General features: G+C 66.5%; 52 protein-coding genes, 2 tRNA genes and 1 pseudogene (1 of these 55 only partly in view). 33 read left to right on the top strand and 22 right to left on the bottom strand.

Annotated elements, in window-relative coordinates; translation table 11 throughout:
• Positions 1–1,003, top strand: partial view of a glycosyltransferase gene (locus tag ACT6QK_RS01450; RefSeq protein WP_444596047.1) — the 3' end only. Its footprint begins 2,201 nt before the window's first position; the window shows 1,003 of its 3,204 coding nt (coding positions 2,202–3,204); the start codon falls outside the window, past its left edge; it ends in the stop codon at positions 1,001–1,003.
• A gap of 13 nt (positions 1,004–1,016) precedes the next feature.
• Positions 1,017–1,895, top strand: a complete 879-nt coding sequence (locus tag ACT6QK_RS01455) for a class I SAM-dependent methyltransferase (RefSeq protein WP_444596048.1) — start codon at positions 1,017–1,019, stop codon at positions 1,893–1,895.
• Here ACT6QK_RS01455 and ACT6QK_RS01460 read toward each other — a convergent pair.
• From ACT6QK_RS01460 to ACT6QK_RS01485, 6 genes are all read right to left on the bottom strand, one after another.
• Complete coding sequence (locus ACT6QK_RS01460; RefSeq protein ID WP_444596049.1) at positions 1,892–2,773, bottom strand: hypothetical protein; 882 nt, start codon at positions 2,771–2,773, stop codon at positions 1,892–1,894. The two genes, ACT6QK_RS01455 and ACT6QK_RS01460, sit on opposite strands and share 4 nt — an antisense overlap.
• Entirely contained in the window at positions 2,770–3,444 is a 675-nt protein-coding gene (locus tag ACT6QK_RS01465) for an ABC transporter ATP-binding protein (RefSeq protein ID WP_444596050.1), read from the bottom strand. Before ACT6QK_RS01465 ends, ACT6QK_RS01460 begins: the two co-directional genes overlap by 4 nt.
• Positions 3,441–4,601: a chain-length determining protein gene (locus ACT6QK_RS01470; RefSeq protein WP_444596051.1), complete on the bottom strand. Its 1,161-nt coding sequence runs from the start codon at positions 4,599–4,601 to the stop codon at positions 3,441–3,443. The genes ACT6QK_RS01465 and ACT6QK_RS01470 overlap by 4 nt, the downstream gene beginning before the upstream one ends.
• Positions 4,602–4,629: 28 nt before the next feature.
• On the bottom strand, positions 4,630–5,448 hold the full coding sequence (locus ACT6QK_RS01475) for an ABC transporter permease (protein ID WP_444596052.1): 819 nt from the start codon (positions 5,446–5,448) through the stop codon (positions 4,630–4,632).
• Between the two features lie 237 nt (positions 5,449–5,685).
• Positions 5,686–6,042, bottom strand: coding sequence for a hypothetical protein (locus tag ACT6QK_RS01480; protein WP_444596053.1), 357 nt, complete (start codon positions 6,040–6,042; stop codon positions 5,686–5,688).
• Positions 6,043–6,195: 153 nt separating this feature from the next.
• Positions 6,196–7,170, bottom strand: coding sequence for a cell wall hydrolase (locus ACT6QK_RS01485; RefSeq protein ID WP_444596054.1), 975 nt, complete (start codon positions 7,168–7,170; stop codon positions 6,196–6,198).
• A gap of 117 nt (positions 7,171–7,287) precedes the next feature.
• On the opposite strand from ACT6QK_RS01485, the gene ACT6QK_RS01490 reads away from it, so the two are divergent.
• The 3 genes from ACT6QK_RS01490 (at position 7,288) to ACT6QK_RS01500 (ending at position 10,028) form a co-directional block, all read left to right on the top strand.
• Entirely contained in the window at positions 7,288–7,911 is a 624-nt protein-coding gene (locus ACT6QK_RS01490; protein WP_444596055.1) for a type II secretion system protein, read from the top strand.
• 97 nt (positions 7,912–8,008) lie between these two features.
• Complete coding sequence (locus ACT6QK_RS01495; RefSeq protein WP_444596056.1) at positions 8,009–8,983, top strand: helix-hairpin-helix domain-containing protein; 975 nt, start codon at positions 8,009–8,011, stop codon at positions 8,981–8,983.
• Positions 8,952–10,028, top strand: a complete 1,077-nt coding sequence (locus ACT6QK_RS01500; protein WP_444596057.1) for a hypothetical protein — start codon at positions 8,952–8,954, stop codon at positions 10,026–10,028. Before ACT6QK_RS01495 ends, ACT6QK_RS01500 begins: the two co-directional genes overlap by 32 nt.
• A gap of 63 nt (positions 10,029–10,091) precedes the next feature.
• Here ACT6QK_RS01500 and ACT6QK_RS01505 read toward each other — a convergent pair whose 3' ends face one another.
• Positions 10,092–10,592 carry a pilus assembly FimT family protein gene (locus ACT6QK_RS01505; protein ID WP_444596058.1) on the bottom strand — a complete coding sequence of 167 codons (501 nt, stop codon included), beginning with the start codon at positions 10,590–10,592 and terminating at the stop codon, positions 10,092–10,094.
• The gene (gspG, locus tag ACT6QK_RS01510) at positions 10,564–11,058 is read right to left on the bottom strand and encodes a type II secretion system major pseudopilin GspG (protein WP_444596059.1); all 495 of its coding nucleotides are present in this window, start codon (positions 11,056–11,058) and stop codon (positions 10,564–10,566) included. Before gspG ends, ACT6QK_RS01505 begins: the two co-directional genes overlap by 29 nt.
• Positions 11,059–11,158: 100 nt before the next feature.
• Between gspG and ACT6QK_RS01515 the strand changes: the two genes are divergently transcribed.
• The 11 genes from ACT6QK_RS01515 (at position 11,159) to ACT6QK_RS01565 (ending at position 23,241) form a co-directional block, all read left to right on the top strand.
• On the top strand, positions 11,159–11,851 hold the full coding sequence (locus ACT6QK_RS01515; protein ID WP_444596060.1) for a hypothetical protein: 693 nt from the start codon (positions 11,159–11,161) through the stop codon (positions 11,849–11,851).
• Positions 11,848–12,339, top strand: a complete 492-nt coding sequence (locus ACT6QK_RS01520) for a hypothetical protein (RefSeq protein WP_444596061.1) — start codon at positions 11,848–11,850, stop codon at positions 12,337–12,339. Before ACT6QK_RS01515 ends, ACT6QK_RS01520 begins: the two co-directional genes overlap by 4 nt.
• Before the next feature lie 30 nt (positions 12,340–12,369).
• Complete coding sequence (locus tag ACT6QK_RS01525) at positions 12,370–14,676, top strand: secretin N-terminal domain-containing protein (RefSeq protein WP_444596062.1); 2,307 nt, start codon at positions 12,370–12,372, stop codon at positions 14,674–14,676.
• The gene (locus tag ACT6QK_RS01530) at positions 14,673–15,560 is read left to right on the top strand and encodes a sulfatase-like hydrolase/transferase (RefSeq protein WP_444596063.1); all 888 of its coding nucleotides are present in this window, start codon (positions 14,673–14,675) and stop codon (positions 15,558–15,560) included. Before ACT6QK_RS01525 ends, ACT6QK_RS01530 begins: the two co-directional genes overlap by 4 nt.
• Positions 15,561–15,614: 54 nt before the next feature.
• Positions 15,615–16,385, top strand: coding sequence for a hypothetical protein (locus ACT6QK_RS01535; protein ID WP_444596064.1), 771 nt, complete (start codon positions 15,615–15,617; stop codon positions 16,383–16,385).
• 235 nt (positions 16,386–16,620) lie between these two features.
• A complete protein-coding gene (locus tag ACT6QK_RS01540; protein ID WP_444596065.1) occupies positions 16,621–18,096 on the top strand; it encodes a hypothetical protein in 1,476 nt (491 codons plus the stop codon).
• A gap of 148 nt (positions 18,097–18,244) precedes the next feature.
• Entirely contained in the window at positions 18,245–19,993 is a 1,749-nt protein-coding gene (locus tag ACT6QK_RS01545) for a GspE/PulE family protein (protein WP_444596066.1), read from the top strand.
• Entirely contained in the window at positions 19,990–20,682 is a 693-nt protein-coding gene (locus ACT6QK_RS01550) for a hypothetical protein (RefSeq protein ID WP_444596067.1), read from the top strand. Before ACT6QK_RS01545 ends, ACT6QK_RS01550 begins: the two co-directional genes overlap by 4 nt.
• The gene (locus ACT6QK_RS01555; protein ID WP_444596068.1) at positions 20,679–21,605 is read left to right on the top strand and encodes a glycosyltransferase family 2 protein; all 927 of its coding nucleotides are present in this window, start codon (positions 20,679–20,681) and stop codon (positions 21,603–21,605) included. Before ACT6QK_RS01550 ends, ACT6QK_RS01555 begins: the two co-directional genes overlap by 4 nt.
• Entirely contained in the window at positions 21,602–22,810 is a 1,209-nt protein-coding gene (locus ACT6QK_RS01560; RefSeq protein ID WP_444596069.1) for a type II secretion system F family protein, read from the top strand. Before ACT6QK_RS01555 ends, ACT6QK_RS01560 begins: the two co-directional genes overlap by 4 nt.
• A complete protein-coding gene (locus tag ACT6QK_RS01565; RefSeq protein ID WP_444596070.1) occupies positions 22,807–23,241 on the top strand; it encodes a prepilin-type N-terminal cleavage/methylation domain-containing protein in 435 nt (144 codons plus the stop codon). The genes ACT6QK_RS01560 and ACT6QK_RS01565 overlap by 4 nt, the downstream gene beginning before the upstream one ends.
• Before the next feature lie 5 nt (positions 23,242–23,246).
• Here the strand turns inward: ACT6QK_RS01565 and ACT6QK_RS01570 are convergent, their stop codons facing one another.
• Positions 23,247–24,428, bottom strand: coding sequence for a sulfotransferase family protein (locus ACT6QK_RS01570; RefSeq protein ID WP_444596071.1), 1,182 nt, complete (start codon positions 24,426–24,428; stop codon positions 23,247–23,249).
• A 147-nt stretch (positions 24,429–24,575) separates the two neighbouring features.
• Between ACT6QK_RS01570 and cysD the strand changes: the two genes are divergently transcribed.
• The 6 genes from cysD to arfB all read left to right on the top strand — a co-directional run bounded on the left by cysD (position 24,576) and on the right by arfB (position 31,369).
• On the top strand, positions 24,576–25,478 hold the full coding sequence (cysD, locus tag ACT6QK_RS01575) for a sulfate adenylyltransferase subunit CysD (RefSeq protein WP_444596072.1): 903 nt from the start codon (positions 24,576–24,578) through the stop codon (positions 25,476–25,478).
• The gene (cysN, locus tag ACT6QK_RS01580; protein WP_444596073.1) at positions 25,478–27,412 is read left to right on the top strand and encodes a sulfate adenylyltransferase subunit CysN; all 1,935 of its coding nucleotides are present in this window, start codon (positions 25,478–25,480) and stop codon (positions 27,410–27,412) included. Before cysD ends, cysN begins: the two co-directional genes overlap by 1 nt.
• A gap of 120 nt (positions 27,413–27,532) precedes the next feature.
• Positions 27,533–29,026, top strand: coding sequence for an amidohydrolase family protein (locus ACT6QK_RS01585; protein ID WP_444596074.1), 1,494 nt, complete (start codon positions 27,533–27,535; stop codon positions 29,024–29,026).
• A complete protein-coding gene (locus tag ACT6QK_RS01590; protein ID WP_444596075.1) occupies positions 29,026–30,387 on the top strand; it encodes an amidohydrolase family protein in 1,362 nt (453 codons plus the stop codon). The genes ACT6QK_RS01585 and ACT6QK_RS01590 overlap by 1 nt, the downstream gene beginning before the upstream one ends.
• A gap of 122 nt (positions 30,388–30,509) precedes the next feature.
• Positions 30,510–30,971, top strand: a complete 462-nt coding sequence (locus tag ACT6QK_RS01595; protein WP_444596076.1) for a YaiI/YqxD family protein — start codon at positions 30,510–30,512, stop codon at positions 30,969–30,971.
• Positions 30,968–31,369 (top strand): alternative ribosome rescue aminoacyl-tRNA hydrolase ArfB, encoded by a 402-nt coding sequence (gene arfB, locus ACT6QK_RS01600; RefSeq protein WP_444596077.1) that lies wholly within the window; start codon positions 30,968–30,970, stop codon positions 31,367–31,369. The genes ACT6QK_RS01595 and arfB overlap by 4 nt, the downstream gene beginning before the upstream one ends.
• 6 nt (positions 31,370–31,375) lie before the next feature.
• Here the strand turns inward: arfB and ACT6QK_RS01605 are convergent, their stop codons facing one another.
• From ACT6QK_RS01605 to ACT6QK_RS01620, 4 genes are read right to left on the bottom strand one after another with little or no spacing between them, the layout of a single operon-like run.
• Positions 31,376–32,158 carry a hypothetical protein gene (locus ACT6QK_RS01605; protein WP_444596078.1) on the bottom strand — a complete coding sequence of 261 codons (783 nt, stop codon included), beginning with the start codon at positions 32,156–32,158 and terminating at the stop codon, positions 31,376–31,378.
• Positions 32,159–32,198: 40 nt separating this feature from the next.
• A complete protein-coding gene (locus ACT6QK_RS01610; protein ID WP_444596079.1) occupies positions 32,199–32,717 on the bottom strand; it encodes a hypothetical protein in 519 nt (172 codons plus the stop codon).
• A 32-nt stretch (positions 32,718–32,749) separates the two neighbouring features.
• Positions 32,750–34,369 (bottom strand): 2-polyprenylphenol 6-hydroxylase, encoded by a 1,620-nt coding sequence (gene ubiB / locus ACT6QK_RS01615; protein WP_444596080.1) that lies wholly within the window; start codon positions 34,367–34,369, stop codon positions 32,750–32,752.
• On the bottom strand, positions 34,357–35,157 hold the full coding sequence (locus tag ACT6QK_RS01620) for a class I SAM-dependent methyltransferase (RefSeq protein ID WP_444596081.1): 801 nt from the start codon (positions 35,155–35,157) through the stop codon (positions 34,357–34,359). The genes ubiB and ACT6QK_RS01620 overlap by 13 nt, the downstream gene beginning before the upstream one ends.
• 106 nt (positions 35,158–35,263) lie before the next feature.
• On the opposite strand from ACT6QK_RS01620, the gene ACT6QK_RS01625 reads away from it, so the two are divergent.
• Both ACT6QK_RS01625 and ACT6QK_RS01630 read left to right on the top strand, forming a co-directional pair.
• A complete protein-coding gene (locus ACT6QK_RS01625; RefSeq protein ID WP_444596082.1) occupies positions 35,264–35,566 on the top strand; it encodes a 4a-hydroxytetrahydrobiopterin dehydratase in 303 nt (100 codons plus the stop codon).
• Positions 35,566–36,348 (top strand): SDR family oxidoreductase, encoded by a 783-nt coding sequence (locus ACT6QK_RS01630; RefSeq protein WP_444596083.1) that lies wholly within the window; start codon positions 35,566–35,568, stop codon positions 36,346–36,348. Before ACT6QK_RS01625 ends, ACT6QK_RS01630 begins: the two co-directional genes overlap by 1 nt.
• A 151-nt stretch (positions 36,349–36,499) precedes the next feature.
• Here the strand turns inward: ACT6QK_RS01630 and ACT6QK_RS01635 are convergent, their stop codons facing one another.
• The 4 genes from ACT6QK_RS01635 to ACT6QK_RS01650 form a co-directional block, all read right to left on the bottom strand.
• Positions 36,500–36,970, bottom strand: coding sequence for a PaaI family thioesterase (locus ACT6QK_RS01635; RefSeq protein ID WP_444596084.1), 471 nt, complete (start codon positions 36,968–36,970; stop codon positions 36,500–36,502).
• 77 nt (positions 36,971–37,047) lie between these two features.
• On the bottom strand, positions 37,048–37,608 hold the full coding sequence (locus ACT6QK_RS01640; RefSeq protein ID WP_444596085.1) for a DUF3035 domain-containing protein: 561 nt from the start codon (positions 37,606–37,608) through the stop codon (positions 37,048–37,050).
• 91 nt (positions 37,609–37,699) lie between these two features.
• Positions 37,700–38,209 carry a signal peptidase II gene (gene lspA / locus ACT6QK_RS01645; protein ID WP_444596100.1) on the bottom strand — a complete coding sequence of 170 codons (510 nt, stop codon included), beginning with the start codon at positions 38,207–38,209 and terminating at the stop codon, positions 37,700–37,702.
• A 67-nt stretch (positions 38,210–38,276) separates the two neighbouring features.
• Positions 38,277–39,572 carry a hypothetical protein gene (locus ACT6QK_RS01650; protein ID WP_444596086.1) on the bottom strand — a complete coding sequence of 432 codons (1,296 nt, stop codon included), beginning with the start codon at positions 39,570–39,572 and terminating at the stop codon, positions 38,277–38,279.
• A gap of 88 nt (positions 39,573–39,660) precedes the next feature.
• On the opposite strand from ACT6QK_RS01650, the gene ACT6QK_RS01655 reads away from it, so the two are divergent.
• The 6 genes from ACT6QK_RS01655 to ACT6QK_RS01680 all read left to right on the top strand — a co-directional run bounded on the left by ACT6QK_RS01655 (position 39,661) and on the right by ACT6QK_RS01680 (position 49,109).
• Positions 39,661–39,737 (top strand) — tRNA-Arg (locus ACT6QK_RS01655).
• 90 nt (positions 39,738–39,827) lie between these two features.
• Positions 39,828–41,573: a DUF6538 domain-containing protein gene (locus tag ACT6QK_RS01660; RefSeq protein WP_444596087.1), complete on the top strand. Its 1,746-nt coding sequence runs from the start codon at positions 39,828–39,830 to the stop codon at positions 41,571–41,573.
• A 362-nt stretch (positions 41,574–41,935) separates the two neighbouring features.
• Positions 41,936–42,850, top strand: coding sequence for a hypothetical protein (locus ACT6QK_RS01665; protein ID WP_444596088.1), 915 nt, complete (start codon positions 41,936–41,938; stop codon positions 42,848–42,850).
• A gap of 69 nt (positions 42,851–42,919) precedes the next feature.
• Positions 42,920–43,567 carry a recombinase family protein gene (locus ACT6QK_RS01670; RefSeq protein WP_444596089.1) on the top strand — a complete coding sequence of 216 codons (648 nt, stop codon included), beginning with the start codon at positions 42,920–42,922 and terminating at the stop codon, positions 43,565–43,567.
• A 235-nt stretch (positions 43,568–43,802) separates the two neighbouring features.
• A complete protein-coding gene (locus ACT6QK_RS01675) occupies positions 43,803–47,792 on the top strand; it encodes a DUF4365 domain-containing protein (protein WP_444596090.1) in 3,990 nt (1,329 codons plus the stop codon).
• Positions 47,793–48,020: 228 nt separating this feature from the next.
• Positions 48,021–49,109: a hypothetical protein gene (locus ACT6QK_RS01680; protein ID WP_444596091.1), complete on the top strand. Its 1,089-nt coding sequence runs from the start codon at positions 48,021–48,023 to the stop codon at positions 49,107–49,109.
• Positions 49,110–49,118: 9 nt separating this feature from the next.
• Here ACT6QK_RS01680 and ACT6QK_RS01685 read toward each other — a convergent pair whose 3' ends face one another.
• Positions 49,119–49,517 carry a helix-turn-helix domain-containing protein gene (locus ACT6QK_RS01685; RefSeq protein WP_444596092.1) on the bottom strand — a complete coding sequence of 133 codons (399 nt, stop codon included), beginning with the start codon at positions 49,515–49,517 and terminating at the stop codon, positions 49,119–49,121.
• A 140-nt stretch (positions 49,518–49,657) separates the two neighbouring features.
• Here ACT6QK_RS01685 and ACT6QK_RS01690 point away from each other — a divergent pair, with 140 nt between their 5' ends.
• The 3 genes from ACT6QK_RS01690 (at position 49,658) to ACT6QK_RS01700 (ending at position 52,666) form a co-directional block, all read left to right on the top strand.
• Positions 49,658–50,758, top strand: a complete 1,101-nt coding sequence (locus ACT6QK_RS01690) for a hypothetical protein (RefSeq protein ID WP_444596093.1) — start codon at positions 49,658–49,660, stop codon at positions 50,756–50,758.
• Between the two features lie 144 nt (positions 50,759–50,902).
• Complete coding sequence (locus ACT6QK_RS01695; RefSeq protein ID WP_444596094.1) at positions 50,903–51,433, top strand: hypothetical protein; 531 nt, start codon at positions 50,903–50,905, stop codon at positions 51,431–51,433.
• Between the two features lie 279 nt (positions 51,434–51,712).
• Entirely contained in the window at positions 51,713–52,666 is a 954-nt protein-coding gene (locus tag ACT6QK_RS01700; RefSeq protein WP_444596095.1) for a DUF808 domain-containing protein, read from the top strand.
• Between the two features lie 265 nt (positions 52,667–52,931).
• On the opposite strand, the gene ACT6QK_RS01705 is transcribed toward ACT6QK_RS01700, so the two are convergent.
• From ACT6QK_RS01705 to ACT6QK_RS01720, 4 genes and pseudogenes are all read right to left on the bottom strand, one after another.
• Positions 52,932–53,021: transfer RNA gene (locus ACT6QK_RS01705), tRNA-Ser, on the bottom strand.
• Between the two features lie 107 nt (positions 53,022–53,128).
• Complete coding sequence (locus ACT6QK_RS01710; protein ID WP_444596096.1) at positions 53,129–54,061, bottom strand: NUDIX hydrolase; 933 nt, start codon at positions 54,059–54,061, stop codon at positions 53,129–53,131.
• 2 nt (positions 54,062–54,063) lie between these two features.
• A complete protein-coding gene (locus ACT6QK_RS01715; protein ID WP_444596101.1) occupies positions 54,064–54,657 on the bottom strand; it encodes a YfbR-like 5'-deoxynucleotidase in 594 nt (197 codons plus the stop codon).
• A 147-nt stretch (positions 54,658–54,804) separates the two neighbouring features.
• A pseudogene (locus tag ACT6QK_RS01720) lies at positions 54,805–55,227 on the bottom strand (methyltransferase type 11); the annotation flags it as partial.

Genomic DNA, 55,227 nt, shown 5'->3' on the forward strand with positions numbered 1-55,227 from the left:
GCCCCCGACCGATCCCGGCGGTTTCGAGAACGCCGTCGACCGGCTGGCCGGACTGATCGACGGCCTCGACGCCGAGGTCGTGATCGTGAACACCCTGCAGATGTTCTTCGCCGTGACCGCCGCCGACCAGGCGGGCGTGGCCTCGATCTGGTGCCAGCACGAGAGCGAGCCCTGGCAGACCTATTTCGACTATCTGGCGCCGGAAGTCCGCGCCTACGCCTATGCCGCCTTCGGCCAGACCTACCGGATGACCTTCGTCGCCGACGCCACCCGCCGGGCCTGGGCGCCGGTTCAGACCCGGCATGCGGCCCAGACGATCCGGCACGGCGTGCCCTCCTGGCGTCTGGCCGAAGAGACCGGCCGCTGGACCCGTGGAACGGCCCGGGCCGCCCTTGGCGTCTCACCGGCCGTGACGGTCCTGTGCCTGGCCGGCACGGTCTGTCGCCGAAAGGGCCAGCTGGACCTGGCCCAGGCCCTTGGCGATCCGGCCCTGTCCGCGGCCGGGCCGATCCGCACCTTCATCGCCGGCAGCTACGCCGAGCCCGACTACGCCGCGACGGTCGTCTCGGCGATCCAGGCCCTCGGGCCTGATCGCGCGGCGCGAACCCGGCTGACCGGCCCCGTGCCCGACATGTCGGTCTACTATGCGGCGGCCGATATCGTGGTCTGCACCTCGCGCCTGGAAAGCGCGCCCCGCGTCCTCGTCGAAGCCATGGCCTTCCGGCGCCCCATCGTCACCACTCCGGTCTTCGGCGTGCCCGAACTGGTGGACGAAGGCGTCAACGCCCTCTTCTATACGCCCGGCGACACCGCCGCCCTGGCCGCCCGTCTCGCCGAGCTGATCGGCGACCCGGCCCGACGTCAGGCCATGGGCGACGTCGGTCCAGTGGTGCTGACCAGCCGCCCCGGATATGCCGAAATGCTGGACCAATACGCCCGCCTGATCCGCGAGGCCGCCGTGCTCGGCGCTTTCGGCGCGCCCACCTCGCCTCCCAAGACTTGATCCGGACCGTTCGATGATTTCTTCCGCCGACCAGGCCGCCTCGCATTGGGACGAGAAGTACGCCTCGGCCGTCAGGTCCGCCTGGGTGCAGAATCCGCTCGTCGAACGCGAGGTCTATCGGCGCATGACGGGGGAGCCCGTCCATTGGCTGTGGTGGCTGTTCAACCCCACCCTGCCGAAGGCCGATCGGATGCTGGCCATCGGCTGTGGCGACGGCTCTCATGAGCTGTCCCTGGCGGGGAATGGTTCGGTTCGTCACATCACCGCCTTCGACGCCTCGCCCGTCGCCATCGAAATGGCTCAGCGGGCCGCGCGAGACCAGAACCTGTCGATCGACTTCCAGGTGCGGCTGTTCGAGGAATTCGTCGCCGAGCCGCCGTCCGACACCTTCGACCTCGTCCTGTTTTCCGGTTCGCTCCACCATGTGACGGATCTGGAGGGCATGCTGTCCACGGTCCGAAAGGTTCTGAAGCCGGGCGGGCATGTGGTCGTGAACGAGTATGTCGGCCCGATCTATCAGCTGTATCCTCAGAGCCAGATCGACATCATCAATCGCGTGCTCGACGCGACCCCTCCGGTCTTTCTCGCCGCGCCCGACGCCCGGCTGCGCCTTCCGACCATCGAGGCCATCATGGCCCACGACCCCACCGAGGGCGTTCGCGCCCCCCTGATCCCGGCCTTGCTGCCGATGTATTTCAAGCCGAAGCATGAGCGCCGTGTCGGCGGCGCCCTGTTGCATCCGATTTTCGACTGCCTGAATGGAGGCAAGGTCAACGACGGTTCGGCGGAAAGCGAGGCCTATGTCTCCATGCTGATCGCCCTTGAGAACGAGCTCACCGCCGCCGGGGCGCTGAACCACGATTTCATGTTCGGCATCTACAGTCTGGACTAACCGGCCTCGGCGGGTGCGTCCGGCAGCCGCGTGACCGTTCCGCCGTGGAACGTCATCGTCCCCTCGAGCAGTGGCGTCATCAGACTGATCCGGAAATCGGCGTTCATGACGTCCGACCAGGCCTGTTCCAGAACCACCTCATAGCGACCGGCCTGGCCGATCACGACGGGGAGGGATTGGACATCATGGCCATAGCCCCATTCGATTAGCAAATCCGCATCGCCGCCAGGGTCGATCGAGAAGGATCCCTCGAAGCGCCAGATCCCCTTGGGCAGGTGGATATGGGGGCCGTTGAACAAGAGCCGGCGCCGGCCGACGAGGGACAGACGCCCGGTGCGGCTGTCCGCGCCAGGATCGGCGTAATCGAACAGTTCGGGCCCCCAGGTCGCCTGGACGCCAATCGGAATCGGCAGGCGTTCAAAGATGTCCAGAGCCGGCTCCGGATGGCTTGTCGATCGCAGGGGCCGATTGGGCGAACAGTGAACATCGCCCAGACCCGGCACGTTCATCACGGCGGCGTCGGCGGGGATGAATGGCGTGTGCAGGCGCGTCAGGAAGTCGGCCACCGCATAGCGAAGCGACACGTCCCTGAGCAGCTCGCCCTGTGCGGTCTCGTCTTCCTGCGCCAGGATCCCTGCGGCCTCGCCCGGCGCCCCGGCCTGAACGAGGTAGTGAGTAACGGGGTGGGCGTCGATATGATGCAACCACGAGACCACCAGCATCGAGCGTTCCGGGTGCGGCATGGGTGCCGGGGCGTGCCGGTTGTGAACCGCGAAATCCCAACCCGCATCCGCACAGGCCTGGGACAGGGCGTCGCGCCAGGCCTCGGCGCCGTCTGCGGGGATCTGAAGCAGCCAGACCCGGAATGGTCCGCTCATGCAGACCTCAGCCAGGTGTAGACGTCGATGGCCTCCTCGATGTCATCGAAGACGCGGGCTCGACCGCTCTCAATCACCAGGGCGCGGTCGCAATGCTCGGCGATCATTCGCGTGTCATGGGACGCCATAAGGAAGGACCGATCCGCCCGGCGCTCGAAGAGCTCTTCGTTGCAGCGCCGCTGGAAGCGGGCGTCGCCGACCGCGACCAGTTCGTCGATCAGATAGCAGTCGAACTCGATCGCCAGCGACAGGCCGAACGCCAGACGCGCGCGCATCCCGGAGGAGTAGTGTTTGACCTGCCGATTCATGGCCTTGCCCAGCTCGGCGAAGCCTTCGACGCGTTCGTAGATGACGTCGTAGCGCTTGTTGTAGATGCGGCTGATGAAGCGGATGTTGTCGATGCCGGTGAGGCTGCCCTGGAAGCCGCCGCCGAATCCGATGGGCCAGGAGCAGGTCATGCCCCATCTGATGTGGCCATCGCTCGGCGGCAGAACCCCGCCGAGGATCTTGATCAGGGTCGATTTTCCCTGACCGTTGCGGCCAAGGATGCCCAGGCGCCCCTGCTTGCCGACGCTGAAGTTCAGGTTCGTGAACACAGGCCGCGAACCGGGGGCCGGATAGGTCTTGCTGAGCCCCGTGACCTCCAGCCCCAAACCTGAACCCGAGGTCATTCGTGAACCCGGCTTTCTCGAACCCCCGCATAGACCAGCCAGCCGAGCGCGTAGATCAGCAGGGCGGTGGCGAAGACACCCAACAAGGCGAGCCAACGCCGCGGCTCCACGGGCTTGTCAGGCACACTGGGGTTCACCACGCGATCAATGTAGAGGCGCTGGCGCCGGGCCTCGATCTGGGCGGAGTTGAGCGACGCCGTGGACGTCGCGAGAATCTTTTCCGCGAACTCGCGTTCCGTGATCAGAGACTCATAGGTCGAAATCTTCGGCGCCAGCGACGTCGCATCTCCGACGATCTTCTCTCGCTCGGCGGCGATCTGGGCCTCGAATGCGCGGATCCGGCTATCCAGAGCAGGTAGTTGCGGGCTGCTAGCGGCCTGGGCCGCGACCTGCGCCCGCTCCGCGCGCAGAACGGCCAGGTTGACCGTCAATTGGCCGATCAGTTCGCCGCCGGCCTTGGCGCTGGCGGACGGATCGATCACGCCTTCGCGGTTTCTGAAGCTGGTCATCTGGCTCTGGACGAGCGAGAGGCGAGCCTGGGCGTCGCGGACATTCCGTTCCGCGTCAGCCACGGCATCGGAGGCCGAGCGCTCGTTCAGGCGGTTCACGAGCCCCTCTCCGCCCTCCAGCAAGGCGTTGGCGACGCGCGCAGCGTCGGCCGCAGTGAACGCCTCAACCCTGAGCGTACTGATACCGGTCTGGGAATCATAACCGACGGTCAGATAGTCATTGAACTGCTTGCGAAACGTCTCGTCGCTCCGGTCACTGAAGATGCGCGGCAAGCGCGAAAACACATCGACTCCAGGCCGCGCATAGGCCGATCTCACATCGACCCGCTTCTCCAGATCGTTTAGGCCGTCGGCGGACCGGATGTATTCGTGAACCGCATAGGCGTCGGACGATCCCGTCGAGATTCCGACCCCCTCCAGCGCCATCCCCAGAGATGATGGCTGCCGTTGCTCCGATGCGCGCACGATGAAGCGCGCCTCCGAGACGTAACGCGGAGAAGCGATCAGAAGGAAGTAGATGGCCGCAACAAGCGTCGGCAGTACGACGACAAGGCCGAAGGCCCACGGCAGACGCTTCAGCCGGTCGTCCGCCTTGGGTCCCGAAAGCAGCGGCAGCGGTCCGGCGTATTTGAGCTTGGGGTCGTTCATTCAAAACTCGTGATTCGACGGAGCGCCGCTAATCGACATCCAGATAGCGTTGCGTTTGTGACAAGAGCAACAGGGCCAGAAGGTTCAGTCCCGCGCCCCAGGCCAGTGGATACAGCGGATTGTAATGGGTGGGCACGAACTCGCCAAAGACAGACGCCCGAACCATTTCCACCGTGTGAGGTAGAGGATTCAGCAGATAGATCGCCTGATACCTGTCCGGCAGCCAATCCACCATGACGAAGGCGCCCGAAAGCGGAATCAGAAGATACATCGAGACCGGCAGGACCCGCTCGATCACCTCGAAGCGTATCGCCAGAGACGCCAGACTGACAGCGAAGCCGACCGAGACCCAGCCCATCAGGAGATATCCGCCGTAGAGCAGCAGAAAATCGTGCGGCGGCGACACCATGCCCAGCACCAGAAGTATGACGTAGACTACAGCGAAGGCCATCGCCCCACCGACCATCTCGAGAAGAACGCGGGCGAGATAGATGTGAAGGGGTCTCACGCTGCGATGATGCATCAGCCCGATGTTCGCGATCATCGCGCCTGAACTGACCTGGACGATGTGGCGGAACAGCAGGGTCGTCATATAGCCCGTCATGATGAACGGGGCGAGCCGGATGCCGTGTTCGTACTCCGGCTTGATCAGGGACCATAGGCCGATGACGCCGAAGCAGAAGACCAGCGGTTCGCCGATCAGCCAGAGAAACCCGAGGCCCTCGCGCCCATAACGGGTCACGATCTCACGCATCATCAATGCGCCCAATATCCGGAAGTGCTTTCTGATTTCCCGCATATTGGCCTGACGCCCGGCTCCCTGATGCCACCAACGACGGTTCGTCACCCAAACGCGAAACGCTCCGGACGGTCGATCCAACCAGGATGCTGTGAACCGAAGATCACGCGCGCGCAAGTCGCTACAGGAACACGGCGGTCACGGGCGGTTTCGAACACTCTAGAGCCTGATCGGTTGAGGAGAAATCCCTTCTCGATTCCGCCGACTCCGTGATCCAGGCTCCAGAAAAATGCTGGAGCGAAATATGAGCCGAGTTGGATTGCGTCCAACTCAACCGATTTCGCTCTAGAGGGCGACCACGCTCATCATGATGAACGACAGATCACGGGCGTCATCGCCGCGTGACGCCCGGTGAGGGGTCGAGATGCGCAGACCCATTTCCTCACCGGCTGTGAGGCTCACCGGGATGGACAGCTCCACCGGATGATCAAGCGGCACGAACTCCGCCTTGGCGACGGCGCCTTCACTCCCGAAGGTGAACAGGGTGCGCGACTGGCCGGTCTCCTCGGGCTTGAGCCAGACGCCGATCCTGACCTCACTGGCGGGCTCTTGCGTGCGGATGCGCATCTTCACCTGGGGCCAGCACCAGCCGTCGTCGTGCAAGCCGTCGGCGGCGACGATTTCAACACCACTTGTGATCATTTGGACCCCAGCCCTATCGGACATCATCGACTTTTATCGACCGAACAAGGGTTTGAATGGCTATTGTGCGGCGCGTCAAGGCCGCGCAACGCACAAGGTTAAGAAACGCGGATTTTGAGGCGCAGAGACCTAATTTCGTCCGTCACGCGAAGTCTAGCGAGCGGGAGCGCTTGCGCTTTCTGGCATCGGCTGCCCCGTGGCCATATCCACGAACACCAGCCCTCCAGGCCGATTTGCCGTCCCGGGCTGATCCTCGGCGCCGGGGGTCGAAAACCCCGCCAACGGCGCGCCGTAGAAAATATGCGCTCCGATCTGGCGCACTCGCTCCAGTCGCGCGCCCCAAGACGGGCGAACATAGTTGGCGTGATAGTTCACCGAGGCGTCCGGCAGCCGGATCGACGACCGGCCCTCGTGGACCTCGCGCGCGATACGTTCGGCCCGCGCCCACTGGGTCATGTTCACCGGCCTGCGGCCGATGGCGCCGTCACAGGTGAAGGTGAACTGACAGGTGCGGCTGTTGCGCTGATAGACGACCTGACAGACGTCCTTCGGATAACGCCCCGAACGCGACCGGTTCATCACCACCGCAGCGACCGCGGCCTGGCCCTCCTCGCTCTCGCTGCGCGCCTCGTAATAGATCGCCTGGGTCAGGCATTCGATCGGGTCGGACGGCACGACGGGGGGCGTCTTGAGATCCAGCCGGGGACGGCCAAGAGCCGCCAGGCTGAAACCTCTCGTCGGCGGAGGCGCGATGGTCGAGGCGGGCTCGGCTCCGGACAGCGTGGCGCGCGCAACCGGTCGCGAGACCGGCCGCAGCGCCGAGCGGCCCGGATCACGTCTCGTGTCGCGATTGGCGTTGCGGCGCGCGACAGGGCGAGGCCCCGTCTTCGCGTCCGTGAGCCGCTGACCCTGCCCCGACTTGAGCATGGCCTGCAGTCGTGCGTCGAGCTGGCCGCGACGGTCGGCGTCGGTCAGGACGGGAGCAGCCGCCGGGGAGACGGCGGGCCCAGCCGCAGGCACATAGGCGCGATCGGGCGCCGGATCGGCGTAGGCGAGAGGCGTCAGGACGGCCCCCGCCGCAACGGCCAGGATCGCGCCTCCGACAAAAAGAATGGGCAGGGCGCGCATCGGCGGTTCCATGAAGGGGCGACCCATGGATAGCAAACCCCGACCATCGCGCCAAGCGAGGCCATGACGGCCTGTCGACGGATTGCCTGTTGCGTCCGCCGGGGCCTATGGAGAGGGATGGCTTCGCCTCTGCACAGGCCCGGATTTTCACTGATCGAGGCGCTGGTCGTTCTCGCGATCAGCGGCATGGCGCTGGCGATCATCTTCTCTATCGGTGTGAAGGCGGGCGATTCGGGTTTCGCCCTCGGGAGGCGAGCCATGGCGGCGGCGGACATGGACGTGAGTATAGGCGATGTGCGCAGCCTGTTCCGCAGCGTGTCGGTTCGCCCGGCCGGCGCCTTTCGCCGAGGCCTGGATCTGCCGCTGATCGGAACCCCGTCACGCTTCGAGGGAGAGATCGTGGCGGAACGTGCGACACAGTGCGCACCGTCAGGCTGGGCAGGCCGCGTCGTGCTCGCGGTGGAAATCCGCGGGGCCGATCGGGTCCTCACTTGCCGCGCCGGCGATCACCTTACGGACCTTTTGACCACCACGGACCCCGCCGCCAGCCTGTCCTACTCTCGCGACGGACGGACCTGGTCAGCGACCTTTGACAGCACGCCCCCCACGCAGGCGTTCGATGAACCCCTGCGGTCAGAAAAGCTGTATATTAGATTCCGCGGCGCGACCGGAATGGACGTGGTCGAAATGGCGAGCTCGGCCAGACCACAGACTTGGACTAACCGATTTGACAGTCTCTAGTCGTCAGGACGCTGCTGCCGCATTTGTGCAATCAAGGCGTGCTGCCAGACAGCGGCCCGGGTTCGCACTGCCGGCGGTTCTGGCGGTCACCGGCATCGTGACGATCGTATTCCTTGTGGCCATGACCGCCTTGTACAGCCTGACGTCCGAGGCGGCTTCCGCCCGCGCGAGGGTCCGCTTCCTTCAACGCGCCCTGACCGCCGAGGCGACCCTGTCCTATATGGTCGCGACTGAACCCGCATCAATGTCGGGCCTGACCCTGGGCGGACAACGGTTCAGCGATGTGGGCGACGAAGGCGGCGGCCTTGCCGGTGGCGATCAAGGCGACGGGACTGTCAGATTCGACGGCCGCGATTACCTGATGAATGAGAACGGGCCTCTTGTGGTCGCCGTTCAGGACCAGGCCGGACTGGTCAACCTGGCGCATCTGACCCCACGTCAGGCCGACCGCCTGGCCTCGCGCCTGGGCGCGCCGGGCGCTCTTGCGCGATGGATAGAGCCTCGCTTCCTCGACTATGCCGACCCGGATCTGGAGCGCCGCCTGGGGGGAGCAGAAGCCGGCGACTACCCGGTCGGCGCGGCGCCGGCCAATCGAGAACTTAGACGTACGGACGAATGGCTCTCCATCCTGGGTGTCCGTGAGGCCGTCAAACCGGCCCGCTGGCGCGAAATGCGGGCGAGTCTGGCGCTCGATCATACGATCAGCCGGATCAACGCCAATACCGCCTCGGCATCGGCCCTGGAGGTCTTGTTCGGCCTCAATCGATCCCAAGCCGAGGCGGTCATACGCCGCCGTAATCAGACGCCGATCGCCAACCTGCAGGATCTGATCGCCGTCGCGGGCGCGTTCGGGATCGAGGATTCGGAGGTGGTCTACACCTTCCCGGCCGATAGGAGTACGATCACCATTCGAGACGGCCTCTCGTCCTGGGTCTATCGCGCCAATATCGTCCTCACGCCTTCGGGTTTGGAACGTCCGCTGTGGATAGAGCAGTCGGATATGCTAGAAGCGCCGCGCAGGCAGGCCGCTGAAACCAAAAATGTCCCTCGACTTCCTTACACCCCGCGTTGAGCGGCTGTCCGCCGGCGGGGGCTGGACGGTGGAGCATCCGGGCGGCTCCATCGGCCGGCTGCGCACGCCGGTGGTTTTGCTGGCGCGAGACCTGACCACCTTCTCCCGTTTCGAGACTGCGGGCCTGCCCCGGTCGCGTCGCCGCCAGGCCGCCCGACTGCACGCCCGCGCCGCCTCGCCTTATCTGGACGGCGCCAGTCTTCTGGTCCCGGCGGGTCAGGATTTCGGCGTCTGGTGGTGGGACGCCGAGCGGGTCAGCGCCTTGGTCCAGGCCCGCTGGGCCTCGGTCCGGCCGTCGATCCGTCCCGAAACCCTGGCCCAGCCGCCCGCCGCCGACTGGCGCATCGTCGCCCTGGCCGAGGGCTACGAAGCCCAGTATTGGCGGGGTGGAAGCCTTCATGCCTCGGCCTGGCGCCGTGAACGGTTCGACATCGCCGCCTGGACCGCCTTCACCCGCGCGCAACGCGACGCCGTGGACGCCCCCGAGACGCCGCCGGCGCCTCAGCGTCTGCCGCTGGACACGGACGGCCCGGCCTTCGCCGTCTCGACCGCCGAGATCACCCGCGAACAGATGATCGGGGCGGGCGGCGTGCTTGTGGCCATGGTGGCGGTCTGCGCCGCCCTGTTCCTGACCGGACAGGGCCTCAGGCTGAAATCCGACGCCGAGGCCCTGGAGGCCGAGACGGCGCGGCTGCAGGCTGCGTCGCCCGGCGGGGTCTCCCTGGCCGATCTGGAAGGCGACCGACGCACCCTGGCCGCCTATCGCCAGATCGAGGAGCGGACCAGCCCGCTCAGTTCGGCCGGAGCCGCCATCGGCATCCTGGCCTACCGCGACCTGACGCCCCGTTCGCTGGACGCCTCCGACGAGGGTCTGACCGTGACCCTGCCCTATACCGCCCTTTCCCAAGCCGACGACCTGATCGCCGACTTCGCCGAGTCGGGTTATTTCTACGATATCCAGCCTCGCACCGACGCCGCCAACCAGACCCTGATCATCGAGATGCGGGTGCGCGAGGCGGCCCCGCCGTTGGGATCGGGCGGCTGAACCAGTCCGAGGGCTCGCTGCCCGCCCGGATGACCGCCTGATCTCAACCAAACCGCCGTTCGGTCAGGACCGCGATCGCCCCTGGACCCCGGCCTGTCGCAGGAAGCGACAGTCGCCGGTCGCGGTGTGCAGGGTCATGACCACCTCGTCGCCCTTGACCAGATTGGCGGTCGTCGCCGAACAGCGGCCGCCCTCGGCGATGTCCAGAGGTGGGGCGAGGGTATAGCGCCACGGCGACCGCAACTCGATCTTGCGGACATCGCTCTCCTCCCCAACCTGCGCGGCCGTGACCGTCGTACCGGTCGCCTCGGGATCGACCAGGCGGATCGGCAGGCCGGTGCGGTTGGCCTCGCGCCTCAGGTCCGACACCCCGCGCTGGAACTCGAAGAAGACCGCGTGAGCGGTCGCCTGATCCATCATCCGCGACGTGCTGGGCATGATGACGGCCGTGGCCAGGCCCATGATGGCCAGGACGACCAGAATCTCGATCAGCGAGTAGCCGCCGCGCGCCGCTCGCGCCTTGCGCGGGATGGGATCAGCGCTGGTCGGAGTTGACGTCGGCATTGGCGCCTTCGCCGCCTTCCTGGCCGTCGGCGCCGTAGCTGATGACGCGCGGACGCGCCTCGGGCGCGCCGGGGGCGCCCGTCGCATTGGCCGGGGCCGGAATATAGACATAGGGCCGCGCCCAGGGATCGGCCGGCAGGGCCTTGTCCAGATAGGGACCGGACCATCCCGCCACCTGCTGTGGGTCCGCCTGCATCAGCAGGCCGATGCCCTCCTGCTGGGTCGGGAAGCGGCCGATGTCCAGACGCATGGTCTCCAGCGCGGCCTCGATGGCGCGGATCTGAAGCCGGGCCGTGGTCGACTTGGATCGGTCCAGCTGGGCGAACAGGCGCGGTCCGACGACGGAGGCGATCAGGGCGATGATGGCCAGAACGACCAGGATCTCGAGCAGGCTGTAACCGGCCCGCGTCGCGACCGACCGCCCGTTTCTGCGGGCCCGAAGACGCTGAAGAAGACGAGAACTCACGCGCACGACCTTGATTTCGGGGGCCTGTTGTCTGGGCCCCGCGGCTGCTATAACCCACGCCCATGCGGCCGTCGATGTGAAACGACCCGCGCGCAGCAACGTGACGGGATCCCTTTTGCGCGACGTTCTGGTCGGATTGACGGCTTCCGCCCGACAGAGATGGCAAGACCTTCTGGTCCGGCTTCGGCGCACGACCCCGCGCGAACGGGTGCTGCTGGCCGTCCTGGTCATGGGCGCCCTGGTCTACGCCCCGATCGCCGCCTCGGACTGGCGCACGGCCCAGGAAGACCGCTACGTCGACGCCGTGACGGAACAGGCCTCGGCCCGGCTGGCCGCCGCCGCCGCGCGCCGGGTCGAGGCCGCCGCTTCCGATCGCGCGGCCCTGGAAGACATGAAGACCTGGGGCTTTCCCGCCCTGAACGCCCAGGTCGCGGCGGTCGAGATCGAACGCCAGATCGTCCAGACCGCCACACGCACAAACCTGCCGGCCTTCACCGTCGTGACGGATGCGGAGCCGGAGACCATCGGTCCGACCCAGTGGATGGGAACCGAGGTTCAGGCGGATCTGAGATGGACCCCGACTTTCGACTTCCTCGACGCCGTCGCGGCCTGGCCCGAAGGATTCCGCGTGACCCGCTTCGCCTATGAGACGGGGACGCCGGCAATGGATGGGTCGGTCGGGGGCAAGGTGCGGCTGGGCCTGGCCTTCCCCGTTCGGCTCGATGAGCCGTTCCCGTCCGACGCTGCCGGCGTCCCGGCCCCGACGGCGCCCGCGTCCGGCGCCGCGCCATGAAGCGCTGGCTGCCCTTCCTGATCCCGGTCGTGTTCGCCGCCGCCCTCTTGTGGGGCTGGTCAGCGCCCGGCCGCCCCGAAGATCCGCCGGCGGTCACGCGCGGCGCCGGCGGCGGTCTGGGCGTCGCCGTGCTGCGCCCGGGCGAGACCGCTGCGGCGGCGGTGCGCTTCCTGCGCACGCTCAGAGCCGATCCGCCCCCGCCGCCCCCGCCGCCCCCGCCACCGCCGCCGCCCCCCCCCCCGCCTCCGCCGCCGCCGCCTGACGTCGCGGTGGTATTCAGACAGGCCCTGATCGGCATCCGCCGCGATCCGGCGACCGGCGCCTTCAGCGCCATGGTGCGCGACCCGGCCCAGCCGGGGCCGCAAATACGCCTTATGGGGGCGGGAGAGAGCTTCGGGGCGGACGGCTGGCGGATCCGGGAAGTTGCGGAATTCGCCGTCGTTCTGGAAAGAAGGACGGAAACGCGCGTCATCCGGCTTTTCGGCTAGAAGACGGACGCGGGGGCGGCAGGAAGATTGATGTCTGATCGAGCAAACACAGGATGGACCCGGCCGGTCCGCACGGTGCTTCTGAAGGCGGCCGTCTGTGCGGCGCCCCTGGCGCTGCTCGCGGGCTGCGCCGCCTTCCCGACCATGACGGCGGACGGCCGGCCGCGCCAGACCGCCGACGCGTCGGTCGATCCGTCGATGTCCCCCGTCGGGACCGAGGACGGCGCGCCTCGCAGCGCGACCGAACGACTGACCATTCCAGGCGCGCCGCCGCCGGTCCAGACGCGCCCTCCCGCCACGGACGAGCAGATCGCCGCCCTGGTGCCGGATGAGCCGATCGACGCCACCCTGGCCCCCCAGTCCATCCCGCAGTTCGCCGCCACCGTGTTCGGCCTGCTGAATCTGCCCTACGCCCTTGGGGCCGACGTGGCGACGCGGCCGGAGATCGTCGCCGGCGGCACGGGCGGCACGATCTCCAAGCGCGACCTCTTCCGGCTGACCCAAAGGGCGCTGAGACAGTATGGGGTGGAGATCTACATCGAAGGCCGGACGGTCGTCGTCGGCAACGGCCCCGCCGCCGAGCTCGGCTCGACCTTCAGCCGCAGCCGAAACACCCCGACGGCCTCGGGCAATGTGGTTCAGTTCTTCCCGGTCCAGACGATCCAGGTTCAGGCGCTGCGCCAGCTCGTCGCCGATCTGTTTCCCAATCTCGGCGGGGTCCGGGTCACGGTCGATGCGGACAGCAACAGCTTCCTTCTGTCTGGATCGGCGCGCGACGTCGGCCGCCTGGTTCAGGCCCTGAAAGAGCTGGACCAGCCCCGCTACGCGGGCTCCGAAATCCTGCGCATCGAACCGGTCTACCTCTCGGCCGATCAGCTCTCCAAGGCGCTGACCGACGTTCTGACGACCGAGGGCTACATCATCTCGCCGACCCCTCAACTGGTGCGGCCGATCAGCATCGTGCCGATCCCGGCGTCCAATCAGTTGCTGGTGTTTGCGCGCGATCCGGCGGTGCTCGAACGCGTCAACTTCTGGGTGGCGAACCTCGACCGGCCCGCCACCCTGGGCGACAAGGCCTCGACCTTCGTCTACCAGGCGCGCAACACCGACGCCCAATCTCTGGGCAGCCTGGCCATGGGTCAGGCGCCGGCGACCTCAAACATCCAGCCCCCGGTCGGCGTGCCCGGCGCCCAGCCGGTGCGCAACGATAACGGCTCGCGCAGCGGCGCAACGACGGGCGCCGGGACGGCCGTTGGCGGTGGGACCGGATCCTTCCTCGGCGGCCGACTTCTGGTCGATCCGGCCGGCAACCGCATCCTGTTCACCGGCACGGCCACGGACTACGCCCAGCTACGCGCCCTGTTGACGACGCTCGACGTCGCCGCGCCCCAGGTGGTGATCGAGGTCATGATCGCCGAGGTCACCCTGACCGACGCCACCGCCCTGGGCGTCAACCTGTTCGGAACCGACGCGCGGGGCGACGGCCTGGCGACCGGCTCGACCGAAGGCATAGCCATTGGCGGCGGCGCCCTGAACCTGACCTTCGTCGGGCCGGACTACCGGGCCCAGCTGGTGGCCAACGCCTCCAACAATCGCGTCAATATCCTCCAGCGGCCTCAACTGGTGGCGCGCAGCGGCGGAACGGCTCGTTTCCAGGTCGGCACGGACGTGCCGATCATCACATCCCAGTCGGCCTCCGGCTCGCAGTCCGGCGGATCGACGGATATCCTCCAGAGCGTGCAGTACCGCCAGACCGGCACCATTCTGGAGATCACGCCGGTGGTCTATGGCGACCGGGTGGACCTGACCATCAGCCAGGAGCTGTCGTCCGCCGGGGACTCGCCCGAGGGCATCTCCAGCCCGACCATTCTCAACCGCAGCCTCAGCACCCAGATCGCCGTGCGTGACGGCTGGACCGGCGTCCTGGGCGGCCTGATCGGCAACAACTACACCAAGAACAACACCGGCGTGCCCTTCCTGAAGGACGTGCCCATCATTGGCTCGGCCTTCCAAAACAACCGCGTCACCGGGGAACGGACCGAGCTTCTGCTGCTCATCACCCCCTATATCGTGCGCGGCGACGAGGATATGGCCGAGTTCGCCGACCTCTATTCCGGCAGCATGAACGCCGCCTTCCGCACCGGACGCGGCTGGTCCTACACCCTGACGCCCTGGTCGATCAGCCGCCGGTTCCGCGGTCTGGGCTTCGATCTCCCAAGCCCGGTGTCCGCCTCGGAGACGCCCAGCCTGATTCCCCGGCGCGGGCGGCCCGCGAGCGACGCCGCACAGCCTGACGCGCCCACGGCCGAGCCCATTCCGGGCGATCCGTCGCAATGACGCCGCCTGAGGCTCAGGACTTCCCGGCGGTCCATCCCGACAGCGTTCTGTTCATTTCGCTGGATTCCTGCCGCTACGACACCTTCGTTGCGGCCAACCTGCCGAACATGAAGGCCGTCGGCCCCCTGCATCGCGCCCAGGCGCCGTCGCACTTCACTTACGGGTCGCACGCGGCCATGTTCGTCGGCTTCACGCCGGGCGTGGCGGACAGGGCCGAACCCTTCCTGAATCCCAAGTTCGCGCGTCTGTTCCGGCTGAACCACGCGGGCCACCCTGGCGTCGGGACCTCGGGATATGTGGTGCACGGCGACAATATTCCGGACGGCTTCAGGAAGGCGGGGTTCCGGACGATCGGCACGGCGTCCATGGCCTGGTTCAATCCAGACACGGAGGTCTCAGCCCCCCTGCGTCAGGGGTTCGACGAGTTCTGGTTCGCCAGGCGCGAGGGCGTCGAGCCGCAGGTCGCGTGGATCGAGGACCGGCTCAACACCGCTCGCGATCAGGGAGACGACGGAGCCGAACGGGTCTTCGCCTTTATGAATATCGGCGAGACCCATGTGCCCTATTATTTCAACGGCGCGCCCTGGGACCGAGCCGACAGCCCCTGTGTGGCCTTCCAGACCGTCGACCGGTCTGACGAGTGCCGGGTCCGCCAGACCGCCTGCGTCGAGCACGTGGACCGACAGATCGCCGGCCTGGTGGACAGGTTCCGGCACGCGACGATCCTCATCTGCTCGGATCACGGCGACTGTTGGGGCGAAGACGGGCTGTGGGAACATGGTGTCAGCCACGAGATGACCCTGACCGTGCCCCTGATCCTGCGTTTCAAAGGCGAGCCCGTCGGATCGTCCGATCGCCTTGCCGAGCGAGCGGCGCCGCTTTAAGCACGCCCGGACGCCCCGATCCCGCTCCAACCCTACGCCGCTGATTGGACGACCATGAAGATCCTGTTCTGCCTGCCTGCCTATGGATCCGAGGTTCGGGTTGAGACCGCCCTGTCCCTGGCCAGCAATGTCATGCACATGACGTCGTCCATTCCCGGCGCCGCGGTCAAGATGTTCGCCATCGACATGGCCGAGATCGCGCGGGTCAGGAATCTCTTCGCCTCCATGGTGCTGCAAGAGGAGCACGACGTACTCCTCATGCTTGACTCGGACATGGGCGTGCCGCCGGAAACCTTCACCCGGCTGATCATGTCCCCTCACGAGGTCTGCGGCCTGACCTATCCGAAGCGCGAGCTTGATCTGGCCCGCTTCCACCAGCTCGCCCAGGGCGGGGCGGATCTGGAGACCAGCCGCGTCGGGGCGCTCAACTTCATCGCGGCCGACAGCTTCGTGCATCGTGACGGCACGATCGACGTGAGGGAGAGCTTCCTTGAGATGAACGCCCTGCCGGGCGGCTGCATGATGATCCGTCGTTCAGCCCTGCAGCGGATGTGGGACAAGATCCCGTCGATCCGCCAGACCAAGGAGATCGGGGATATCGAGGAGACGATGGGCCTGAAACGGGTCATCCGCTGCTTCGACAATATCGCCAACGGCAACACCAAGCTCAGCGAGGACCTGAGCTTCTGTCGGCGGTGGCGCGACATCGGCGGACACATTCACGCCCTGTTCGACGTCCCCGTCGCCCACTATGGCCAGATGAAGTTCGAAGGCGCCTATTCGGCCAACCTCATGGCGCGCGCGACCAACGTCAGCCCGCTCTAGCGCGGCGACACGGCCCGACGGGATGCGGACCGCCACGCGAGGCTTGCGACGTGGCCGGCCTGAAATGTGACCGAAAGACAACGCTCTTGGGCCGCAATCATGATTGACGGCGCTGTCGACCCCCGATATGACATGAAAGCCGAGAGGTGACGGGTGACCACATGGGTAAAACTCTGACCGTCTTTGCGGCGCCGTTTCTATAACCCATTAACTGGATCCTTCCGGGGGAATTTCGATGAAAAAGAACACTCTGTTGCTGGCCGTCTCGGCCGCAGCTCTCGCCGTGGGGGCGACCAATTCGTTCGCTGCCGATATCAGCGGCACTCTGACCGCCCCCGGCGGTACGGCGACGCTGGCCACGGCCAGCGCTAGCGCCCTGAAGCTGTCCAACCAGGCGACCTACTACGCCAGCGCCACCAGCTCGGCCGTGGCCACCCAGGGCACGTTGGTCTTCAACTTGCTGTCGTCGAGCCCCGGCGGTTTCCCGAACGGTGAGTCGCTGCGTCTGGACATGAGCCTGTCCGGCGCCATCTTCACCGGCGCCGCGACGGTTGCGGGAAGCACGGCGACCTGCTCGGCCTCGGTCTCCATCCAGAACGGCGCTGCCGCCAACGGCACCTCGGCCTCCTACTTCGTGAACCTGCAGAACTGCGTCACGTCCGGCACGGGCGTCACCGTCTCGGTGCCGGTCCAGATCACCAGCAGCACCTCGGTGTCGTCGGTCACCGCCGGCCTGACCGGCCAGTTCGGTGGTTCGCCCTACCAGGTCGAAGGCGCCACCAAAACCGCCTTCCTCGTCGCCCCGACCCAGGCCTATGCCGTCACGATCGCCGCGACCGGAACGGCCTCTGTCGCCAACGTCAGCAACGGCTACCAGGGCTTCGTCGGCTCGGCGACCGGCGCCGTCGTCGCCACGGCGACCGTCTCGGTTGACACCTCCGTCCGCAACAGCCTGGCCACCACCGCCACGGCTGCCCCCACGGACGTTCAAGGCGTCGACCTGACTGTGACCCCGGTCACCGGCAGCTTCACCGGCTTCACGATCGAGAGCGCGGCCAGCGGCAACGCCCTGGCCACCGACACGGCCACCACTTCCGGCACGGCCCTGGTGTTCGAGTATGACACGGCGACCGCCGCCACCTCGACCTACACCATCAACCCTGTCGACCTCGGCACCGCGACGACCGGTGGCGTGATCCCGGCGACCTCGGTCACCCTGAAGGCCGATGTCGATCTGGTGAACGGCCTGAACGATCTGACCACGACGACCCCGGTGGCGTTCAACGTCGTCACGCGGAACGGCACCAACTTCGTCGCTCCGTGGATCGGCCTTGGCGCAAACGGCGTGCGTTCGCAGATCCGTCTGGGCAACAACTCGTCGATCGACACCGGCCCGATCACCGTCCGCGTCCTGTCGCGCATCTCCGGCGCCACCACGGCCACCGTCTCGACCTACACGGTCACGTCGGCTGTGCTCGGCAACGGCCAGTCCCTGACGGGTCTGGGCGGCATTCCGGCCAACACCGCGATCTCGATCGACGGCTCCAAGCTGAAGGACGCGATCTTCGGCACGGCCTCCATCAACAACGCCGACATCGAAATCTCCATCGAAGCCCAGCCGCAGAACATCTCCGGCAAGGTTCGTCTGGTCGATTCGGTTGGCGTCGTGACCGAGACCTCGCTCGGCAACCTCGCTGGCCCGATCAGCTAAGTCCAGGCTCAAACCTGAACAGGGAAAGGGAGGGCTTCGGCCCTCCCTTTTTTCTTGCCCGCAGGCCAGGCCCTGTCATCGCGCATGCAGCGGCGGATGTCCCCGGGATGAAAATCGGCTATCAGTCATCCGACCCATCGAGATGACCGTGACCGACACCGCCGCCGATACCATCGACACCCGCTTCCCCGCGCCGCCCGCCCCGCGCCAGCGCCTGGGTGAGCTGCTGGTCGCGCGCGGTCTGGTGCGGCCGGGGGACATCGACAATGCCCTGACCCTCCAGGCCCAGAACGGCGGCCTCCTGGGCCTCAACCTCGTCCGCCTCGGCGCCCTGTCCGAGGTCCAGTTGCTGGAGGTGGTGTCGGAGCAGCTCAGCCTGCCCGTCCTCGCCCCTGAAGACGGCCCCCGCCCCGAACAGGTCGCCGCCTTCCTGACCGAAATCCGTTCGCCGCTCAGTTGGTGGGCCGACGCCGGCGCCGTGGCCTGGCGCGCCGACGAGACCGACGCCATCCAGTGCGCGGGCGTCCAGCCCTCCGACCCCCAACTGGCCGAACGCATCGGCCAGGCGACCGGCGAGCCGATCACCTGGTTCCTGGCTCCCCGCGCCCTGATCGAGGCCCTGACCCAGGACATCCACGCCGAGGCCGGGGCGGGCATCTCGGCGGAGTTCAACAGCGGCGTCGGCAATGACGCGGCCCGCCTGCGAGAACTGGCCCAGGAAGCCCCGACCATCGACTTCGTCAACGGCGTCTTCGCCGAGGCCCTGTCGCGCGGCGCCTCCGATGTCCACGTCGAACCCTATGAGGACCGCTTTCTGGTCCGCATGCGCATCGACGGCGTCCTGACCACCGCCCGCTCGGCGCCACGCGCCAACTTCGAGGCCGTCGCCTCGCGCATCAAACTGCTCAGCCACATGGACATCGGCGAGCGCCGCCTGCCCCAGGACGGGCGCCAGTCGATCCGGGTCTCGGGCCAGGAGGTCGACCTGCGCGTCTCGACCCTGCCCTGCTCCTGGGGCGAATCCATCGTCCTTCGCCTGCTGGGCAAGACCAGCCGCCTGCCCGAACTGTCCGAACTTGGCGTCGGACCGGATCAGGAGCGCAAGCTTCTGACCCTGTCGGAGCATCCCAACGGGGTCATGCTGATCACCGGCCCCACCGGGTCCGGCAAAACCACCACCATCTACCGCCTGCTGACCCATCTGAACGACGGGGAACGCAAGATCATCACGGTCGAGGATCCGGTCGAGCTTGACCTGCCGGGCGTGATTCAGGTGCGGGTGCGGGCCGACATCGGCCTGACCTTCGCCGCCGGTCTGCGCTCCATCCTGCGTCAGGACCCGGACGTCATCATGGTCGGCGAAATCCGCGACCCGGAGACGGCCCGCATCGCCGTCCAGGCCGCCCTGACCGGCCACCTGGTCATCTCGACCGTCCACACCAACACCGCCCTGGCCGCCGTGCCCCGCCTGCTGGACCTGGGCATCGAGGACTATCTGCTGGCCGACGTCCTGCGCGGCGTGGCGGGCCAGCGGCTGGTCCGCCGCCTGTGCACCTGCGCCCGTCCGTCCACGGATGAGGAGATCGAGGCGCACGAGCGCGCCTTCCCCGACTATCTGCGCGTCCATGTGGAGGGCGAGCCGGCGAACTGGCGAGAGCCCGTGGGCTGCCCGCGCTGCGGCCAGTCCGGCTTCCGCGGTCGTGTCGGCGTCTACGAGATCGCGCCGGTCAACACCGCCCTGACCCACGCCCTGCGCGAGGGGGCGGACGAAGAGAGGCTGACCGCCATCGCCCGCGCCGACGGCTTCCTCAGCTTCGGCGACGACGGGGCGCTCAAGGTTCGACGCGGAGAGACGGCCTGGTCCGAGGTCCACCGCATCGTGGGTGCCGCCGAATGAGCAAGGCCCCCGTCGCCGTCATCGGCATGCACCGTTCGGGCACCTCCTGCCTGGCCGGATGCCTGGAGAATCTCGGGCTGCGGCTGGGAGACGTGAACACCGCCGCGCCCCATAACAAACGCGGAAATCGCGAGAACCCGCGCTTCTGGCCCATCCACGACGCGGTCCTGGCCCGAGTCGGGGCCAGCTGGGACAATCCGCCTTCCGAACCCGTCGCCTGGACGGCGAGCGAGATCGCCGGCCTGCGCGCCGTTCTGGCGGACTATGAGGACCTGCCCCTGCCCTGGGGGGTCAAGGATCCCCGGGCGACGGTGATTCTCGACGGCTGGTTCGAGGTCGTTCCGAACCTTCGTCTCATCGCCTCCATCCGGCACCCCCTCGCGGTCGCCGGGTCGCTGGCGGCCCGCAACGGCTTCGCTGCCGAGACGTCCCTGCACATATGGTCGATATACAACCGGGCGCTCCTCTTCTGGCGGGACCGGCGCCCGTTCGACGTCATCGACTATGACGCCGTTGACTATGAAAACTGCGTGCGCCTGGCCGGGGCGCGACTGGGGCTGGACCCGGACGCCCCCATGCCTTTCCGTACCGAGGATCTGAACCATCAGGGCGCCCATGGCGTCGATGCCGACGACCGCTCGCAATCGTGGGCCGGACTGTGGGCCGAACTCAAGGCGACGGCCCTTTGACGCCGCATCCTGCGAAGCCCCGGCTGTCCGTCGTCGTGGTCGGCTTCGACATGGCCCGCGAACTGCCGCGCACGGTCTTGTCCCTGCTTCCCCCCTACCAGCGTGGCGTAACGCCTGACGAAGTCGAGATCATCGTCGCCGACAGCGGGTCACATGAGCCGGTTCGGCGCGACTGGTTCCCGGCCGAGGCCGACGTCACCGTGCTCAGGGTCGAGAGCGGCGGCGTGTCGCCCTGCCGAGCCGTCAACCTGGCCGCCGCTCAGGCGCGCGGGGATTTGATCGCCGTCGTCATCGACGGCGCCCGCATGGCCTCGCCCGGACTGCTGCGCGCCGCGATGGACGCGAGCCGCATCCATCCGGACGCCTTCATCGCCACCCTGGGCTTCCACCTCGGCCCAAAGGTGCAGCAGGTGTCGGTGACCGAAGGCTACGACCGGAACGTCGAGGACGGCCTCCTGAACGCCATCGGCTGGCCCGATGATGGATACCGCCTGTTCGAGATTTGCGCCCTGGGCGAGAGCTATCGGGAGGGCGCCTTCGCCGCACCGCCCGAGACGACCTTCTTCGTGACGTCTCGCGCCCGCTTCGAGGCGCTGGGCGGGTTCGACGAAGGCTTCCAGACCTCGGGCGGCGGATACGCCAACTACGACCTCTTCGATCGCGCCACGGCCGAGCACGCGCCACCGCTGATCATGCTCGTGGGTGAAGGGACCTTCCATCAACTCCATTACGGCGCCACCACTCAGGCGGGCGGGATCCAGCGCCGGGTCAAGCCGGAAGCCTCGCTGGCCGATCTCTACGCCGAGGAGTACGAACGTCTGCGCGGGCGTCCGTGGGTCCGGCGTCATCCCAAACAGCACCTGTTCGGCTCGATCACCCATCCGGCCGTGCGCGGACTGTTCTTTCCGGCGGCGGCGTCATGAGTTCGACCCTCGACTTCCAGTACGAGGCCGCCGGGCGGGACGGACGCACTGTGCGCGGCGTCGTCAGCGCCGACAACGAATCGGCCGCGATCCGGCGCCTGTCGTCGGATGGACTGATCGTCCTGAAGATCGTTCCGGCGGTGGCCGCGCGATCGACGGCCCGTAACCGCGACCTGCGCCCGGCGGAGCGGGTCCTGGTCCTGCGCCAGCTGGGCCTGATGCTGGAGGCGGGGGTTTCCCTGCTGGAGGCCCTGGACACGGTCGCCCAGGGCATGCAGGCGGCCAGGGGCCAGAAACAGTTCCAGGCCGCCATCGCCGCCCTGCGTCGGGGCGATTCGCTCGGCAATGCGCTGGAGGAGCATGTGCCCGGCTTCCCCGAATACCTCTACGCCATGGCCCGCGTCGGCGAGGCGTCCGGCCGCATCGCCGAGGTGCTGAAACAGGCGGCCGAGCAGATGGCCTATGAGGACCGCCTGCGGAAAGAGTTCGGCAACGCCATGACCTATCCCGCCTTCCTCCTGTGCGCGGGCCTGGCGGCGGTGGCCTTCATCTTCACCCAGGTGGTGCCGCGCTTCGCCGACATGATCGGCGACGACCGCTCGCGCGTGCCGGCGGTGTCGCGGTGGATCCTCTCGGCGGGCGAGTTCGCCAACGCCAACATCGGCGTGGTGGGCATCGGCCTGGGCGTTCTGATCGCGGCAGGCGTCTTCATCGCCACCAATCCGGCGGTCAAGGCCCGGGCCTATGCGGTCGCCCACGGCCTGCCGGTGGTGGGCAATGTCATCCAGGCGCGCGAGGTCTCGTCCTGGGCGCGGCTGACGGCCTTCGCGTTGAACAACGGCGTGCCGATTCTCTCGGCCACAGCCCTGGCGCGCGCCGCCGTGCCGGACGGTCCGTTCCGCGACGGGCTGGACAAGCTGGACGGCGATCTCAAGTCCGGCCTGACGCTGGACGCCTCCCTCGCCACCCATACCAAGCTGGAGGCGATGGACCTCAGCCTCCTGCGCGCCGGCCAGAGATCGGGGGCGGTGGGCGCCATGTTCGGCTTCATGGCCGACAACTATGAGAACCGGCTGCGCGACAGCATGAAGCGGCTGACCGCCCTGCTGGAGCCCGCCGCCATCGCCACCATCTCCCTGATCGTCGGCTTCGTGGCCCTGTCGCTCGTCCTGGCCCTGTCCAGCGTCTACGAGGGGGTGGTGTGATCCGGCGTGAGCCAAGACGGCGCGGCTTCAGCCTGATCGAGGCCCTGATCGCCCTGGCCATCGCGGCCATGATGCTGACCGCCCTGTTCCAGCTCCAGATCCAGATGGCGCGGGGTCAGGCCCGGGCCGCCGCCGTGCTCGAACAGGTCTCCGCCCAGGAAAACGCCCTGGCCCTGACCCGCGACCTCAACCCGATGGAGGAGCCGACCGGAGAGATCGTCCTGCCGCAGGGCGACACGATCCGATGGCGCTCGTCGCCCAAGACCCGGTCCCAGCCCAATGTCGGCTTCCCGAGAGGCAACGGGATGTTCGACGTCCAACTCTTCACCGTCACGGTCGAGATCATCCGGCCCGACCGCAGCCCGGTCTCGCCCCTGACTTTCAATCGCCTGGGGTGGAAGAGAAAAGTCGAGGCGGACGACTGGGGCTGACAGGCCTATTGATGCGCGCTGGTACGCGACAGGCGCACTTCTCGCTCGACGAGAGACCGCATCGAAAGCCGCAGCCGCTCCTCGAGCGCCTCCCGCCGCTCCCGCTCGGCGGCGACCGCGACCTCGAGCGACCTCAGGGCTTCGGCGTGATCGGCAGATTCATTCCCCCTCATCGCCCGTTCCTGGTTTAGGAGCGTCTTCAGGCCCTCCAGCGACTTCAGAGCCTGGGCGTGCCGGGCCTCTGCCGCCGCCAGCCTGGCGTCGACATCCGTCTGTGCCCCGGAAGACTCGAACGTCGCATGGCGTGATTCGGGCTCCGAACGCGCCGGCGCGATCGCGGCGGCCGTCGCGCGGCCGAACAGGTCGCTGGCTGCATCGAACCGGTCTCGCAACTGATCGAGCCGTTTCAGGGCCGCCGCCGCACCGTCGCCGTCCGCCGCCGCCGTCAGGCAGCCATAGGCCTCGACCGCCCAGGCATGGGTTTCCGCCGCACGGGCCAGGGTCTCATCCGGCACCACCTCATGGCGCAGATCCCTGCTCAGATAGGCGTCGATCTCGGCGGCTCGATCCAGGCTGAATGCACCGGGCGACAGCATTTCCGCGATGGTCGCAGCGCCGGCGCGCCAGTCGGTCATGAAGGCTGTCCAGCGGATCAGTCGTCGTTCGGCGCCGCGGCTGAACTTTTCGGCATCCAGAACATGCCTTAGCCAAAGGGCCAGCCCCTGGGCGATCGGCATATCGTTGCGCGTCTTCAGCGACCCAGCCACCTCCAGCGGCGAACGCAGGGGCAGGACATGAACGATCCTGTAACCCGCCGTCTCCAGCACGCCGTCCCAAACGGGCCAGAGCCGGCACAGACGCGGGTCCTTCAGGACGATGGTCGCAGCGTCGCCGAACTCGGCCTCAACCGTCGCGGCGATCTCACGCCGGAAGTCCGCAAGCACATCCGACGCGATCACGCCGGGATCGAACTGTCGCCAGTCCGACCACCATGACCCTCCGGCCTCCAGAATTCGATCGTCCAGCTCCCCGATCAACCGGCTCTCGAAAAAGCCCCGGGGATTGTCGGCCGCGACCTCCATCGGCGTGCGCGGCGCGGCGGCCCCGAGACGAGAGAGAACCCCGGCGACGGACGACGTCCCGCTGCGGTGCATGCCCAGGACGATGATGGCGGTCTTCTGCGTCATTCGACCTCTGGATAGCACAGTCTCTCCCGCCCCCAAGAGGCGCCCGGCGACGCCGGTGCCGATTGATGGGGGCGGATGACGAAATCCGTGCGTGACCTGACGGCGGCGCTTCTGTAGCGATCGGTCAAGGATCAAACGGACGACCCCATGCCGACCCTCAGCCACCTCCAGCGCCTGGAAGCGGAGAGCCTGCACATCCTGCGCGAGGTCGTGGCCGAGACCGAGCGACCGGTGATGCTCTATTCGGCGGGCAAGGATTCGGCGGTGATGCTGCATCTGGCGGCCAAGGCCTTCTGGCCCTCGCCGCCGCCCTTCCCCCTGCTGCACATCGACACGACCTGGAAGTTCCGGGACATGTATGTGATGCGAGACCGGATGGCGGCCGAACTCGGGTTCGAGCTTCTGGTGCATCAGAACCCGGACGCGGTGGCGCGGGGGATCAATCCGTTCGATCACGGCTCGGCGATGCATACGGACCTCTGGAAGACCGAGGGGCTGAAACAGGCGCTGGATCTCTATGGTTTCGACGCGGCCTTCGGCGGCGCCCGGCGCGACGAGGAGAAGAGCCGGGCCAAGGAGCGGATCGTCTCGGTCCGCTCGCCCGGTCATCGCTGGGATCCGCGCGCCCAGAGACCGGAGCTGTGGCGGCTCTACAATGTGCGGCGCGGCCTGGGCGAGACCCTGCGGGTATTCCCCCTGTCCAACTGGACCGAGCTGGACATCTGGCTCTACATCCACCGCGAAAACATCCCCATCGCCCCCCTCTATCTGGCGGCTGAGCGGCCGGTCATTCGGCGCGGCCCGATGCTGATCATGGTCGATGACGACCGGATGCGGCTTGAGCCCGGCGAGAGGCCCGAGTTGAAGTCGGTCCGCTTCCGCACCCTGGGCTGCTACCCCCTGACCGGCGCCGTCGAGAGCACGGCCGCGACCGTGCCCGACCTGATCCGCGAGACCCTGCTGACCCCGACCTCGGAACGCCAGGGCCGGGCCATCGATCACGACCAGTCCGCCTCGATGGAGAAGAAGAAGCAGGAGGGCTATTTCTGATGGCCGCTCCCGAAACCCAGTGGCAGGCCCAGGCGGGCGCCGAGGACATCGACACCTGGATCGCCGCCCAGACCTCGCGCGAGGTGCTGCGTTTCATCACCTGCGGCTCGGTGGACGACGGCAAGTCCACCCTGATCGGCCGGCTGCTCTATGATTCCCGGACGGTTCTGGACGACCAGATGGCCGGTCTGGAGGCGGATTCGAAACGCATCGGCACCCAGGGCGGAGCGCTCGACTTCGCCCTGCTGGTCGATGGCCTGGCCGCCGAGCGCGAGCAGGGCATCACCATCGATGTCGCCTATCGCTATTTCTCGACCGAGCGGCGCGGCTTCATCGCCGCCGACACCCCGGGCCACGAACAGTACACGCGCAACATGGCCACCGGCGCCTCGACGGCGGACGTGGCGATCATTCTGGTGGATGCGCGCAAGGGCGTTCTGACCCAGACCCGGCGACACAGTTTCATCGTCTCCCTGATGGGCGTCCGACGGTTGGTTCTGGCGGTCAACAAGATGGACCTGATCGACTTCGATCCGGAGCGGTTCGAGGAGATCGTCGCCGACTATCGCGACTTCGCCGCGCAACTGGGCCTGACGGACATCACCGCCATTCCCCTGTCCGGCCTGAACGGCGACAACATCATCGCGACCAGTCCGAACACGCCCTGGTATGCGGGGCCCAGCCTGATCCAATGGCTCGAGACCGTGCCCCTGGACGCCGGCCGCGCCGCCGCCGGGCCGTTCCGCATGCCGGTCCAGTGGGTCAATCGTCCGAACCCGGAGTTTCGAGGTTTCTCCGGCCTGATCGTCTCCGGCGCCGTCTCGACCGGCGATCCGGTCCGGGTCGAGCCCTCGGGCCGCGCCAGCACCGTCGCCCGCATCGTCACTCGCGACGGCGACCTGACGACCGCCAGCGCCGGCCAGTCCGTCACCCTGACCCTCACCGACGAGATCGACTGTGCGCGCGGCGACGTGATCTGCGCCGCGACCGACGCGCCCCAGGTGGCGGACCAGTTCGATTGCGAGATCGTCTGGATGTCAGAGACGCCGCTGATTCCCGGGCGACCCTATCTGCTGAAAGTCGGCGCGCGCACGGTCACGGCCCAGATCTCCGACATTCGCCACCGGGTCGATCCCGACAGCCTGCATCCGCTCGCTGCGCGCCACCTGAACCTGAACGATATCGGTCGCTGCACCCTTTCTCTGGATCGGACCATTCCATTCGACGCCTATGTCGACAATCCCGACATGGGCGGCTTCATCCTGATCGACCGGACCACATCGGCCACCCTCGGCGCCGGCATGATCCATTTCGCCTTGCGTCGTTCCCAGAACCTGCACTGGCAGGCCCTGGACGTGACCGGAGAGGCCCGCGCCCGCGCCATGGGCCAGACCCCGGGCGTGGTCTGGTTCACCGGCCTGTCGGGCGCCGGCAAGTCCACCGTCGCCAACCTGGTCGAGAAGCGGCTGCACGCCGAAGGCCGCCGCACCTATCTTCTGGACGGCGACAATGTCCGCCACGGCCTGAACCGCGACCTCGGCTTCTCGGAGGCGGACAGGGTCGAGAACATCCGTCGGGTGGCCGAGGTGGCGCGGTTGATGGCCGACGCGGGGCTGATCGTCCTGACCGCCTTCATCTCACCCTTCCGGGCCGAGCGGCGCATGGCGCGCGAGCGGATGGACGAGGGCCGGTTCTTCGAGGTCTTCATCGACACCCCCCTGGCCGAGGCCGAGCGGCGCGATCCCAAGGGCCTCTACGCCAAGGCCCGGGCCGGGACCCTGTCCAACTTCACCGGCGTGGACAGCCCCTACGAGGCGCCCGAGCACGCCGAACTGGTCATCGACGGTGCGAACACCCCGCCAGAGGCGGCGGCGGAACTGATCGTCGAACGGCTTCGCGCGGCAGGCTGGCTCGACGCGCCGAAGGCCGATTGAGCCTCCTGGTCCGTCCGAACGCCGAAACGCTTTGACGGCGGCGACCATAGAAGTTTCTATGGCCGGATTCAGTGGGCGAGGACGGTCGTAGGCCGCCTCGGGGAAAGTACAGGGGTTCAGATGATCGATCGTCGTCTGCGGGGCGTGAGCCTTGCGGCCATGGCCTGCGCCGTCATGGCTCTGGGCGCCTGCGCCACCACCGGGTCCGATTCACCGACCGCGAGCGACCCCGCGCCGACGGCTGCGGCGAGCAAGCCCAGGACGCTCGCCACCGGCCTGGACGCCGCCGCCAGCCCCGACCCCTTCCCCTCGACCTATACGCCCCTGCCGCGCAGCAACTCGGCCATCGTCGGCGCCACGGTCTTCGACGGCGCGGGCCGCAAGATCGAGAATGGCGTCGTGGTCATCACCGACGGGCGCGTCTCGGCCGTGGGCGGGGCGAACACCCCGGTGCCGGCCGGCTATACCGTTGTCGACGCGCGCGGCCGGTTCGTGACCCCGGGCGTCATCGACGTTCACTCCCACCTCGGCGTCTATCCGTCGCCGGGCGTGCAGGGGATGAGCGACGGCAATGAGGCGACCAGCCCGAACACCGCCCAGGTCTGGGCCGAGCATTCGATCTGGCCCCAGGATCCCGGCTTCAATACGGCCCGGGCGGGCGGGGTGACGACTCTCGGCATCCTGCCCGGCTCGGCCAACCTGTTCGGCGGTCGCGGCGTGACGGTGCGCAATGTGCCCTCCATCACCATGCAGGGGATGAAGTTCCCGGGCGCGCCCCACACGCTGACGATGGCCTGCGGCGAGAACCCCAGCCGCGTCTATGGCTCGCGCAACCAGAGCCCGGCCACCGGCATGGGCAATGTCGCCGGCTATCGCGCCGCCTTCATCGCCGCGCGCGACTACAAGGCCAAGTGGGACAAGTGGCGCGAGACCGGCCAGGGCGATCCGCCGACGCGCAACCTCCAGAACGAGACCCTGGTCGGGGTTCTGGACGGCTCCATCCTGGTCGAGAACCACTGCTACCGCGCCGACGAGATGGCGGTGATGCTCGATATCGCCAAGGAATTCGGCTACCGCATCACCACCTTCCACCACGCCATCGAGGCCTACAAGGTCGCGCCCCTGCTGGCCGAGAACGGCGTCTGCGCCGCCATGTGGACCGGCTGGTGGGGCTTCAAGATGGAGGGTCTGGACGCCATCGAGGCCAACGCCGCCCTGGTCGATGCGCCCCAGAATTCCTGCGCCGTCATCCACTCCGATGACCCCGACCTGACCCAGCGCCTCAATCAGGAGGCCGCCGCCGCCCTGGCCGCCGGTCGCGAGGCCGGTATGAACATTCCGGAGGAGCGGGCCATCAGCTGGTTCACCCTGAACGCCGCCCGCGCCATCGGCATCGACAAGGAAACGGGGTCACTGGAGGTCGGCAAGCGCGCCGATGTGGTGATCTGGAGCGCCAATCCCCTGTCGGTCTACGCCCGCGCCGATCAGGTCTTCATCGACGGCGGCAAGGCCTTCGACCGGTTCGACCCGGCCTATCAGCCGACCTCCGACTTCGAACTCGGCCAGCCCGGCTACGGCCTGACCGCCGCCAACGTCTCCGAGGGAGCCCGCTGATGTCGCGCAAGATCCTGCTCGCGGCCGTCGCCGCCCTTTCGCTTGCGGCCTTCCCGGCGGTTGCGCAAAACACCGTCGCGATCACGGGCGGCAAGGTGCTGACCGGCACCTCCGTCATCGAAAACGGCACGGTCGTCATCCGTGACGGCCGCATCATCTCGGTCGGAACCGGGGCGGCCCCGGCCGGCGCCCGGGTCATCGACGCGACGGGCAAGACCGTCTCGCCCGGCATCGTCGTGGTCGACGCCGGTCTCGGGGCGTCCGAGGTGTCCTCCGTCAACGGAACGAACGATCTGGCCAACGGGTCGAACGCGATCAGCGCCTCGTTCGACGTCTCCTATGGCCTCGACCCCTGGTCCTTCACCCTGCCTGTGGCGCGCCTCGGCGGCATCACCCGGGCCGTCGTGGTGCCGGCCCATGCGGGCGGCGGCGGCGGCTTCTCGCACCATCAGGACGACGGCGATCATGATTTCGCCGGTGTCGGCGGTGGCGGGCTGCAATCCCCCGGCCTGTTCGCCGGTCAGGCGGCCGTGGTCCAGCTGGGTCAGGGCACCGACATTCTGGTCAAGCCCCGTGTCGCCATGGTCGCGCCCTTCGGCGAGGCCGGGGCCGGGATCGCGGGCGGGGCGCGCGGCGCCCAGTTCACCCAGTTCAAGGAGACCCTGGCCGAGGTCCGCCTCTATGCCCGCAACAAGGCCGCCTATGACCGCGCGGGTCTGCGCGACCTCAGCCTGTCGCGCGCCGACCTCGAGGCCCTGATCCCGGTCGCCGAGGGCCGCATGCCCCTGATCGTCACCGTGCATCGCGCGGCCGACATCCTGCAGGTCCTTCGTCTCGGTCAGGAGGAGGGCGTCAAGCTGATCCTCGACGGCGCCGAGGAGGGCTGGCTGGTCGCCCCCCAGATCGCCGCCGCCAGGGTTCCGGTTCTTGTCAACGCCATCGCCAACCTGCCCAACGACTTCGAGCGTCGCGCCGCCCGGATGGAGAACGCCGCCGCCCTCAACGCCGCCGGGGTCCTGATCGCCATCAAGGGCAATGAGGGGTCGGTCCACCGCGCCCGCGAGGCCCGCTACAACGCCGGCAACGCGGTCTCGCACGGCCTGCCCTATGCGGCGGCGATCGCGGCCCTGACGGTCAATCCGGCCCGCATCTTCGGCGCCGAGGGCCAGTACGGCCAGCTGACCGCCGGCGCGGCCGCCGACGTCGTGGTCTGGACCGGCGACCCGCTGGAGCCGCTGAGCCGCCCCAGCGCCATCTTCATCGACGGCCGCGAGCAACCCCTGACCAGCCGCCAGACCGAACTGCGCGACCGCTACCTGAACGGCGGCCGTGGCGCGAGGCCGCCGGCTTACAGGCAGTAGGGGACAGGTATGAGGTTTGAGGGGTGAGGTTCGAGGGACTAGGGAGGTATGGGGACAACAGGCGATTGGCCCTTGCCCTTGCCCCTTGCCCCTCAAACCTCGTCCCTCGAACCTGAACCTTCATGACCGCGACCCGCCTCTTCATCGACGCCGACGCCTGCCCGGTGAAGGACGAGGTTTACCGGGTGGCCGAGCGCTATGGGCTGAAGGTCTTCGTGGTGTCCAACAGCTGGATCAACACCCGGCGCGACGCCTTCATCGAACAGGTGGTGGTGGATGCGGGTCCGGACGTGGCCGACGACTGGATCGCCGAACGGGCCGGACCGGGCGACGTGGTCATCACCTCGGACATTCCCCTGGCCGACCGCTGCCTGAAGGCCGGCGCCCAGGCGTTGAAGTCGAACGGCCAGGCCTTCAGCCCGGATTCCATCGGCTCGGCCCTGGCCGGGCGCATGGTGGGCGAACACATGCGGTCTATGGGCCTGCAGACCTCGGGCCCTCCGCCGTTCGGTCCGGCCGATCGTTCGCGCTTCCTGCAGGCGCTCGACGCCGCTGTCGTCCGGGCACGGAAGATCGTCCGATGATCCTGCCCGAGGACGAGCTGGAGTTTCGCTTCTATCGGGCCGGAGGTCCGGGCGGGCAGAACGTCAACAAGGTGGCCACCGCCGTCCAGATGCGGTTCGACGCCCGCAACTCGCCGTCCCTGACCGAGCCCGTGCGGGCCCGGCTGATGAAGCTGGCGGGCAGTCGCCTGACGCTGGACGGGGTGATCGTCATCACCGCCGTTCGCTATCGCACCCAGGAACGCAACCGCGCCGACGCCGTCGCGCGCCTTCAGGAGATGATCGACAAGGCCCTGATCGCCCCGACCTACCGCGTCCCGACCCGACCGACCAAGGCGTCGAAAGAGCGGCGGCTGGTCGCCAAGTCCAAACGCGGCGACATCAAATCGGGTCGCGGCAAGCCGACCAGCTTCGACTGAGGCCGATCAGCCCGGAGGACGCGGGCCACCGCCGGGCTGACCGCCGCGCGCGGCGCCCGGCGCTCCGGACCTGAGGGCCGGCAACTCGGCCAGGGTCAGGACGCCGTTCTTGTCGCGATCCAGAAGACCGAACCAGCGGGCGCTGGTCCTTTGCCATTCCTCGGAGGTGATGAACTGATTGACGTCCAGATCGGCGGCCTTGACCGGCTGGGGCACGTTCAGAAGATTGGCCATGGCCAGAGGCGTGGCGGGCGGACGATAGGGGCCCGTGGCGCCCGGGCGTGGGCCGCCCATCCGACTGCCGCCGCCGGGGCCGCCGCCCGGCATGTCCTGCCCGCCGATCTGGTCGTTCAGTGCGGCGCCGCCCATGGGGCCGCCGCCCGGCCGACCGGGCCTGGGTCGGCTTCCCGGTCCGATGCCCCCGGGAGCGCCGCGCATTCCGCCCAGCCGGGCGCCGATCATCGCCTCATAGGCGGCGACTTCACCGGGGCCGATCCGGCCGTCCCGATCCGCGTCGAGAACCATGAACCAGCGCACGCCGTCCGCGTCGAACTCGGCCGGGGTCAGACGCCCGTCGCCATCGCCGTCGGCGCCGCCGAACCAGACCGCCACGCCCGTCTGGCCGGGGGTCGCGTCGAACGGTTCGCCGAAAGGGCTGACGAACACCCTCGGCCCCATGGGCGGAGGGCCGAAGTCGCCATCGGGGCCGGGCGGTCCCCCTTGGGGGCCGGAGGCGCAGGCGCAGGTCATCGCGACCAGGCCGATCACGGCCAGGCTGGGGGTCTTCATGGACTATCCTCGGGTGAAGGCGGTTGTCGCCCGACGGGCGTCAGGCGGGCGGCGGGGGGGCCGGCCGGAACAGCAGAGCGACGATCTTGCCCTCCCCGTTCTGGCCTATGATCCACTGGGTGATCTGGTTGTCGAACCCGACCAGGAACAGCTCCGCGCCGTTCTCGGCCCCGACGTGGGCCAGGGACTGCATCTTGCCGAAGCTCTGGATCAGGGGGGTGATGGCGGCCGACTGCTCCCGCACCTTGCCGGCCAGGCTTTCGGTCATGTCGCCATAGTTGGGCGATCCCGCCTGCATGGCCGCGATGGTGGTCCGCAGCATGGCCTCGGCCGCCGCGATCCTGGCCGGATCGGAGGGCGTCGCCGCGGCGGGCCCGGCGGTCCGGGCCGCCGGAGAAGTCGGGGCGGCCTGGGGCCGGTCGAAGGTGTTGGGCAGGCGGGCGGCGGCCGGTCCGGCGGGCGCCGGAGCCAGCGCGGCCCCGGGCGCGGTCTGGGCCATAGCAGTCAAGGGAGAGGCGAGCGCGGCCGTGGCGAGCAGGATCGACAGGTGACGGATCATCGGCGGGTCTCCAGTCCGGGCGGGCCGGGCGGTCAGCCGTGGATGGCGGACCAAAGCGACAGAACAAGGGCGCCGATCGAGGCGCAGGTTGCGACGATGACACAAACCCCGAGCCAGCGCGGCGTTCCCCTGGCCTGGATGACGACGGGCTCCGGTCGAGGCGGGTCCTGCACCAGCCGCGACACGGCCCGGGCGCCGCTGATCAGCTCGCGCACCGCATCCCGCACCTGGGCCCGGGGCCCGAGTTCACGCAGGATCCAGCGCTCCACCACCGGCTTGGCGGCGGCCCAGAGGTCGTGGTCGGGGTTCAGCCGCCGGGCCACCCCCTCGACCGAGACCATGGTCTTCTGCAGCAGGATCAGCTCGGGCCGCAGATGCATGTCGAACAGGGCGGTGATCTCGAACAGCTGGCCCAGCAGCCGGCCCATCGAGACCTCCGACGCCTGTTTGCCGATCACCGGCTCGCCCACGGCGCGCAGGGCCTGGGCGAAGGCCTCGACCGAATGGTTGGGCGGCACATAGCCGGCCTCGAAATGCACCCGGGCGATGCGCGGATAGTCGCGGTTCAGGAAGCCCCAGAGGATCTCGGCCAGATAGCGCCGCTCCCCCTCGCCCAGACGGCCGACGATGCCGAAGTCGACGGCCGTCAGTTCGGCCGGGGCCGAGGCGAACAGGTTGCCCTCGTGCAGGTCGGCGTGGAAGACGCCGTGGTCCAGGGCCTGGCTGAGGAACGCCCGCACGACATTGTCGGCCAGGGCGTTCTTGTCCAGGCCCGGCTGGTCGACGCAGGCCGGGTCGGTCATGGCCACGCCCTCGGCCCATTCCAGCGTCAGCACCCGCTTGCCGACCCCGTCCCAGATGACGGCCGGGGCGCGCATGTGGCCGGCGCCGTCGGCGGCGGACTTGTCCATCACCTCCTTCATCTCGGAGGCGGCGGCCGCTTCCAGACGCAGGTCCAGCTCCATCTGCATGGACTGGGCGACGGTCTCGACGAAGGCCTGGGGCTCCAGCCGCCGCGCCGCCGGGATCATACGGTTCACCCAGCGCGCGCCTAGTCGCATGGAATCCAGCCCCCGGGCCACGCGCCGCTCGACGCCGGGCCGCAAGACCTTGACCGCCACCTTCCGCCCGTCGGCCAGCCAGGCCGGATGGGCCTGGGCCAGAGAGGCGGCGGCAACGGCGGGCTCGAACCCGACGAACAGGCTTTCGGTCGACCGGCCGATCGACTTCTGGATCTCACGCTTCGCCTCCTCCGTCGAAAAGGGCGGCAGCCGATCCTTCAGCCGGCCCAGATCGGTGGCGAACTCGGTGCCGAAGATGTCGGCCCGGGTGGCCAAGACCTGACCCAGTTTGATCGCCACCGGCCCCAGATGTTCGAAGGCCCGGCCCAGCCTCTGCCCCGGCCGCCCCTCGCGGCCCTCTCGCCCGGCGAACAGGTGGAGGACATGGGCGATCGGGCGGGTCCAGGCCGGCAACAGGGGCGTGATCTCGCGCGGGGCCAGGGCGTCGTGCCGCGCCAGCACCACCAGCCAGCCGACCAGTCGCCAGAAGGCGCCCAGAGGGTCGCGGACGGGGACGGCCTTCGGCGGCTCCGGCGCCGTGCGGTAGGCCCTTTGACGAGAGGTCTGGGGATCGATGGTCAGATCGCCCACCCGAAATGGATCGCCGCGACGCCGCCGGACAGGTTTGTCACCGTCACATTGCGGAAACCGGCGGCCTCGATCATGGCCTTGAACGCCGCCTGATCGGGGAAGCGGCGGATGCTCTCGACCAGATACTGATAGGAGTCACGGTCCTTGGCGACCCAGCCGCCGATGGCCGGAATGGCGTTGAACGACCAGGCGTCATAGGCGCGCCGGATGACCTCCGTCGTCGGCCGCGAAAACTCCAGACACAGGAACCGGCCGCCCGGCTTCAGCACCCGCCGCGCCTCGGCCAGGGCCTGGTCGATATGGGCGACGTTGCGGATGCCGAAGCTGATCGAATAGGCGTCCACCGAGGCGTCCGGCAGGGGCAGGTTCATGGCGTCCCCGACCGACCAGCTGACCTCGGGTTCGCCCGTACCCTTTTCCTCGTCCTTGTGCAGCCCGGCCAGCACCATCTCGGCGTTGTAGTCCATGACGATGACCGAGGCGTCCTCACCGCCGCGTCGTTCCTGGGCCCGGCGCGCCATCCGGGCGTAGCGCCGCGCCATGTCGCCGGTGCCGCCCGCGACGTCCAGAATGGTCTCGCCCGGACGCGGGTTCAGCTTCGCCGCCGCCGCGTCCTTCCACAGCCGATGCACCCCCCCGCTCATGAGGTCGTTCATCAGGTCGTAGTTGGAGGCCACGCTGTCGAACACGCCGCGCACCAGCCGGACCTTCTCGCGATCGTCCACGTCGCGGAAGCCGAAGGAGGAGGCGTGATCCTGGGGCCGGGAATGGGGAGCGGCGGATGTCATATCCGGGGTTTAGACCCTCCGGAGCGCGGCGTCACCGGGGGCGATAGCGGCATCCTTGTCGCGCCCCCGCGTTCGCGCTACCCCGATGAGCCAGGGAGAAGATCAGATGGCCCAAGCTGTTGTTGACGTTGCGGAAACGCTCCAGGCCCTGCCTGACTGGAGCGCCGCGCCCGGCGACCGGCCGGCGATCCGGCGCAAGCTCGTCTTCGCCGATTTCAACGCCGCCTTCGGCTTCATGACCCGCGTCGCCCTGATGGCCGACAAGATGGACCATCACCCAGAATGGTCCAATGTCTACAACCGCGTCGAGGTGCTGCTGACGACGCACGACGCCGGGGGCGTGACCCAACTGGATCTGAAGATGGCCCGTTTCATCGACGAGGCCGCCAAAGCGCTGGGAGGCGAGTGATGGCTGGACGGTTGAACGGCAAGACGGCCCTGATCACCGGCGCCGCCGGGGGGCTCGGAGAGGCCATGGCGCACCGGATGGCCGGCGAAGGCGCCAGGCTGGCCCTGACCGACATCGACGGCGGCCGTGCCGAGGCCCTCGCCGCCGCGATCAATGCGGACCATCCGGGGTCCGCCTTCGGCTTCGCCCATGACGTGGCGTCGGAGGATCAGTGGACGTCCGTCGTCGCCTCGGCGGTCGAGGCGATGGGAAGTCTTTCGGTCCTGGTCAACAACGCCGGCGTCGGCGACCTCCTGACCCTGGTCGAGGCGGACACCGCCGAGAACTGGCAGCGTCAGTTCGAGATCAACCTTCGCTCGGTGATGTTCGGCTGCAAACACGCCATGCCGCATCTGCGCGCCGCCGCGCCGGCGTCGATCATCAACATCTCGTCCATCGCCGGTCTGGCCGGGGCGCCGGGCATGGGCGCCTATAACGCCACCAAGGCCGGGGTCTGGATGTACACCAAGACCGTCGCCCTGGAGACCGCCAAGGCCGGGTGGAACGTGCGGGTCAACTCGGTCCACCCCGTCTTCATCAAGACCCCGATCCTCGACCCCTTCGTGGCCATGGCCCAGGGTGACGCGGACAAGGCCCATGAACGTCTGGCGCGCGGCATTCCCCTGAAACGGATCGGCGAACCCGACGACGTGGCCTGGGCCGTGGTCTATCTGGCCTCGGACGAATCGAAGTTCGTGACGGGGACAGAGTTCAAGATCGACGGCGGCATGACCGCGCAGTGACCCTTTTCATACTCCGTCACCCTCGGGCTTGACCCGAGGGCCGGACCATCCGCCGCTCGTGCGAAGATATCGACGCACGGCTCGCTCCGCGTCCGATCCTCGGGTCAGGCCCGAGGATGACGGCCCGGGGATGACGGAAGGGGATGGGGGTTCACCCCGGAGCCATCACCAAACAGGTCGAGGTGGCCGTCGCGTACAGCGTCCCGTCCATGCCGCGCAACTCCGCCTGCGAGAACGCCGCCCTGCGGCCCATCTGGACCATGGTCCCGACGGCGCGCACGGGCACATCCGCCTTCAGCGCCTTGTGGAAGACGGTCTTCAGCTCCAGCGTCGTATAGTTCCAGCCGGGCTTGAGCATCGAATGAACCGCACAGCCGCAGGCCGAGTCCAGCACGGTCGCCATCCAGCCGCCATGCACCGTGCCGAGGGGATTGTAGACGGCCTTGGTCGGCAGGCCGTCGAAGACGACCCGCCCCTCCTCGATCTCGACCAGTTCGAAGCCGACGGTGCGGGCGATCGGCGCCATGGGGGCGCGGCCTTTGATAGCCAGCCGCAGCTGCTCCACTCCGGACAGGGCGGCGAAATCCAGCGTCAGGGCGCCGGTGGATGCGGTGTCGGCCATGGTCGATCCTTGCGAACGGTCAGTTCACAATAAGGACGGACCCGGATTTGGCAAGCGGCGCCCGGAGGCGGATTGCCTTAAAGGCCCGGCAGCTTGATCCCGCGCGACTGGCGCGGCTGGATCACGATGCCCTGACGACCGGTCAGGGCCTCCAGACGCGCCGCCTCGCTGGCCGCGTCGATGACCAGAGGGCCGCTCGAGCTCTGCGTCGTGGTCGCGCCCTGGGTGGAGGCGTCGCCGCGGCGCCAGAACAGGATGCGGTTGGCCCAGCTCTCTTCCTTGTGCGCCAGGCCGCCGAACTCGTCATCGACGACATAGCGGGCCAGGGGATCGGCGCGGTCTGCGCCGGCGGCGCTGACCAGGGCCTGCTCGCCGCCCGTGCGGGTGATGGCCTGACGCTGACCGAGCAGGATCTGACGCGCGGCGCTTTCGGGGGCCAACTCCTGCGGGCGCGGCTGGCCCGGGTTCGGCGGACGCAGGCCGTATTCCGGCGGCACGCTGAGCGGGGCGGTGGAGACCGTGACGAACTCGTCGGGCACGACCTTGGTCAGGCCGATGGCCTGACGCGTGCTCTGGCAGGCGCCGAGCGACAGGGCCGAAACGGCGACGATGGCGAGAGCGGCGGGACGAAGATGCATCGAGTAACTCGGCTCCGGCGGCGCCCAACGCGGGCGCGCCCAAGGAAACGGATCTGAAAACCTGTCAGAGGATCACTCTGAAAGCGGGTGATTACGACTTTTCGTGGGCCGCGCCAACCGCGGCGGCCTTCCGCTCGGACAGCACGCTGTCGAGGATCAGCAGGATCACCCCCACGGTGATGGCGCTGTCGGCGACGTTGAAGACCCACGGAAAGACGCCCGTGCCCGAAAAATCGAGGAAGTCGACCACATAGCCGAAGCGGATCCTGTCGATGGCGTTGCCGATCGCCCCGCCCATGACCAGACCGATGGCGGCGATCAGCAGCCGACGGTCGGCCTTGGTCGCCCACCAGGCGAGCGCGCCTGCGACCACGACCGAAAACACGCTCAACGCCCAGCGCGCCGCCCCGCCGCCGAACAGGCCGAAGCTGACGCCGGTGTTCTCGACATAGGTCAGATTGAACAGCGGATCGGCGACCAGAACCCGGCCGACGTCGCGCAGCTGGAAGCCGTCCAGCATCCAGACCTTGGTCAGCTGGTCGAAAACGATCACGGCCAAGGCGAGACCGTAGGCGGCCCAGGCGATGCGGGGGATGAACAGGGATTTCGTCATGCGGCGGCTTCGTTAGCAGGCGACGCGGGTCTCGCGAACCCCTTCATCGGCGGCATCAGCGGGGTCCCAGATCGACGGGAAGCGTCTGGCTGGCCAGCAGCCGCTGCATCGTCGCCCAGTGATCCGGCCCCTGCCGCTCGACCCAGGCCTGCACCATGTCGCGGCCCAGTCCGTAGTTGATGACATAGGACCGGTACGCATCAATGAACCTCAGCCGCTGCGCCGCCTTGTCCATCGGCGTCAGGCTGTATTTCGACAGGCGGGCGATCGTCTCCTCCCGTCCGACCCGACCGGCCAGATAGTCGTCGGCGATGGTGTATTCCGCCCGCGCCAGCTGACGCATCAGACCCAGAATCTCGGCCTTCTTCGCCACGTCGGCCGGCGCCAGGCCCGCCATCGGCATCAGCACGTCCCGCTCGAAGGCCTGGGCCTCGTCGCCCGGGAAGGCCAGGTCGATGCCGTAGTTGGCGCTGCCCTCGGCGATCAGGGACATGGGCGAAAACAGGGGATAGACGCTCATCTCCACCCAGCCCTTCTCGCGCACGAAGGTCTGTTCCAGCAGGGCGTTATAGACGTGATGCCCCGGATAGCCCTCATGGCAACCCAGATCGATCGCCCGTTCCGTATAGATGGGGAAGTCGGCGTTGATCTCGATCTTCGAGGCCGCCCCGCCCTGGAAATAGTTGTAGCCGGACCAGGGCTTGTCCCCGACCAGGGCCAGGGTGAAGCTTTCGTTCGCCGGCAGGGCGATGTGACGCATTGTCCGCGCCCGGCATTCGGCGATGGCGGCGTGCATCACTGGCTCCAGCCGATCCTTCGGAATGACGAAGGCCTGGCGGAAGGCGGTCACCCGGTCCAGCAGGGCCCCGGGCCCCGGAACCAGGGCGTCGATCCGCGCCAGCACGGCGTCATAGTCCGACAGGGGCTTCAGCTCCGGTCGGACCCCGAACAGGGCCTCGGCCTCGTCGGCGAAGCTCATCTTCTCGCCCGACAGCATCGTCAGCCGCGCCGCGGCGGCCGAGGCGTGCGCCAGAAGATAGGCCCGGCGCTGCTTCAGCTCCGGCGACAGGCCGCCCGGATCGATCGACCCCAGCCGGGCGATCAGGGATCCGGCGCCGCCCATCAGTTCCGGGACGGTGCGCGGCGCAGCCTTTGCCGCCGCCTGCCACTCGGCCGGCCCGTAATAGGCGTCGACATAGCCGGGCTCCCGCTCGCCGATCTCCAGCGTCAGGGCCACATAGTCGCGCGCGATGGCGTCCAGCGTATCGGCCCCCGCCGCCGGTGGCCGGGTCGCACAGGCCGAGACCAGGGCCGTCAGGCCCGCCACAAGTCCGATCATCCAGCCGCGCATCCACATCCTCCACCGCCGGACCGACCAGCCCGGTCTCAAAGACGCTTCCCTTCCGGCCCCGTTTGACTTACGAAGCCGGTCCCGAAACGCACCCGTAGCTCAGCTGGATAGAGCGTTGCCCTCCGAAGGCAAAGGTCACACGTTCGAATCGTGTCGGGTGCGCCATTTTCTTGGATTACTCAATCCAACCAACGCCTGTCGGCGTGACCCACCCCCACCCACTCCAAAAATGCGTCACACCCCTGCGACACACTGATGTCCGGCAGGCGTCCCGCGCATCTTGCGCGAAGGGGAGCGGTCTATCTGGTCCGTTTCCGGCTTCCTTTTGATCTCGCTCGCATGATGGGGGTGGCGGAATATCGGCGCTCCCTCCACACTTCGGACTTCGGCCTTGCGCGGCGTCGGTGCCTGGCCGCCACAGCGTGGTTCAGATCGACGGTGGAAGATTTGCGGCGGATGAAACACCCAACGAAGGAGGCGCTGGAGGCTGCAGCTGTCGCCTACTTCGACGCACAGGCCATCAAACAGGATCGACCGAGGGGTTACGCCGAAGACGATCTTGAGATCGCGTCAGGCTACGACATCCACCTCGCCCAAGAAGCCATAGACCAGCTCGACGCGGACCTGATCCGCAACGAGTTTTCGGGCCTGACCTACCCGGCGGCCATTTCGTTGACGGAAAATCTTGGCACGAAGCTGGAGGAGTTGGACGACGATCACAGGCTGCTCGTTCTCCAGCTTGCCGCCAGGAGCGTTCGCGAACTGTCCCTTCTGCTGATCCACCGGCTCACCGATCCGTCAGCGCGGTATGCGCCGCACGACCCGCTGTTCGATATCTTGCGAGATGGCCCGGTCCGTCGTTCAGCACCAGCGCCGGCCGGAGCGAGGGTGTCGATCTCGGATGCCTGTGAGGCGTTCAAGCTCAGGCATGCCAAAAAGGAGTTAGGCGCGAGCTCCATCACCGAGCTGAGCCGGGTGCTGGGTTGGCTTGGCGACCGTCATGGTCACGACACGCCTCTGGCCGACCTGACAGCGACCAATCTCAAGGCCTTCCGCGACGATCTGGCCCGTATCGACATTCGCCTGCGGGGTAAAAAGCTGCCCTTCGACAAGCGCCTGACAGCCGCGTCGGATCACCAGATCGGATACGCGACATACTCACGATACTGGCGAGGGCTGCGGCAGTTTTTCAAATGGGCCATCGACGATCAGGTCATCGCAACGGACCCCTCGGCGGTCGCCCCGCCGCCACGACCGAAGAGCACGAAACGTCACTCGCCAGAGGCCTTCACCGTCGATGAGCTCAAGCAGCTTTTCTTGACCCCGCTCTACGCGGGCCACAAGTCAGTCAAGCAGGTCAAAACGCCTGGCACGTGTCTGGTGCGGAATGGCCATTGGTGGTCCGGCGTCCTGCTTCTCCACCTCGGGCTCCGGGCAGGCGAGCTCGCTCAGCTCACGCCAACGGATTTTGTATTCGACGACGACATTCCCCACCTCATCATCACAGATCAGGGGACGGTGAACGGCATCAAGAAGACGGTGAAGAACCAGCCGTCCGTCCGGACCCTGCCCATCCATCCAAACCTGCTCGCCCTCGGACTGAAGGAGTTCGTCGAACTCCGGGGGAAATCAGGATCGGGCGCACAGGTGTTTTCAGTTTTCCGGCTCGGTATCAACCGGTCGAGCGAAGGCGCGACGAGGTTCTGGGGCGATTATCTGAAAATGCACGGCCTCTGGAAGAAGGGCCGAGCCACCCACGTTTGGCGACACACCACCGCCAACTTCCTGAGAAACAGCGGCGCAACCGAAGCGGAGATCGCCGCGACCGTAGGTCATACGGGCGGTGAACAGGCCCTCGGGCCGTCATTCGCCCAGACCAAAGCCTACGGCGGAAGCCTCGCCTTGAAGCGCAAGCTGGAGATCATCTCGAAGCTGGATTTCGAGTTCGACATCGTGGCCGCCTTGGGCGGGCCATATGACCCGAAGCGCCACCGAGCATAGACACCCGAAAGCTGTGGTTGATTGCACCTGTCGTGGTAGGTCGCGATAGCTTGCTGGAACTCGCTTGACCCAATGGCGCGACAAAGTATTCTGAGGACGCCAAGGAGGGCCTGTTGCTACAGGCCCTCTCTTCATTTGGCCTCGTAGCAACTGCTCTCCGCATCACAGGAGAGGCATATGGCTGCGCTGACAGGCTACATTAAAGAACGAGATTTGGCGGAGGAGTTGGGCCGGAGCGTGTGGACGCTTCGTTCTTGGCGGAAGCGTGCTTATGGCCCTTCTGCACGCAAGATCGGCCGGATGGTCGTGTACCTCAGGAGCGAGGTCGACGATTTCATTTTCGAAAGTCAGGAGGCGGCCCAATGAAGGACGCAGCCTCGCACGATATCTTCGCTGTCGCCTATCCGGTCGTTGGAGACGCGCTCCGCGCTCGCACACTGGCCGAGTGCCTATTCTGGTTTCAGAAGGCTGGCCACAAGATCGATGGCGTCCTCGCCGTGTACAAGACCGGAGCTGAGTTGGCGAAGGTGCTCGGAGTGAAGCCGAGAACGGCCAATGCGCACATGAAATGGCTGGCCGAGAAGGGGTTTTGGAGGCTCGTCCGGAAGCCTCGGCCGGGCAACAGTCATCCGTCGCCGGTGACATGGTTCATCCCCTCGGCAACAAGCCTCGAGATGCTTGAGAGGGCGAGGGAAGCGGCAGCCGGAAATGGTGCCGGGAAGCTCATCAAACCGACGTCAGGGAAACAATCGACAGGCAAGAACACTGACCTTCAAATGTCTGTCGGACTGCCCTCCTTTCAGCTTCCGTCCGATCTGCACGGGCAAAGCCAGTTCAACTTCTCCTCCGGAGAGAAGCCTGCGGGGAAGTCGAAAGCGCATTCCTCATCTTGGAACCCGGGGAAGGATGCAGAAGAAACAACGGTGGAGCTCCTAGAGCTCATTAAGGCCTATCAGATCCAAAAGCCGCTGCAGTTGTGGGACCACACCAGCCAGTACCCTTGGATACACGCAAAGCTATTGGCGGACGCCCTGGCGGCATCGACGATATCCCGCCACGAATGGCCGACGTTCGTTCGTGACGTCCATGACCATTGGGCCTTCGTGAGGTCCAATCTTCCCCAGAAATATCAGAACCACCCCAGCAACGCGGCAGGCCCTTCATCAATGCCCCTTGGAGAAGAGGCGGGGACGGTTGTGGCGCTGATCGAGAAACTCTGGGCTGATCAGGAGGCGTCAGCGATAAAGAAGGCAATGCCGAAAAAACTAAAGTTCTAGAACTTCCCTGTCGGGTCACGTCCGCTACGCCGTTTGACACACAAACCACCATCAATACGTCAAACGGCCATGTCGAAACGATACGTTGCATATCTCCGGGTCAGCACGACCCGGCAGGGGGAAAGCGGCCTCGGCCTGGAATCCCAGAGAGAAACCGTCACCCGGTACGTCGCTGACAGCCGGGGCGAGCTTCTAGATGAGTTTGTGGAGGTCGAGAGCGGCAAGCTGAAGGATCGGCCCGGCCTTCTCGCAGCCTTGGCTCTGTGTCGGAAGACATCGGCCTGTCTGGTCATTTCTCGGCTCGACCGTCTGGCGAGGAACGTCGCTTTCGTCTCGTCCCTGATGGACGGTGGGGTCGAGTTCGTGGCCGTGGATGCGCCTTACGCCAACCGGTTGATGCTTCATATTCTCGCGGCCTTCGCCGAGCATGAGCGAGAGATGGTTTCGGCACGGACGAAAGCGGCGCTTCAGGCCGCGAAGGCTAGAGGGGTGATCCTCGGCGCAAACGGTGCCGTACTTGCAGCGAAACGCCGGGCAGAAGCGGTATCGTTCGCTACGACGTTGGCCGATGCGGTGAGGGATATTCGAGCCGATGGCCCAACCACCCTTCAGGTCGTTTCGGACCGCCTGAACGATCTAGGGCTGTTGACCCGCGAGGGCGCGCGATGGTCACCGGGGACAACCCGACGCCTGCTCGCCCGCATTTCGACCATATGAGCCATAGAGAATAGCAGAGGTCATCTAGTTCCCTGATTGACGCCACCGAGTTAACAAAGACGCCTGAAACGTGCTCACCCGCTCGACCTTTAGGACGACGGTCTTATACGATCTGACGATATTGGCGTGCGCAGCAATCAGCGCTATCTGGTAGCTTGGAGCACGATGACCTCTCCCTATTACAGCGACAAATCCAGAAAGCTCATCCTCAAGATGAGTTACCCCACCGGGCTCTATGAGTAGCGGCAAAGGCCGCAAGTTCGACCCGACCGAAGAGCTTGGGATCAACGCGGTCCAGAAGGCCGTGCTTACCTACGGCTGGATTTTTCGAGACAAGCGACAAGCAGATTTTGGAATCGACGGTGAGATTGAGATCGTCTCGGACGACCAAACCGTCACCGGGAAGCTCATCGGCGTCCAGATCAAAAGCGGCCCCTCCTTCTTCAAAGACGCCACCGGCCGCGAACTCCGCTTCTACGCCACGCCAGAGCATCGCAATTACTGGCTGGGTTACGCTGTGCCCGTCGTCATCGCCTTCCACAACCCGGATAATGACGAGACGATCTGGCAGTTTACCGATAGCGCCACGTCGAGCGGCAAGCACTGGCGGATCGATGTTCCTCGCACGAACACATTCAACACCGACGCAAAGACGTCGCTGGCCCAGGCCGCGGCAGCCGGGAAAACACTCAATCAGGTCAGCGCATCACGCATGGTCGACTCCATTGTCGGCGATGTTTCCAAAGGAAAGCAGGCGGCCAAGCCGAAAGAGGTGACGCTCGCGACGGAGCAGGTCGAAGGTGTCGCGCCACTCCTTCAGGCAGAGTTCGGCGAAGCGGGCCTCTCCGCCGCCGCGCTCTCTCAAATCTCCAAGCTGCTCGACGAGAAGCTGGCACCATCCCGACAAACGCCCGCTCCAGCCTCGGTCGATGCTGGTGTCGATCCCCGGCGCGCATCCGAAGACCCCACGCTGCACGCGAAAATCGACCAGCTTCGAGACATCAAGAACGAGGGGGACCCTGCTGTCGCTTACAGGAAACTCGAAGCGCTTCTCCAGCAGATCGACCGAGAGACGAATCCATTCGCCTACTTCCGAGCACTGTCCACGCGCGCCGCCGCCGCCCTAGATCTCGGCAGGGCCGAAGAGAGCTGTGAAGGGTTCGAAGAGGCCTTCGCTCTTGAGCCCCACAACACGAACGCGCTGGCGAATATGGGGCTGGCCGCGCTGATCCAACGCGAGTACGTGAAGGCCCGCGAATATGCGCAGGCGTCCATCGATCTTCCCGATCACCCAGGGCATGTGCTGACGATCCTGCTCGCGGCCGTCGCACGTCTCGATCACGAGGGCGATCCGCGCGAGCTTATCCCGGAAGCGGATCGCGACAAGCCGGAAGCCACCCATGCCGTGCTCGAGTTTCTGCGCGTCCGCAACGACCCGAGTTGGCCCCGTGAAGCCATAGCCGCTCACGAAGCCAAGCCGGACGATCAGGTCGTCAAACGGCTCTGGGCTCTCGGCGTTCTAGAACTCGCCACGACCGACGGACGGTTCGTAACCGGCGGTCAGTCCGACGTACTCGTCGAGGAGGTAAGGCGCGTCGCCGAGTTCCTCCGTGACGAAGTCGAACACAAGATCATCAACGGCTATGCAGACATCGACGACGTGGCGAACGAGGCGACAAACGCCGCCATAGCGTTCCGAATTATCGATGACTATCACTCCGCAGCAGTCTTCCTGAAACGTGTTCAGGGATACGTTGGCCACAACCCCAACATCATGCGCATGCTCGGTTTGAGCCAAGCAATGAGCGGCGACGAAGCCGACGCGCTGGAGACGCTTGCGACCATTCCAGAGGATGGAGAAGCACAGCTTCTTCGCGGGGAAATCCTCGGGCGCGGCGACGCGAAAGCCGGGCTCGAACTTGTGCGTGGCCTAGCCGCCGAAATCATACCCGAACACCACACAAAGAGCCGGCTGATCCTAACCGCCAGCCTCGCGCAACGCGCATCTGACCCTAGGCTGGAAGACGCGCTGAACGCGTTGAGAGCCGATGAAGAGATCGCCCCCTACGCAACGATTATCGAAATCAGGCATCGGTCGGCCTCTGGCGAAGACGACGAGGATTTGGCCGCCGCACTATCGTCGCTTGCCGACCAGATCAAACCCGACGCCCCGTTTTCTCTTCGCCTAACTTTAGCAGAAAGCCTCAAGCGCCACGGTGCGTTCATCAAAGCCTCGCGCCTTCTCGACGGTCACATCGACATCGAACGCGATAGTGATGCCGCACGCCTCTATCTGACGCTTCTGGCGTCAGCGGGCCGCGACACCGATTTCTTCAAAACACTGAAAGCTCTACCCGAGGCTGTGCGCCAAGACCCGGAAACCATCTGGCTGACGACGGTCCATGCCTTCAACCGGGGAGATCTAGACAAAGCTGAACGCCAGTCGAAAAAACTGGCCGAGCGCGACCCGAAAAACCTCAAACCCTTACTACTTCACCTTGAAGCCTTGGTTCGCCGCAGGCGCGACAATGTTATCCGCGAAATCCTTGCCGGGGATGTCGAGAGTCTGGAGACCGAAGGCATCGGCGACCAGACGCGGCTCGCGAGGCTTCTCGTAGCGTTTGGCTATCCCGAACGGGGCCTGGCGCTCTTGTATCGGTTGATGCTGGAGAACCGGGACAATCCCCGGCTTTGGACGAACTTCGGCGGGCTCGTTCTGGGGGCCGAAAGAGGACCGGATTTCACGCTCGATGTAACCGACGTTGCGATCGATACATCCGTTACGCTCTCATTCGAAGGTGGCGGATCGAGCGAGATCGTCGTCGAGCCGAACTCGTATCTACGTAAGCTGGACCCCGATTCTCGCGAGCCGGAGCACCAAGACGTTGCAGCACTTTTGGGTCTGAAAACCGGAGATACTTTCACCCTGCCGGATGGAAGAGGCGGCTGCGTCGCCAATGTCCGGCACAAATTCGTCGCGCGGATGCAGACGGTCCTCCAAGACTTTGAGTCTCGTTTCCCATCCGCAAACGGCTTCAGGAGCATCAGGGTCGATGTCGAAGCCGAAGGTGGTCTGGACGCGATCAAAGCCGTCCTGAAAGACCGACGGGATTTCGTGGAATCCGAAGCGGAAGCCTACGAAAAAAATCAACTGCCGCTCGCGATCTTCGCCCATCGCGTCGGTATCAGCCCCATCGACGCCGCCGGCGGCTTGGCTGAGAGCGGCAGATACTTCCAAGTCGCATTCGGAAATGAGGCGGAGCGTATTGCCGCAACCAAGAGCATCGATTCGAATGCTTGCGCAGGCGCTGTGGTCGACGCGCAGACGTTCTGGACTATCTGGGATCTGGGCGTCACCGAGGTCGTTCAGGCGACGGTTGGCAAGCTTCATTATACCGCCGCCTGTCTCTACGAGTTGCATGAACGATTAGAGCGACTGACCGACCACAAACAGGACGAAGGTCAATCGACCATGTCCATCGACAATGGCCGGATCGTGCTGAAGGAACTCGGTCCCGATGAGGTCAAAGGCGCAGCAGATTCCCTCAGAAACGCGATCAAATGGCTTGAGGAAAACGCCATACTCGCGGCCGCCGAGATACCAGACGCCTTGCCGGATGAAATCCGTCAAAGTCTCGTCGATCTCCCCAAACCGATCTTCGATGAGATTTTTGTGGCGAAGAAGCGGAACATTCTTCTCCTTGTCGATGACCTTCGCATGCGTCTCTGGAGCCGAGCGCTGGACGTCGAGAAATCAAGCTGGCTCCACTGGGTTCTCGGGCACGCCGTGGACAACAGCATGGCCGATATGTCGTCCTACGCGATTTGGAGCGCCAAGCTTATTGCTCGCCGTCAGAACTATATCGGCTTGGGCCCGCAGGTCCTTGTGGACGCGCTACGGGCGGATGTGGCGGCTGGCCTCAAACAGCCTGGAGAGATATTCCTGACGCTGGCTCGCTGCTTCGGCGGCAACGCGGCTGACGTCGAATCCCACATCCGGGTTGTTGCTCAAACAATCCATTTGATCTGGGGCAATATGGATTTTTGGCACATACGGGAGGCAGCTACGGGTGCCCTTCTCGATCGGCTCACTATCGGGCGTCGCGATGACTACAAGTGGATTTTGTCCGCCCTCATTCAGGTCTTCCGCAGACTGAAACCTTCGGTGTCGATCTACATTTTTGGATGGGCCAAAGGCCACTTCATAACACTGAAGCTATCCTAGTCTGACTTGCCTGTTTTCCGGCTGGGTAATCCAAGGCGGGCTTTGTCGGGCGGTAGCCATCGCGAAATCGCTGGAAGGGGTACAAGTCCGAACCCCCGGCATTTCTCAGTGATAGCGCCACTTTCGTCTGCAAGAATGGCTTATTACACGACCATAATCGCGAGCCGATTTCACTACCCTGCCAAGCCATGACGACCACGCTCCGAGGAACATCACCTCGGAGAGATCATGCATCAGAGCCTCGATTTGCTCGTGGAGGAGGCATCCGCCTGGACGGCTCGCTGGGCGACGTTGGAGCCGCAGCCGGCGCTCGTCGATCCTGAACATCGCTACCGGATCCGCAGCTCGTTTCAGAAATCCATCCGGCGCGGTCAGGTCGGTCGAGCAGTGACGATGGCCCTGGCTCTCCATCGACTAGACCCTCGCTATGCGTGGCGATCCGCCCTTACTGTGGCAGTCGAAGATATAGGGATCGGTTTACCCGATGCCGTCTTCTGGGCGACTGCGGGGCAGAGGGTGGGGTTCAGAAGGGCGGTCGGCGAACTCCCGTTCCTGATCGCATTGACCCGCTGCATGGCCCTCGCGGTGAAATCGCGATCCGCCATCGAGATCGCCTTCGTCACCGAGACTGGCGAGCCCGAAATATTCCGACTGTTCGGGGGCATGACCACCGGCCGGTTGCTCGCCAGAGTTAGCCCGGACGACCCCTATGAGACCTTTGCTGCCGTGTCGGTTCTGCGTGGCGTCGTCCCCAAGGCGTATCGTGTTCGCCCTCCCGATCAGGCCGGCCTCATCGCCGCCTGCGAGATCATCGCTGATCAGACTGAACCGTGCATTGCACGGGCCTGCCGAGCGGCGCTCCTCCACCCGCTGGATGAGATGAGCCTCGGGCTCGTTGCAGCGGCGCTGCTCCGATCCAGCAGCGGACCGCCGCTGACACGATATGACCCGATGCCCGACAGCGTGATGATCGACGGCTTCCCATCCGAAACATTCGACCAGCACGAACGGCTGGGTCGGCGAGCTATCGGCCAGTTCACCAAGGCGCTCCTGCCGGACCTCCCTGAGCTCCAGCGTCTGTCGCCGTCGAAAGCGCAGGCGGCAGTGTCGGACGCCATCTTCGTTGAGGAGACGCAGTGCCTCGACCAATGGATCGGCGGCGCAGATTTGGATCGGCTTAGGGACGAGGCCGACCGGTTCAGCCTGACCCGACATGGACTGTCGGCCGATGACGGCGAGGCTGTCCGTCGTTCGGTCCGAGATCGTCTACCGGCGCTGAACGATCTCCGCCGGACAGTCGTCAGAGACGCTCAGTAGCCGGTTCGCTTACTTCCTATCCGTAGGCGGCGACTTGCCCGCCATTGATCGCCCGAGACGAAACTGGGTGGCTTCCGGTCGCGGCTTAAGGGCCGCGTCGATCATCGGTTCGAGCCATTCTAGTTCTTTATCCGACAACATCGACAGTCGGGCTGTCAGGTTCAGGAGCCTGCCTCTGCTCCCGACGCCTCGAGGCATATCAGGCGCAAAGAGCTCGGATGGATCTACCTCAAGTGCCTCCGCGATCTTCCCGATATTAGGGAACCTCGCAGCGACCACACCGCGCTCAATGCGATTGATCGTTTCATGGCTGAGGCCGGAATGTTCCGCGAGCTGCTGTTGGGTCCACCCCTTCTCGCGCCGACGCGCCGCGACCAGTCGACCAAATCTCTCTCGCAACGGGTCCATCAACGCACCTTCCGATACGCAGAGGGATAGAGGGGACAGCGAGAAGGGTTAGGACTGCTAAATACGGAAAAAGGTAAATCCGTATTCTATTGCAATCAACGTCACTTTCCATACGCTTTGGCCAACCACGGAGGGGAGCGATGACCGAGAACGGGAACGACGGGACACCAGCGTCGGGAGAGGCAAAACCCGACCGGGTGCTTTCGGCATTCGGCTGGGCGTTTGGTCTGGTGGCCGTGGCGTTCGGCCTGGGTTCGTTCATGGCCGGTGGTCCCCGCATGGGCTGGGGCTTGCTGCTCGCGGGCATCCTTCTCCTGCCCCCGGCCGGGAAGGTGCTTGGCGCGGCCCACCCGATTTTCCGCCGGCCCATGATCCCGGGACTGACAGCTGTCGCAGTGGGCGTGCTCCTGCTGATCATCAACCCGTTCGGGCGGGCGACCAGTCCCACGACATCGACCGGCGGCGACCCCGCTGCAAAATCCACATCTGTCGAGAAGGCGGGGGTAGCGGCTGGCTCAAGACCCGCCGTCGATTTGGTCGGCCAAAGCGATCCGATGCGACCCGCTCAGGATGCGCTGAACCGTGGCGAGGTGACCAAGGCCGTTACGGCTTTCTTCTCGTCGGCTGTCCCACAGGAACGCAGGACCTCACCGGAAGGCCAGCAACTGAGGGCGGCTATTCAGAAGGCGATGGACGAGGGCTCCGGGAGCACTCCGTCGGATCGCGCATCGGAGGCCTTCAAAGCGCAACAGCAGGCTTTATCGGGGCTCGCCACATCTGCACCCGAAACGCCCGAAGCGATCTGGCAGAGGGTGTCTGCGTATGAGGAGGTGGCTCGCGTACTCTCGGAGCATCCGGCGGCTTCGTTTGATCCCACTACTGCTGCAGAACGTACGAAACTCGTAGCCGCAGCTTCGGCAAAGCAGCGGGCCGACTTCCCCGTCCTGAGAAGGGCCTACGGAAAGATCATCGGCCGTGCCATGTGGGAACAGGACGTCGAAGTGATCGTCGAAGGCTCAGGCAACCGGACCATTCGGTTCATTGCCGCCATGTTCGCGGCGAACCGCAACATCGGATCCGCCCAAAGCGGAGCGTCTCAGCACCTGCACAAGCTGCGGTTTGGACGCTCCCAGTACGAGTGGTACCGGGGCAGCGAAGGCCAAGTTTACAGCTTGGAGGTGCCGTCGGACAGCGCCGTTGGAGAATGGGCAGCTGGCGATTTCACTGAAGTCAGCCTTTAGGCATTGAGCCAACCAACCCTAAGTTAGGGCTTCGCCGGGGGCGGAGGAGGCGGAGGCGGAGGAGGCGGAGGAGGCGGTGGCGGGGTGCTTCCATGATCCTTATAGATATCTCTGCGCTCGGGCGGTTGAGTTGTGGGAGCCACAATGTCCTCGACAATCTACGCTGTTGCTCCCCAACGTTTACGCGCTCTGATAATTAGTCAAGCTGAACGGCGGCTAGCTGACCAGAACAGCTTCGCTCAAGCGGCGGACGCCCGCGCTGCAACCATCACCGGAGCATCATCAGCTCTGGCGGCCGCTTCGGCTGGCCTGCTGGGCGTAGCACTTACAGGCACTCCAAACTTCCCTCTAGCTGCGGGCTCGGTTGTCGGAGTTGTTGGATTTGCAACAGCGGCGCATCACGCTCTCAGATCAGCTAGATGTCTCCAGTTCCACGCCGCTGGATATCCTCCGAATGCATTCGTCGAGGATATTGACGGGCAAAAATCTCAAGCTTTGATCGAGGCCGAGATGATGGCCGAGTTGGATACTCGATTGGCTTTCAATAGCGAAGTGCTGAGAGACCGAGGTGACATGATCGACGCGGCGTTAAAACGGTTATGGGCTACGCCATTCTACGTCGGTCTGGCGATTGCGATCACGTGGTGCGCTGGAGCGGCACTGCCGAACGCTTGAAATCCACCGACTACTATCGGCCGATGGTGATGGTATGCGGCCGAACGTAACGACCCTCGCTCGCTGACCCCGAGCGACACAACCGCGCGACACAAACCCGCTCCACAAATGCTGACAGTCCGATACGATACAACGACTTAGGGAGGTCGATGTGGTACAGAGCATTTCGTGTCGGGTGCGCCATTCCCCTGAAATCGCCGTCGCCTGTTGACCCGCGCCCGCGAATGGCGATGAAGGCTGTCACGCCTCGCTCGTTCCGTCTTTCCAGAAAGCCGCCCCATGTCCTCCGGATTGATCGCCCTCATCGACGACGTGGCCGCCATCGCCAAGCTGGCCGCCGCCTCTCTCGATGACATGAGCGCCGCCGCCGGGCGGGCGGGTTCCAAGGCGATCGGGGTGGTGGTGGACGACGCCGCCGTGACGCCCCGCTACGTCACCGGTCTCAGCCCCCAGCGCGAGCTGCCGATCATCGGCAAGATCGCCATGGGCTCCCTGCGCAACAAGTTCCTGTTCCTGCTGCCCGCGGCCCTGCTGCTCACCAGTTTCGCGCCCTGGATCATCACGCCGCTCCTGATGTGCGGCGGCGCCTATCTGGCCTTCGAGGGGGCCGAGAAGCTGATGGCGGCCTTCGGCGGCGGCCATCACGGCCCGGCCGAGGACGCGACGCCTGTCGATCAGGACGCGGCCCATATCGAGAAGACCACCGTGGCCGGTGCCGTGCGCACGGACCTGATCCTGTCGGCCGAGATCATGGCCATCGCCCTGGCCGATGTCGCCGAGGAGCCCCTGCTGACCCAGGCCGTGGTCCTGGCCATCGTCGGCCTGGCCATCACCATCGGCGTCTATGGCGTCGTTGCCCTGATCGTGAAGATGGACGACATCGGCCTGCATCTGGCCCAGGGCCGCAACCCCGCCCTCAAGGGTCTGGGCCGGGGTCTGGTCAAGGCCATGCCCGTGGTCATGTCGGTCCTGGCCGTGGTCGGCACCGCCGCCATGCTGTGGGTCGGGGGCGGCATTCTGGTTCACGGCGCCCATGAACTGGGCCTCCACTGGCCGTCCGAGCCGATCGAGCATATGGCCCATGCGGTGGGCGCCGCCCTGCCCTTCGGCGGCGTGGCGGCCTGGCTGGTCACCGCCCTTTGCTCGGCCATCGTCGGTGTCATCGTCGGCGCGGTGATCGCCGTGGCGATGCATCAGGTGGCGAAACTCAGAGGCAAGTCCGGCGCCCACTAGTGACGCCCGCTGAAATGCTTACGGCGACGGTTGAAGCCGACGCGCGACGCACGCCATAGACGGATCATGACCGTTCAAATCTTCAACGGCCGCGGCCGTCGCGCCCGCACCCTGAACACCACCCCCACCGGCAGCTGGGCGCTTCGTCTGTTCATGCGCTGGTTCGCCCGCGCGCGCTGACCGTTGCGCGTGGCAGCCGACGAGACGTCAGATCGTCGGCACAGACCTGGATCGGGATTTCAGGGACGTCCGAACCTGGGACGAATGGCGGAGAGGGTGGGATTCGAACCCACGGTACCCTTCCAGGCACGCCGCATTTCGAGTGCGGTACATTCGACCACTCTGCCACCTCTCCGCGAGGTCGAGAAACGCTTTGGTCGAGCGAGCGGCTTCTCTAATGAAACCCGGCGGCTATCGCAAGCGGCATCCGGCCGGTTTTTGCTCCGAACGCGACGGAGCGCGTCAGCGCAGGGCGGGCAGGGCCAGGCCCGGGGCCTGACCGCCCTGGGGGTCCGCGCCGGTGAAGCGGAACAGTTCGGCGGGGCGGCCGCCGGTGGCGGCGGACATCCGGCCGGTCGGCTCGACCAGGCCGGTGCGCTCCACGCCACGGCGGAAATTCTGCTTGTGCAGCGACAGGCCGGCGACGGCCTCGGCCGCCGCCTGAAGCTCCGACAGGGTGAAGGTCTCGGCGGTCAGTTCGAACAGGACCGGGCGGTACTTCAGCTTGCCGCGCAAACGCCCGAGCCCGGTCGCCAGGATGCGGCGGTGGTCCGACGCCATGACCCGTCCCGGCCCCGCGACACGGGGGGCCAGGTTCTGATCCCGCGCCACCTCCTCGACCAGACCGGCCTCGTAGAGCAGTTCATAGCGCTCGAGCACCCGTTCCTCGTTCCAGCGCGCCTCGCCCCCCAGGGCGAACAGGCTGTCGGCCCGCGCCGTCCGGGCGGGGTCGTCCGAGGCCCAGGCGGCCAGACCCTCGGCGATGGAGGCGACGGCCGCGTCCCCGCCACGTCGATCCTCCCACGGGAAGATGTCGAACACCGGGGTCCAGCGGCTGTCTGCGCCGCCCGTCTCGCGCGTCAGGGCCAGATAGCCGACCGAGATCTCGCGCAGCCGACCCGGGCCCGGCGTGGCGCGCGGTGCGTCCCGTCCGGCGTCGCCGAAGGTATAGAGCTGTTCCACGAACCCGGGGCGGAAAGTGGTCTGGTCGGCGACGAAGGCGCGCAGCGAGAGTTCGAAGGTGCGGTCGCGGGCCGGGTCGAACGGACCGAAAGGCAGGGCCAGGGGCCCGTCTCCGTCGCCGTGGGTGGTCAGGACGCTGAGGACACGGCCCCGGAGCGCCATGACCACGGCGGACAGTCCGATCCGAACGCCCTGGTCCCCCCCGCCGGCCATGGCTATTCCGTATGCCAGGCGTCGGTGGGCGCAAGTATGCCGACGGCCTGGCCGAGCACGCGGTACCGCTCCAGATAGCGGGCCTGGGCCACGGCGGCGGGCAGGGGGTCGATGACCAGGTCGTATCCGGGCGGCGGGGCGCCGAACAGCTTCAGCGACTCGGTCCGGCCGAATCCCGCCAGCTGGGTCGCCTCGAAGAAGGCGCAGGCCCGGTCGGCCTTCTTGATGAGGGTCTTGATCGCGACCGGCGATTTCGGCGGCAGGCCGAACCGCACGTGGATGGCGTGCTCGAGCCGCGCCTCGAAGGCCTTGTAGTTCATGCCGAGGGCCGACTTGAACGGCGAGATCATGTCCCCGATCACATATTCCGAGGCGTCGTGCAGGAGGGCCGCCAGCCGCCATTTCGGGTCCAGGCCCGGCTGGATGTGAGCGGCGATCTCCTCGACCACGCAGGAGTGCTGGGCCACCGAAAAGGCGTGTTCGCCGATCGTCTGGCCGTTCCAGCGGGCCACACGCGCCAGACCGTGGGCGATGTCCTCGATCTCGATGTCGAAAGGCGAGGGATCCAGCAGGTCCAGCCGGCGGCCCGACAGCATGCGCTGCCAGGCGCGCGGGGCCTGGGGCTTCGGACTACGGGTTTTCGCGACGGCGGGCTCGTCCAAGTGTCTGACCTTCGGATGACGGCAGCGTCAGGTGACGCATCCGCAACCGGGGATCAAGGGCGGGACGTGAATTCAAGAGGCTTACTGCCCGACATTCAGGGTCACCAGGTCGCGGGCGTCGTCGAAGATGCGGTCGCGATTGCCCTCCTTGGCCCGGACCGTGGCGACCACGATCGGACCGCCGCGCGGCCCGCGGGCCTCGTAGCCGACCAGCGCCCATCCGCCCGGCCGGGGCTGTCCGTCGGTGAGGATATAGTGGGCGCGGATCGCCTCGCCCGGCGCCGTGGCCCGGACCTCGGTGGCCTCGTCGGTGGCGTTGACGCTGACGCTCGAGGTCGTGGTCTGCACCCCCTGGCCGTCGCTGGCCTTGATGTGCATGCCGCCGATCTGGACATTGGCCTTGTCCCCCTCCGCCTCGATGCGGATGCCGGGCAGGCGCACGCTGGCCTTGTCGTCCTGGGCCACGATGCGCACGCCGGGCGCCGTCACCGAAGCGGCTTCGCC

It is taken from the genome of Brevundimonas sp. (assembly GCF_052436175.1).
Taxonomy (GTDB): Bacteria; Pseudomonadota; Alphaproteobacteria; order Caulobacterales; family Caulobacteraceae; genus Brevundimonas.

Coding starts and splice junctions, on each gene's coding strand:
- ACT6QK_RS01455 (WP_444596048.1), top strand. CDS start 1,017: ATGATTTCTTCCGCCGACCAGGCCGCCTCGCATTGGGACGAGAAGTAC.
- ACT6QK_RS01460 (WP_444596049.1), bottom strand. CDS start 2,773: ATGAGCGGACCATTCCGGGTCTGGCTGCTTCAGATCCCCGCAGACGGC.
- ACT6QK_RS01465 (WP_444596050.1), bottom strand. CDS start 3,444: ATGACCTCGGGTTCAGGTTTGGGGCTGGAGGTCACGGGGCTCAGCAAG.
- ACT6QK_RS01470 (WP_444596051.1), bottom strand. CDS start 4,601: ATGAACGACCCCAAGCTCAAATACGCCGGACCGCTGCCGCTGCTTTCG.
- ACT6QK_RS01480 (WP_444596053.1), bottom strand. CDS start 6,042: ATGATCACAAGTGGTGTTGAAATCGTCGCCGCCGACGGCTTGCACGAC.
- ACT6QK_RS01485 (WP_444596054.1), bottom strand. CDS start 7,170: ATGCGCGCCCTGCCCATTCTTTTTGTCGGAGGCGCGATCCTGGCCGTT.
- ACT6QK_RS01490 (WP_444596055.1), top strand. CDS start 7,288: ATGGCTTCGCCTCTGCACAGGCCCGGATTTTCACTGATCGAGGCGCTG.
- ACT6QK_RS01500 (WP_444596057.1), top strand. CDS start 8,952: ATGTCCCTCGACTTCCTTACACCCCGCGTTGAGCGGCTGTCCGCCGGC.
- ACT6QK_RS01505 (WP_444596058.1), bottom strand. CDS start 10,592: ATGCCGACGTCAACTCCGACCAGCGCTGATCCCATCCCGCGCAAGGCG.
- ACT6QK_RS01520 (WP_444596061.1), top strand. CDS start 11,848: ATGAAGCGCTGGCTGCCCTTCCTGATCCCGGTCGTGTTCGCCGCCGCC.
- ACT6QK_RS01525 (WP_444596062.1), top strand. CDS start 12,370: ATGTCTGATCGAGCAAACACAGGATGGACCCGGCCGGTCCGCACGGTG.
- ACT6QK_RS01530 (WP_444596063.1), top strand. CDS start 14,673: ATGACGCCGCCTGAGGCTCAGGACTTCCCGGCGGTCCATCCCGACAGC.
- ACT6QK_RS01535 (WP_444596064.1), top strand. CDS start 15,615: ATGAAGATCCTGTTCTGCCTGCCTGCCTATGGATCCGAGGTTCGGGTT.
- ACT6QK_RS01540 (WP_444596065.1), top strand. CDS start 16,621: ATGAAAAAGAACACTCTGTTGCTGGCCGTCTCGGCCGCAGCTCTCGCC.
- ACT6QK_RS01550 (WP_444596067.1), top strand. CDS start 19,990: ATGAGCAAGGCCCCCGTCGCCGTCATCGGCATGCACCGTTCGGGCACC.
- ACT6QK_RS01560 (WP_444596069.1), top strand. CDS start 21,602: ATGAGTTCGACCCTCGACTTCCAGTACGAGGCCGCCGGGCGGGACGGA.
- ACT6QK_RS01570 (WP_444596071.1), bottom strand. CDS start 24,428: ATGACGCAGAAGACCGCCATCATCGTCCTGGGCATGCACCGCAGCGGG.
- cysD (WP_444596072.1), top strand. CDS start 24,576: ATGCCGACCCTCAGCCACCTCCAGCGCCTGGAAGCGGAGAGCCTGCAC.
- cysN (WP_444596073.1), top strand. CDS start 25,478: ATGGCCGCTCCCGAAACCCAGTGGCAGGCCCAGGCGGGCGCCGAGGAC.
- ACT6QK_RS01585 (WP_444596074.1), top strand. CDS start 27,533: ATGATCGATCGTCGTCTGCGGGGCGTGAGCCTTGCGGCCATGGCCTGC.
- ACT6QK_RS01590 (WP_444596075.1), top strand. CDS start 29,026: ATGTCGCGCAAGATCCTGCTCGCGGCCGTCGCCGCCCTTTCGCTTGCG.
- ACT6QK_RS01595 (WP_444596076.1), top strand. CDS start 30,510: ATGACCGCGACCCGCCTCTTCATCGACGCCGACGCCTGCCCGGTGAAG.
- arfB (WP_444596077.1), top strand. CDS start 30,968: ATGATCCTGCCCGAGGACGAGCTGGAGTTTCGCTTCTATCGGGCCGGA.
- ACT6QK_RS01605 (WP_444596078.1), bottom strand. CDS start 32,158: ATGAAGACCCCCAGCCTGGCCGTGATCGGCCTGGTCGCGATGACCTGC.
- ACT6QK_RS01610 (WP_444596079.1), bottom strand. CDS start 32,717: ATGATCCGTCACCTGTCGATCCTGCTCGCCACGGCCGCGCTCGCCTCT.
- ACT6QK_RS01620 (WP_444596081.1), bottom strand. CDS start 35,157: ATGACATCCGCCGCTCCCCATTCCCGGCCCCAGGATCACGCCTCCTCC.
- ACT6QK_RS01625 (WP_444596082.1), top strand. CDS start 35,264: ATGGCCCAAGCTGTTGTTGACGTTGCGGAAACGCTCCAGGCCCTGCCT.
- ACT6QK_RS01630 (WP_444596083.1), top strand. CDS start 35,566: ATGGCTGGACGGTTGAACGGCAAGACGGCCCTGATCACCGGCGCCGCC.
- ACT6QK_RS01635 (WP_444596084.1), bottom strand. CDS start 36,970: ATGGCCGACACCGCATCCACCGGCGCCCTGACGCTGGATTTCGCCGCC.
- ACT6QK_RS01640 (WP_444596085.1), bottom strand. CDS start 37,608: ATGCATCTTCGTCCCGCCGCTCTCGCCATCGTCGCCGTTTCGGCCCTG.
- ACT6QK_RS01650 (WP_444596086.1), bottom strand. CDS start 39,572: ATGCGCGGCTGGATGATCGGACTTGTGGCGGGCCTGACGGCCCTGGTC.
- ACT6QK_RS01660 (WP_444596087.1), top strand. CDS start 39,828: ATGTCCGGCAGGCGTCCCGCGCATCTTGCGCGAAGGGGAGCGGTCTAT.
- ACT6QK_RS01665 (WP_444596088.1), top strand. CDS start 41,936: ATGAAGGACGCAGCCTCGCACGATATCTTCGCTGTCGCCTATCCGGTC.
- ACT6QK_RS01670 (WP_444596089.1), top strand. CDS start 42,920: ATGTCGAAACGATACGTTGCATATCTCCGGGTCAGCACGACCCGGCAG.
- ACT6QK_RS01675 (WP_444596090.1), top strand. CDS start 43,803: ATGAGTAGCGGCAAAGGCCGCAAGTTCGACCCGACCGAAGAGCTTGGG.
- ACT6QK_RS01680 (WP_444596091.1), top strand. CDS start 48,021: ATGCATCAGAGCCTCGATTTGCTCGTGGAGGAGGCATCCGCCTGGACG.
- ACT6QK_RS01685 (WP_444596092.1), bottom strand. CDS start 49,517: ATGGACCCGTTGCGAGAGAGATTTGGTCGACTGGTCGCGGCGCGTCGG.
- ACT6QK_RS01690 (WP_444596093.1), top strand. CDS start 49,658: ATGACCGAGAACGGGAACGACGGGACACCAGCGTCGGGAGAGGCAAAA.
- ACT6QK_RS01695 (WP_444596094.1), top strand. CDS start 50,903: ATGTCCTCGACAATCTACGCTGTTGCTCCCCAACGTTTACGCGCTCTG.
- ACT6QK_RS01700 (WP_444596095.1), top strand. CDS start 51,713: ATGTCCTCCGGATTGATCGCCCTCATCGACGACGTGGCCGCCATCGCC.
- ACT6QK_RS01710 (WP_444596096.1), bottom strand. CDS start 54,061: ATGGCCGGCGGGGGGGACCAGGGCGTTCGGATCGGACTGTCCGCCGTG.
- ACT6QK_RS01715 (WP_444596101.1), bottom strand. CDS start 54,657: ATGCTGTCGGGCCGCCGGCTGGACCTGCTGGATCCCTCGCCTTTCGAC.